The following is a 44,810-nucleotide window of genomic DNA, read 5'->3' as shown; positions in this document are numbered from 1 at the left end:
AATGCACTTGTGGTCACGAAATGGATAGGGATTTAAATGCGGCTATCAATTTGTCACGGTATGAATTAGCCAGTTAACATCTAAAAAAGTTACGGCTAATATGTAGGATTCGTTGTATCCGAATTTACGCCCTCGGAGTGTTACATCAAACGAAAGTAGCTTCTGTGAAATCGGACACGTAGAACAGGGAAATAAACAAAATTTATAGATTTTTATAAGTTTATGGCAACGGCGAATACATATGTTTGTAGCAGAACATGAAGTTGAAATCCGTTATGCGGAAACAGATCAAATGGGTGTTGTTTACCATTCAAACTATTTGGTGTGGCTTGAACTAGGTCGCACGAAACTTATACAAGATTTAGGATTTTCATATGTTGAAATGGAGAAAGAGGGAATTATTTCTCCTGTGTTAGATTTGCAAATTTCATATCGTAAAGCGATGCGTTACGGAGAAAAAGCAATTGTGAAAACGTGGATTGATACTGTTAGTCCGCTTCGCGTTGTATATGGTTATGAAATATATAACGGTGAAGGTGAACTTTGTATTACTGCAAGTACGACGAATATTTGCGCGAAAAAAGAAGGGTTCAGGCCCGTATCATTTAAAAAGTTATATCCAGAGTGGTATGCGAAATATGAGGAAATTAAGAAAAAATAAAAAAGCGTGGCAGAAGCCACGCTTTTTTATTTTTCATAATTAAATTGCGGGAAATCATCACCGTCGTTAAATGTAACAGCTAAATTATGTCCATCGAAGAACCACTCATCGTCGCCTTCAATAAAGAAGTTAATACCTTCTTCTTGAGTTTGAACAGCAGGATGTGCAGGATCATCTTTACGAATACCTAAAGAAAGTCCTTTTTGCACAGTACTGCAACCGCCGTATTGTACGAAAAGGCGTAGTGTTTCACCCGATTGTAAGTTTAATTCGTTTTTATACCATTGTGCTGCTTCTTTTGTTACGGAAAGATTCATGTATAGTTCCTCCAAATTATGTTGCTTTTTCTTTAGTATAAAAAATAACGCAAAAAGACGCTATTAATATGCTTCACGTTTTCTTTTTGCGTTATGTGGGTTACGATCTTATTTTTGCTTTTTTGAAAAGTTTGCTTTCGGTTCAGTTTTATTTATAATTCGTCCGATATTTGCACGGTGTTTATAAATAACCATACCTGCTAATAAACACATCGCAATAATGAAGATTTTATCCCCGCTAACAATGGATGTAATAACAGCAACGACGGCTGTTACCATAGAAGAAAGTGATACGTATCTTGTTGTAAATAAAAGGCTGAAAAAGACAACAGCTAATATTGCAAAAACAACTGGAGAGTAGCATAATAGCACGCCAGCAGAAGTTGCAACAGCTTTACCACCACGGAATTTCGCGAAAATCGGATACACATGTCCAAGAACAGCTGCTAATCCGAACCATAGTGGGTGAACATCTAATCCGAAAATAATCGGTAGACTTGTTGCTAATGTACCTTTTAAAATGTCAGCAATTGTAACGATAAAACCTGCTTTTTTCCCTAGTGTGCGGAATGTATTTGTTCCGCCTAGATTACCGCTTCCGTGCTCACGAATATCGATTCCGTAGCCGATTTTTCCAACGACTAGTGCGAATGGAATCGAGCCAAGTAAGTAGGCAACGATAAATAAAAGATATGTAGTAACCATAAGTTCAGTCTCCTTTATTCAAATGTGTTGATAAAGGGTAAAAAGAGTTTTTCCCGTATATTGTACCATACATTTGTAAAGAGCACATTTCTTTTTTGTAAATGAAAAATTCGTTATTTCGTGAAAAAAATTTCACAGGAATGTTACATTTCTCACAGAAACACCAAGACTATATGTAGTAACATTTTAATCAAAAGACAACAACATATTGGTGGAGGGTTATAAATGTTACAACGAAATGTACGTGGAGAAGAATTAATGAGAGTGTTTGAAACGATTGTCCACGGTAGTGAGCAAGATTTAATGCAAGAAAATGCAAATGTAGATGGTCGCTCTCCAATGGGAGTAATGGGAACGTTCGCATCAGAGAGTGCGAAATATTATGCAGTTGAAAATTTATTGTCAGATCAAGTGAAAAAAGCGATAAATCAAAATATATTATATCCACATGACTTAGATTTTTATGCGACAGGAACGACGACTTGTTCGCAAATTCCGTTAGCGCAAATGCTTGCGAACGGTTTTCATACCGGACATGGGCATATGAGACAACCGCAGGATATTAAAAGTGCATTGGCTCTTTCGTCTATTATTTTTCAAGCGAATCAAAATATGCAGCACGGTGGTCAATCATTTGCACTCTTTGATATTGATTTAGCTCCATATGTGAGAAAAACAGTAGCGAGACATAAGAAACGATTACAGTCATATCCGCTTACGAAAGAACAAATAGAAGAATTTGCATGGAAAGAAACAGAAAATGATACGTATCAGGCGTGTGAAGCTTTCGTTCATAATTCAAATAGTATGCACAGTAGGGGCGGGGGACAAGTACCGTTTATTTCTATTAATTATGGAACAGACACATCAAAAGAGGGACGGTTATTAGTTAGACAACTTTTAAAAGCGACACAAGCTGGTCTTGGTAAAGGAGAAACACCAATTTTTCCAATTCAAATTTTTAAAATGAAAAAAGGTGTGAACTTTGAAGAATGTGATCCGAACTATGATTTATTTGAATTAGCGTTAGAGACAACGGCTGAACGATTATTCCCTAACTTTTCATTTTTAGATGCGCCATTTAATGCAGTGCATTATGACGGACGACCGGAAAGTGAAGTATGTTACATGGGATGTCGTACCCGTGTTATGTCTAACATACATGGAGAAGAAACGGCGATTGGAAGAGGGAATTTATCATTTACGTCTATTAACTTAGTGAAATTAGCGTTAATTAGTGGTTCAAAAGAAGCGTTTTTTGAAGCGTTAAACTATTACTTAGATTTAGGAATTAAGCAATTATTAGAACGATTTGAGTATCAATGTACGAAGCGAGCAAGAGATTTTCGATTTTTATATTCACAAGGTGTATGGCGCGGTGGAGAAAAGTTACAGCCTGAAGATTCTGTAGCATCTATTTTAAAGCAAGGGACGTTAAGTCTTGGTTTTATCGGTCTTGCGGAGTGCTTAGTAGCTTTAACAGGAAAGCATCATGGAGAAGATGAAGAATCATGGAAACTCGGGTATGAAATCATTTCCTTTATGAGAGATAAAATGGATAAAGCGACGGAAGAACATGAACTGAATTTCTCAGTAATTGCAACTCCTGCAGAAGGGTTATCAGGGAAGTTTGTGAAAAAAGATAGAGAAGAATTTGGTGTGATTAGCGGTATAACGAACCATAATTATTATACGAATTCATTTCACATCCCAGTTTACTATAGCATTCAAGCGATAAATAAAATTCGTTTAGAAGGACCTTTCCATGCCCTATGTAACGGGGGACATATTACGTATATTGAGCTAGACGGAGCAGCTATGCATAACAAACAGGCGTTAAAACAAATTGTACGAGCGATGGCAGATCATGGCGTTGGATACGGTTCAATTAATCATCCTGTTGACCGTTGTAAGTGCTGTAGCTATCACGGAGTTATCGGAAATGAATGTCCAAGCTGTGGAAATGAAGATGAGGCCAATATAGAAAGAATTCGACGTATAACAGGTTATCTTGTAGGAGATATGTCGAAGTGGAATAGTGCGAAACGTAGTGAAGAGATGGATCGGGTGAAGCATAAATGAAAGTGATGAACATCATTCATGATAGTGTAGTAGATGGAGAAGGGTTGCGGACAGTCGTGTTTTTTGCGGGCTGTCCGCATCGTTGTTTCGGTTGCCATAATCCGAAATCGTGGAATATTTGTAATGGAACTGAAATGACAGTAGAAGAAATTGTGAAAGAGATTGCAAGTAATACATTAACTGATGTAACATTTTCAGGTGGAGATCCATTTTTTCAAGCTGCTGAAGTGAAAAAAGTAGCAAAAGCTGTGAAAGACTTGAAAAAAAATCTTTGGATGTATACAGGTTATACGTTAGAAGAGATACAGAGTTCTCAAAATAATGATATGATAGAGTTGTTACATTATGGGGATGTTTTAGTCGATGGAAGATTTGAAATCGAGAAAAAAGATTTAACACTTCCATTTCGCGGAAGCTCCAATCAACGTATTATTCGATTGAAAGAGTAAAAAGGCGGGATAGATGATATGAATAAAACAGTATTACTTGTTGAAGATGAAAGAAGATTACGTGAAATCGTTAGTGATTATTTTCGTAATGAAGGCTTTGAAGTAATCGAAGCAGAAGACGGAAAAATAGCGTTAGAATTATTTGCAGAGCATGAAATTGATTTGATTATGTTAGATATAATGTTACCAGAAATAGATGGATGGTCTGTTTGCAGACGAATTAGAAAAGAATCAGCAGTACCAATCATTATGTTGACAGCCCGTTCGGATGAGGATGATACATTACTAGGGTTCGAATTAGGTGCAGATGAGTATGTAACGAAACCTTTCAGCCCGAAAGTGTTAGTAGCTCGCGCGAAGACATTATTGAAACGTGCGGATGGCGTGGTAGGAGTAGCGGAAGAAAATGCTATGTCCTTGGCTGGAATAGAAGTAAATCGTCTATCTAGAACTGTGTTAGTAGATGGAGAAGAAATTATATTGACACATAAGGAATTTGAACTTCTTGTTTATTTAATGGAGAACAAAGGAATTGTGTTGTCACGTCAACATTTATTAGATCAGTTATGGGGATATGATTACTACGGTGATGACCGAACGGTTGATACTCATATTAAAAAACTACGAAATAAGCTAGGAGATAAAGCGAAGCATATCGGTACTGTTATTCGAGTTGGTTATAAATTTGAAGAATAACCTTTAATTTACTATGCGCTTTGGCTTTGGGATATAGCAAATTTATACTCTCTTTTGTAGGTGGAATGTACAAAAAATACTTTTCTTGTCTACAATGTTAGATAAGAGTATTTTTTTAATTGGATTTCACGATGAGTTCACAAGAAGGACACAAAACGTGACTATACTGAAAATACGAATTCACCAGAGAGGGGAAGTAAACATGGGATATTACGACGGACCAAATTTAAATGAAGAGCATAGTGAAACGAGAGAAGTGAGAAAATCAGGTAGTAAAAAAGGTTATTTTTTCACAGGTTTAGTCGGAGCTGTAGTTGGGGCTGTCACAATTAGTTTTGCGGCACCATATATGCCATGGGCTCAAAATAATGGAGCGGCTGTATCATCATTCAGTTCGGATTCAAAAGTTGAAGGTACTGTAGTTCCTGTTGTCAATAAAGCAAAAAATGAAACTGATTTACCTGGTATGATTGAAGGCGCGAAAGATGTTGTTGTAGGTGTTATTAATATGCAACAAAGTGTTGATCCATTTGCAATGCAACCGACAGGCCAAGAGCAACAAGCTGGCTCAGGATCAGGTGTTATTTATAAAAAAGCAGGAAATAAAGCGTATATTGTAACGAACAACCATGTAGTAGATGGAGCAAATAAACTTGCTGTAAAACTAAGTGATGGTAAAAAGGTAGAAGCAAAGCTTGTAGGGAAAGACCCTTGGTTAGATTTAGCGGTTGTAGAAATTGATGGATCTAATGTAAATAAAGTTGCCACTTTAGGTGATTCAAGTAAACTTCGTGCGGGTGAAAAAGCGATTGCAATCGGTAACCCACTAGGTTTTGATGGAAGTGTAACGGAAGGTATTATTAGTAGCAAAGAACGTGAAATTCCAGTAGATATTGATGGCGATAAGCGTGCAGATTGGAATGCTCAAGTTATTCAAACAGATGCAGCGATTAACCCAGGTAATAGTGGTGGTGCGTTATTTAACCAAAACGGTGAAATAATTGGGATTAATTCAAGTAAAATTGCACAACAAGAAGTTGAAGGAATTGGATTTGCTATTCCAATTAATATTGCAAAGCCAGTTATTGAATCACTTGAAAAAGACGGAGTAGTGAAACGTCCAGCTCTTGGAGTAGGTGTCGTTTCATTAGAAGATGTGCAAGCTTATGCAGTAAATCAATTGAAAGTACCGAAAGAAGTAACAAACGGCGTTGTATTAGGTAAAATTTATCCAATATCACCTGCAGAAAAAGCTGGTTTAGAGCAATATGATATTGTAGTATCATTAGATGATCAAAAAGTAGAAAATTCACTTCAATTCCGTAAATATTTATATGAAAAGAAAAAAGTAGGCGAGAAAGTAGAAGTTACATTCTATCGTAACGGTCAAAAAATGACGAAAACAGCTACTTTAGCAGATAATTCAGCTACAAAGAATCAATAATTGAAATAAAAGAAAGTCTCTTTCATATTGAAAGAGACTTTCTTTATCGGCTATACTAAAGGAATAGGAGGGATAAATTATGACAATTGAAAACCCAACTCGTACGGAAATTGGTGAAGTATTAAAGAAAAGCAAAACGATCGCAGTTGTTGGATTATCGGATAAGCCAGAACGTACATCGTATATGGTTTCAAAAGCAATGCAAGATGCTGGGTATCGCATTATTCCAGTAAACCCAACAGTAAATGAGGTGCTTGGAGAAAAAGCAGTTTCTTCACTAAAGGATATTAAGGAACATGTTGACATTGTAAATGTATTCCGCCGTTCAGAATTTTTAATGGATGTTGCGAAAGAGTTTGTAGAGATTGATGCAGATGTTTTTTGGGCACAATTAGGAGTACAAGATGAAGATACATATAAACTTTTGCAAGAAACAGGCTATACTGTAATAATGGATCGTTGCATTAAAGTAGAACATGCGATGACAAAATAGTATAGGTTTTAAAGAGAGAAAGATTGATTCAGCCCTCGTTATAAATAAGTAGGGCCGATGAACGAGGTGTTCATCATGAGATTTTTTAAAGGCTGTTTTTGGGGATTGTTACTTGTTATCCCATTTTGGATATTGATCATTTGGATCATGATAAAGGTTTGGAATGTATAATCTTGGCATACATATCCATTTCTCGTTGACAAACGATTATTTTTCTGAAATAGTAGCCTAGAGGAATCCTTGTGAAAAAACAAGGATTTTTCTATTGAAAATGGTATATAAAAGAGATAAGATAACTTGCCAAAACTATAGTCGAGGCGTTATTCTATAATAGAAACATATGTTCTGATTTGATTAGGAAAGGGGCAAGGAGTTTGGCAAAGCATCAGTTCCAATATAATGAAGATGCAATTCAAGTGCTAGAAGGACTTGAAGCCGTTCGAAAACGCCCGGGTATGTATATCGGGAGTACGGATAGCCGTGGATTGCATCATTTAGTATATGAAATAGTAGATAACTCCGTTGATGAAGCGTTAGCGGGATTTGGCGACGAAATTTCTGTCGTAATACATAAAGATAATAGTATTAGCGTTATTGATAAAGGGCGAGGAATGCCTACGGGAATGCATAAACTTGGGAAACCTACACCTGAAGTCATTTTAACTGTACTTCATGCCGGTGGTAAGTTTGGTCAAGGTGGCTATAAAACAAGTGGTGGTTTACACGGTGTTGGGGCATCAGTTGTAAATGCCTTGTCAGAATGGTTAGTAGTGACAATTAAACGTGACGGAAATATTTATGAACAACGCTTTGAAAATGGTGGTATTCCTGCAACGACACTGGAGAAGATCGGGAAGACGAAAGAGTCTGGTACGACAATCCATTTTAAACCAGATACAACGATTTTCAGTACAACAAATTACAATTACGAAACATTATGTGAAAGATTACGTGAATCTGCATTCTTATTAAAAGGGATGAAAATCTCAATAAAAGATGAGCGAAATGATTTAGAAGATGTCTTTCATTATGAAACAGGAATCGAAGCTTTCGTTTCATACTTAAATGAAGAAAAAGATTCAATCCATCCGGTTGTATATTTTACTGGTGAACAAAATGGAATTGAGGCAGAGCTAGCTTTTCAATTTAACGATGGCTACTCAGAAAATATTCTTTCGTTTGTAAATAATGTACGTACAAAAGATGGTGGAACACACGAAGCTGGGTTTAAGACAGCAATGACACGTGTGTTCAATGAGTATGCTCGTAAAGTATCGTTATTAAAAGAAAAAGATAAAAACTTAGAAGGTACAGATATTCGTGAAGGTGTAGCGGCTATCGTTTCTGTACGTGTACCAGAAGAAGTACTTCAGTTTGAAGGGCAAACGAAAGGGAAACTTGGTACAAGTGAAGCTCGTTCTTCAATTGATGCAATTGTATCTGAGCATTTAGCTTACTTTTTAGAAGAAAATCCAGATGTTGCTACACTTCTTGTGAGAAAGGCAGTTAAAGCAGCGCAGGCACGTGAGGCTGCTCGTAAAGCGAGAGAAGAAGCGCGTACTGGTAAAAAGAAAAAGAAATCAGAAGGTACATTAAGTGGTAAGTTAACACCAGCACAATCACGTAACCCGCAAAAAAATGAACTGTACCTAGTAGAGGGTGACTCTGCGGGTGGTTCCGCAAAACAAGGTCGAGACCGACGTTTCCAAGCGGTATTACCGTTACGTGGTAAAGTAATCAATACAGAAAAAGCAAAACTTGCTGATATCTTTAAAAATGAAGAGATTAATACAATCATTTACGCTATTGGCGGTGGTGTAGGGAATGAATTCGCTGTTGAAGATATTAACTACGATAAAATTGTAATTATGACCGATGCTGATACAGATGGTGCGCACATTCAAGTATTGTTACTAACGTTCTTCTACAGATATATGAAACCACTTATCGAAGCTGGCAAAGTATTTATTGCACTTCCTCCTTTATACAAAGTAAGTAAAGGAAAAGGTAAGAGTGAAGTGATTGAGTATGCATGGTCTGATGAAGAATTAGATGGTGTAACGAAAAAAGTCGGTAAAGGCTATATGTTGCAACGTTATAAAGGACTTGGCGAAATGAATGCCGATCAATTATGGGAAACGACGATGAATCCTGAAACACGTACGTTGATTCGTGTGAAAATTGATGATGCATCAAGAGCGGAGCGCCGAGTTACGACATTGATGGGTGATAAAGTAGAACCTCGCCGTAAATGGATCGAACGAAATGTACAATTTGGTATGCAAGAAGAAGGAAACATTTTAGAAAATGAAATGATTATGGAGACGGAGGTGGAATAACATGCAGGCAGAGAAGTTTCATGACCTCCCGCTTGAAGACGTGTTAGGTGACCGCTTTGCACGTTATAGTAAATATATTATTCAAGATCGCGCGCTTCCAGATGCGCGTGACGGTTTAAAACCGGTACAAAGACGTATTTTATATTCCATGTATGTAGAAGGAAATGTACATGATAAAGCGTTTCGTAAATCAGCTAAAACAGTCGGTAACGTTATTGGTAATTACCATCCGCACGGTGATTCCTCTGTATATGAGGCGATGGTACGTTTAAGTCAAACTTGGAAAGTACGTAATGTTTTAGTTGAAATGCATGGTAATAATGGTAGTGTTGATGGCGATCCAGCAGCGGCAATGCGTTATACGGAAGCGCGATTATCACCAATTGCATCTGAGTTATTACGTGATCTTGATAAAGAAACAGTGGAATTTGTGTCAAACTTCGATGATACGAGTGAAGAACCTGTTGTATTACCAGCAATGTTCCCGAACTTATTAGTGAACGGATCTACAGGGATTTCAGCTGGTTATGCAACAGAAATTCCTCCGCATCACCTTGGGGAAGTAATTGATGCGACGATGATGCGTATTGATAAGCCGAATAGTACTGTTGATGATTTATTAACAGTTATGAAAGGGCCAGATTTCCCGACCGGTGGTATTATTCAAGGGATTGATGGTATTAAAAAAGCGTACGAAACAGGAAAAGGTAAAATTATTATTCGCGGAAAAGCGGAAGTTGAAACGATTCGTGGTGGTAAGCAACAAATCGTTATTACAGAAATTCCGTATGAAGTAAATAAAGCGAACCTTGTTAAAAAAATGGATGAATTACGTCTAGATAAAAAACTAGATGGAATTGCTGAAGTACGTGATGAGACAGATCGTACAGGTCTTCGTATCGTTGTAGAGTTAAAAAAAGAAGTAAATGCTGAAGGTATTTTAAATTATTTATATAAGAATACAGATTTACAAATTCCATATAACTTTAATATGGTTGCGATAAATAATCGTCGTCCTACACTTATGACGTTACCAAAAATTTTGGATGCATATATTGGACACCAAAAAGAAGTTGTAACAAAGCGTTCTCAGTATGAATTACGAAAAGCGGAAAATCGTCAACATATTGTTGAAGGTTTAATGAAAGCATTATCAATTTTAGATCAAGTAATCGAAACGATTAGATCTTCTAAAGATAAGCGTAATGCGAAAGATAACTTAAGTGCTAAATTCGGCTTTACAGAAGCACAATCAGAAGCAATCGTTTCGTTGCAATTATATCGTTTAACAAATACAGATATTACAGCACTAGAAAAAGAAGCGGATGAATTAAGTACAAAAATTGCAGAATTACAGGCAATTTTACAAAGTGAAAAAAGACTTCTTCAAGTTATTAAAACAGATTTGAAGAGAGTAAAGAAAACATATAGTGATGATCGCCGTGCTATTATTGAAGAACAAATTGAGGAAATTAAAATCGATGTGGAAGTGATGATTCCTCAGGAAGATGTCATCGTTACTGTAACGAAAGAAGGATATGTGAAACGAACAGGTTGGCGTTCACATAATGCATCGAACGGAAAAGACTTCGGTATGAAAGAGGGTGACATCTTACTGGAGCGATTCGATACGAATACGACAGAGACAGTCCTCTTATTTACGAATAAAGGAAACTATATATATCTGCCAGTATATGAAATGCCAGAAATTCGTTGGAAAGATTTAGGTCAACACGTTGCGAATCTCGTTTCACTCGAGCGGGATGAAATGATTATTTGGGCGACCGTCGTACCGAATTTTGAAGAAGAAAAACGATTTATCGTATTTGTTACACGAAATGGTATGATTAAGAAAACAGAATTAAACCAATATAAAGTTCAGCGTTATTCAAGAGCGTTCGTCGCTGTGAATTTGAAAAAAGATGATTATGTTGTAGATATATTTGCAACAGATGGAACGAGTGATATTGTTCTTGCAACCTATGGTGCATATGCACTTATTTTCCATGAGGATGAAGTAAGTCCAGTCGGTGTAAGGGCCGCTGGTGTGAAAGCAATTAACTTAAAAGAAGATGATTATGTCGCTTCTGGTAAACCGTTAAATGGTGACAAAGATCAACTTATTCTCGTTACGCAGCGCGGTGCTGTAAAACGTCTAAAAGCATCAGAAATTGAGAAATCAACGAGGGCGAAGCGAGGTCTTGTTATTTTCAAAGAGTTAAAACGTAATCCATACCGTATTGTCGGTATTGAAATTGTTAGAGACGATGAACTAGTTTACATGAAGACAGAGAAACACATCGTAGAAGAAATTGATCCGAAAGCGTATCGAAATAAAGACCGGTATAGTAACGGTAGTTTAGTGCTAGATGTTAACGATACAGGTGAAGTTATTGAAACGTGGACAAAAAAACGACCGGAATAAAAAAAGCATCTTGCTATGGATAATGGCAAGATGCTTTTTTCTAGGCAAATTATTATGTAAATAATAATAATCTTGTTATAATAACTGAATGAAATCGTTCTCATAAAGTGAAACTTTAATCAATCGGACTTTTACGAGCAGTTGATTCCTCAACTAATTTATTTACTTTCGCTGAATTTTGAGGTAGGGGGTCTTACTGTCCGTTAAAGCTTGATAAATGGAGGGGCAACATGAAAAAAATAGGTGTAGGGATTGTAGGATTTGGATTTTCTAGTACAACATTTCACATTCCATTATTACAAACGATAGAAGAATATGATATTCGTGCTATTTTATCATCAAAAGAAGAACTCGTGAAACAAGCATTACCAAATGCTGAAGTTGTTGGCACAATTGAAGAATTAGTAAAACGTGCTGATATTGACTTAGTGGTGATTACTTCACCAAATACAACTCATTTTCCATATGTAAAAGAAGCAATTTTACATGGTAAGCATGTAGTTGTGGAGAAGCCATTCGTTGTTTCAATTGAAGAAGGCGAAGAACTAATTTCATTAGCAAAACAGCACAATGTGGTGTTAAGCGTATATCATAATCGCCGTTTTGATAATGATTTCTTAACGATAAAGAGATTGTTAGAAGAAAACAGAATAGGGAATCTATACGCATATGAAGCACATTTCGATCGTTTTCGTCCACATGTACGTGATCGCTGGAGAGAAAAGAATTTACCAGGATCAGGTATATTATATGATTTAGGATCGCATTTAATTGACCAAGCATTGTCATTATTTGGGAAACCAGATGCGATAAGTGCAGATGTAATCAAACAACGACCAGGTGCAGAAATTGATGATTACTTCCATGTTATACTCCACTACGGTGTTAAACGTGTCACTTTACATAGTAGCAGTTACGTAAAGCAAGCAGGTCCACACTTTACACTGCATGGAGATAAAGGTTCTATCGTGAAATACGGTATGGATTCACAGGAAGAACAATTAAAAAATGGAATGAAGCCAGGCGATAACGGTTATGGAGTAGACGCTGAAGAGAATTTTGCTACTTTACATACGGAAGAAAAGCTAGAGCGTATTTCGACAGAAGTTGGCTGTTATGACATGTATTATAAAGGTGTAAGAGATAGTATTGTAAATGGTGAGAAACCACCTGTAACAGCACAAGAAGGCTTGGAAGTTATTCGACTTATTCAATTAGCGATTGAAAGTAGTGAAACGGGTAGAGTCATCAATGTAAAATAAAAAAAGACACGAATTTCGTGTCTTTTTTTATTAGGCATATGTGAATATGACTAATTATTTAGTTTAATCGCTTGTCATACATTAACTGAATTTGTATGCCGTAAGGATCTTCAATAATCCCATATGCTTCACTAAATATATTTTTTTCTAGCGGAGAGATTATTTTCACATGCTTATTAGAAATTAAATTATTATAAAATCTTTGTATTTCTTCTAAATTAGCGCTTTGAATGCAAAGCGACATGTTATTTCCAACGTTATAACGTTCATTAGGCTTCATTGTATCTTCTGCTATCATTAGCTTTGTATTCCCGATTTGTAAAACAGAGTGAGCAATATAATCTTTATTTTCACTTGTAATTTTAAAAGAACGATCTCTTTTGGCCAATTCTTCATACGTAACAACCATTAGCTTCTTTGCTTCTAAATTACGTGTATAAAAGTTAATTGCCTCCTTTGCTTGCCCATTCATTGAAAGAAAAATAGCTATTTCTAATGTCATAAATTTATAGCTCCTTTATTAGTTAATAATTATAATATAGACTAAAAAGGTTTCAATACATGACACCTTTCAGGAGGGGAATATGAAAAAAACGGAACGAATAAATGACATGCTTATTTTCTTAAATAATAAAAGATATTTTAATTTAAAAGATTTAATGGCTAGATATGATATTTCTAAAAGTACTGCTTTACGAGATATTCAATCATTGGAAGAAATAGGTGTGCCAATATATTCTGAATTAGGTAGAAATGGAAGTTATAAAATTATAGAAAATAGTGTGTTATCACCAATTTATTTTAGTGTGGATGAAATGTATGCGTTATACTTTTCGATTCTTACATTAAATGGATACAAGACAAAACCATTCAATATAGAAAGTATTGCTCTTGAAAATAAATTTAAACATGTATTACCTGATAATGTGCGTAAAAATATTTCAATTATGGAACGAACGCTTTCTTTTGAAGTAACAAATCATAGTAATTTTAGTCCGTTCTTAAAAGAAATTTTACAGGGGATTTTTGCTGAGCAAGTTTATCATTTAACATATTTAAAAAAAGATGAGGAGAAAGTATTAGTCGCCCAATTTATTCGAATAGAATCTAAATTTGGCCAGTGGTATGCTAAAATCTTTAATTTTGAGACAAATAATGTTCAAATACTTAGATGTGATAAAATTCTTTCTATTATGGAAACAAGCAATACGAATTCAAAAAATCTTGAAGAATTACTAAGTTACCTTACTACTTTTCACAGAAAGCCTGATGCAATTGATTTTCGTGTCATCGTTAATCAAAAAGGAAAAGATATTTTCGATAAAGAGAATTATCCTTCTATGAGGATACAAAAAGAAAATGAAAACTATACTATAACAGGCTATTTTAACAAGCAAGAATTTGATTTTATTTCAAGTTATTTTCTGAATTTCGGTGAAACGATTATTTCAATTCAGCCTGTTATGCTAAAAGAGTTAATCTACAATAAGGTGTTATCTATTAAGCAGCATTTAACTTTTTTAAGTTAAAATTTGTTTTAGTCTTTTTTTTGACATGAAAAAGCCCTTGAGATTTCAATATCCAAAGGGCTTTTTTTGTGAGGGTATTTGTTCTTTAGAAACATTATTTTTGTGGAACAGAAAGTCCATAAAAGAACATCGTAACGATATCTTGTATATGTTTTTCACGATCTCCTTCAAGAAGTTGTGCCCCAAAATCATCACCTAATTTAGTAAACATTTGAATGTAAAGTAACATCATTTCTTTAGTAAGATGGGGATTAATTTCATTATTGCGCTGTGCTTGTTCTAATATTTCTAAATACCATGGCAGTATTTTTTCATTTTGATAACTATAAATAAACTCTCGGAGAATTTCATCTCTTTGCATCATTTGTAGTAACATATCAGGCTGAAATAACCCGCCAGTATTCATTTTTCTTACAATCATTTTTTGCATCATATCATGAAAAGGTAATTTTTCTTCAGCAATCTCTTTATAATATTGAAATTCAGATATGATAAATTCTTGTATAAGCTCCCTAAATAACGCATCTTTACTTCCAAAATGATTATAAATGGTAACTTGAGAAACGTTAGCTTTTTTTGCAATAAGTTCTATTTTCACTTCATTAAATCCACGTTCTGAAAATAATTTAAAGGCCGCATCTTTAATGGCACGTTTTTTCTTTTCTTTCACTTTTTCAAAGCCGTTCAATACAATCACCTCAATAAAAATATACAAGAAAATATAGATGAAAACAATATTTTTGAAATATGGACATATAAATATTTCAAAAAGTTGTTGCGAATATGAAAGATGAGGAGTACAATAATTTTGAAATATCACATATTAAATATTTCAAAAAATGAGGTGGAATTATGATTTCAGTTCAAAATGTCACAAAACAGTTTTCAAATGGAAAAGGTTTGTTTCATATAACCTTTGATGTAAAAGAAGGGGAAGTTTTTGGCTACTTAGGACCAAATGGTGCCGGGAAATCCACAACAATTCGTAATTTAATGGGATTTATAAAACCGACAGCTGGGAAATCATCAATTTTCGGATTAGATTGTTGGAATGAAGCAGCGAAAATTCAAAGACAAGTCGGATATTTACCGGGAGAAATTTCTTTTATTGAAGGAATGAACGGATTAGAGTTTTTAAAGTTAATGCAAGGAATGCGTGGGCTAAAGGATACGAAAAGACGTGATGAACTAATAGAACGTCTGCAATTCGATGTGAAAACACCGATTCGAAAAATGTCTAAAGGAATGAAGCAAAAAGTAGGAATTGTTGCTGCTTTTATGCATGATCCGGAAGTATTAATTTTAGATGAACCGACATCGGGACTCGATCCACTTATGCAGCAAGTGTTTATAGATTTAATATTAGAGGAAAAGCAAAGAGGAAAAACGATTCTTATGTCTTCACATATATTCACGGAGATTGAGCGTACATGTGACCGAGTAGCGATTATTAAAGATGGGCGCCTTGTAACAGTTGAAAATATTCATGATTTACAAAGCATGAGACGACAAGTGATAGATGTAACAGTATCGTCGCAAGAAGAAATTGAGTCTCTTACAAAGTGTGATTTGCAATTTGAAGCGGTGAAAGGTAGAGAAGCATCGATTATTGTACAAGGAAACTATCAAACGGTTTTACAAACACTTTCAAACTATAATGTAACGGCACTTCAAACGAGAGCAATGGATTTAGAACATTTATTTATGCATTATTACGATAAGAAAGAAGGGGTAAAGCATGAATAAGCAATTGTTTTTAGCTAGTTTGAAAGAGACACAAAAAAGTATTTTGAGTTACGCAACTGGTGCAGCTCTTTATTTATGGTTATTAATTTGGATATTCCCTTCAATGGTATCAGCGAAAGGGTTAAATGAATTAATAAGTGCTATGCCTGATAGTGTGAAAAAAATTGTTGGCATGGAAAGTCCGATTCAAAACGTAATGGATTTTTTAGCTGGCGAATATTATAGTCTATTATTTATTATTATTTTAACAATTTTTTGTGTAACAGTTGCAACGCATTTAATTGCTCGTCATGTAGATAAAGGAGCAATGGCATACTTGTTAGCAACACCTGTATCTAGAGTGCAAATTGCAATCACGCAAGCGGCTATTCTTATATTGGGACTACTGATAATTGTAGCTGTTACGTATGTAGCGGGTATAGTAGGTGCAGAATGGTTTTTAGAAGATAATAACTTAAATAAAGAATTATTCCTGAAGATAAACGTAGTCGGAGGGCTAATATTTTTAGTCGTTAGTGCTTATTCATTTTTCTTTTCTTGTATATGTAATGACGAAAGAAAGGCACTTAGCTACTCAGCAAGTTTAACAATTTTATTTTTCGTAACGGATATGGTAGGTAAATTAAGTGATAAGTTAGAGTGGATGAGAAATATATCATTATTTACGCTATTTCGTCCGAAAGAAATTGCTGAAGGAACGTACAATATATGGCCAGTAAGTATAGGTTTAACTGCTGGAGCTCTTTGTATTTTCATCGTAGCAATTGTAGTGTTTAGAAAAAGGGATTTACCGTTGTAAAGTAGAAAGTCCACTGATAGAGTGGGCTTTTTTTGATGAGGAGAAAGAAACAGTAAACAAAAACATAGGCAAAAGTAGGCATATATAGTAAAAAGTAATTATGAAACAATATAAACCATAAGAATTTTCAGAAATGCTTAATGTCGCTGTTAAGACATTACAAAGGTGGGACAATCAAGGTGTTTTAACTGCTTACCGAAACCCAAAAGGAAGAAGATACTATACAGAAGAACAGTATAAGGAATATATGGGTATTCAAGAAGAAAATAAAGTAGGCAAAGTAGTTAGTTACACAAGAGTATCAAATCCAGGTCAGAAAGATGATTTAGAAAATCAGGTTGAGTTTTTAAAAACATTCGCAAATGCACGAGGGATGATTGTAGATGAGGTTATCAAAGATATTGGTAGCGGATTAAACTACAAAAGAAAACAGTGGAATAAACTGATTGACAGTTGTATGGAAAGAAATATTTCGACTATCATCATTGCACACAAAGATAGATTTGTACGTTTTGGATATGATTGGTTTGAAAAGTTTCTTCGTAAAATGGGGGTGAAAATTATGATTGTTAACAATGAAAAACTATCTCCTCAAGAAGAACTTGTTCAGGATTTAATATCTATCATTCATGTATTTAGCTGTAGAATATATGGGTTGAGAAAATACAAAAAGAAAATGTCGGAGGATGAAGACTTATGAAAAGAACATATTTAATAGAAATCAAACCGACAACTGAACAAGTTAGTAAAATCCGTCAAACTATTGGGGTGTGTCGATATGTATATAACCTGTATATCTTTAAAAATAAAGAGGCATATGAGTCGGGTGGGGAATTTCTTAGTGGCTATGACTTTTCCAAATGGCTAAACAACATTCATACAAAAGAGTGTGACCAGTGGATTAAAGAAGTGTCGAGCAAAGCGGTAAAACAAGCGATTATGAATGGAGATAAAGCTTTTAAGCGATTTTTTAAAGGTTTATCTAAGTTTCCACGATATAAAAAAAAGAAGAAGCAAGATGTGAAGTGCTACTTTCCGAAAAACAACAAAACAGATTGGACAGTAGAAAGACATAGAGTAAAAGTTCCTACAATTGGTTGGATAAGGTTAAAAGAGTATGGATATATTTCCAAAAATACAACTGTAAAAAGTGGTACAGTATATCAAAGAGCAGGAAGATACTATGTGTCTATACTCTGTGAAGTGAAAGGGGGAAAACCAAATGCAACTCTCAATGCAGTAGGTATAGGAATTGATTTGGGAATTAAAGACTTCGCTGTACGTAGCGATGGAAAAACTCACAAAAATATAAATAAAACAGTACAAGTAAAAAAGATAGAAAAACGCTTAAAACGTGAACAACGCTCTTTATCACGCAAATTTGAAAATATAAGAAAGAGAGGTGAACAACCTGTTACTAATAAAAGAGCGAATATAAACAAAAATATTCTTAGGGTGCAAAAACTACATGCTAGGCTAGCAAATATTCGATTAGCGTATGTAAAGTCTATTGTAAATGATGTGGTGAAAACCAAGCCAACGTTTATTACAGTAGAAGATTTGAATGTGAAAGGTATGATGAAGAACAAACATCTATCTAAAGCTGTAGCGCAACAATGTTTTTATGCTTTTAAAACATGGTTATCAACGAAATGTAGGGAATATGGAATTGAACTACGGCAAGCGGACAGATTCTATCCATCTTCTAAAATATGTTCATGTTGTGGTCAAAAAAAGTCAGATTTAAAGCTGTCTGACCGAGTATATACATGTGATTGTGGAAATGTAATAGATAGAGATTTAAATGCACCTATCAACCTTTTACAAGCAAAAAAATATACAATACTAACGTAAATAGATTGTATATATGCATGGTGGGCTACATCGGAATTTACGCCTGTGGAGTGTCACAGCAAACTGTAGTAGCAAGTGATTAGCGAGGCAGGGCACGTAGAAGCAGGAATACTCTAAGAATATACATTTGTCTATATTTTTAGTAGCAGGAAACGAATGAATCATTTGTTCCGGGTGCAGCTATATGTAAATGATATTGAAAAGTCATTATTGTTTTATGAAGAAGTAATTGGTTTAACGCTGTATAAAAGAAGTATGCATGGAGCTCGTTTTAATCATGACCAGTTTTCTTTATTACTAGTTAGTGATTCAAGATTGAATGAAAATCACTATTTTTACAATCGAAAAGAGATGAAGGGGAATGGCTTTGAACTAATTATTGTTGTCAATCGGATTGAAGAAGTATATGAACGCTGTAAAGAGAATCGGTGCACAATACAAGAAGAAATTCAAACTTATCCATGGGAGATGAGAGGATTTAAAATTGTGGATCCAGATGGGTATTTCCTTAGAATTACATCTGAGTAAAGGTAAACATGAAGAATGTTTACCTTTTTTTATATAAATATTCAAAAAAATGAACCTTTTTCTAGGCTCATCCGTCTAATACATGTAAAGTTAAATTTGAAGTGAGGATGAAACAGGAGGAGCAATTGTGAAAGTAATCCCTTTATATAAAATGATTATAAAAGAAGAAACCGATGTTTCTTTAGCGAAAAAAGGTGATCATGAAGCGTTTATGGCGCTTATACATACAGAAAAAGTGAAGATGTATCGCATTGCAAAGGCTATGTTACGCGATGAGACAAATATTGAGGATGCGATACAGGCAACAATTTTAAAAGCTTATGAAAATATAAAAAACTTAAAGAAAGAAGAGTTTTTTCAAACTTGGTTAATTCGAATTTTGATAAATGAGTGTAACAACATTATTAGATCATACAAAAAGATAATGGTAATAGAAGAAAGTGATTACAATATGAGTGCTTATGATCAGTATGAAGATATAGATTTGTGTAATGCGATTCAATCATTACATGAAGAGTTAAGAGCTGTTACGGTGCTTTTTTATTATGAAGATATGAATCAAGAAAGTATAGCGAAGCTTTTAGAAATACCAAAAGGAACAGTGAAATCGAGATTGTCACGTGCGAGGGAACAACTGCAAAAACAATTAAAGATGGAATAGGGGGTGCAAAGGATGGATAATGAAAAATTATTTGATGAGAAATTAAAAAAGAGAATAAAAGAAGAGAATGTTATAGTACCGACAGAGTTAAATGAAAAGATTAATAGTACACTACATAATCTTCCGGTAAAAAAGAAAGGTTACAGAGTTTATATGATGGTTATAAGTGCTGCTGTTCTAGCACTTTCAATCGTATCTATGTCGGAGTTCTCTGATCAAATTTTTGCTCAAAACGGAGGAGTATTTGAATACGTAAAGAAAAAGGCGTTTTCTGATTATGAAAATGAAGAAGAAATAAAATCAAATGTAAATTATTCAGATAAAGAAAAGATTCATCAAAAGATGCTGGATTCTATTGATCATTTTAAAAATATTTCAGGACAATTTGAGGAATATTCTAGCTCGTCAAGAATTGCTACAACATACAAATATGCGATTGATACGGAGACCAAAAGAGGTATCTCTTCGAAAGAAGATAAACTAGCGAAAAAACGAACCATTATATATAACGAGGGCAAGAAAATAGAATTTGATGATGAGAAGTATACATATAAAGAGATAAAATGGAGCTCGAAAGAAAGAAACAATGAACTATTAAAATTAAATCCTACGGAAAGGTTATTGAGAAAATCGGGTGAGAAAAAAAGATATGATGATGAATATGTGGGATTCGCGAAGTATAGTATTCAATCAGAATTTGCAGATCTATTAATTCGATATAAAGATTGGAATTATAAAGAAACGAAGTATCTTGGACTGGATTGCTACAAAATAGAAGGGACAATAAATATAGAAATGCCTGTAAGTACATCTGAAGATTTAAGAGGGAAATTTGAAATGGTTGTAGAGAAAAATACAGGGATTATGCTCAAGTTCCTTAGTTTCCACGAAGGTATGATTCAATATTCAATCACGACCGAATGGATACAAATAAACAAAGGATTGAAAGAGAATGCATTTCAAAAGGAAAGCGCTAATTATGAGAAATTGAAAAATATATTAGATGAATAGAAAACGGAGGAAACGATATGGAGAATCACTCTTCTTCAAGAGAAAAGGAAAATAAACGAAAATATAAAAAGACAACGATAATAAGTGTATTGTTAGCAATATTACTATTTGGCGGAGTTGGATATGGTACTTACGTATATATGAAAACTTCTAATCTCGTACAAAAATCAAATGTTAATTTAGCACGTGGTGAAAAATCAAAATTACGTGAGGAAACTGTAAAACCGATCACCAATAATGTTTCACTTTTAATTATGGGAATTGATGAAAATCCAGAACGACAAAAGGAGTATAATGGTGCATTTCATACAGATGCACTACTGTTAGCTACTTTTAATAAAGATGATAAGACTGTGAAATTAACGAGCATACCACGTGATACATACACATATGTACCAGTAGAAAAGAAAAAAGATAAAATAACGCATGCATATGGAAGTGGTTCCGTTAAAAATGGTAAAGATGGAGGACCGCAAGCTTCAGTGGAAGCGGTAGAAAAATTGTTACAAGTGCCTGTTGATTATTTTGTGAAGTTTAATTTTAATGCATTTACTAAAATTGTGGATGGATTAGATGGGATTGAAGTAAATGTCCCAGTTGAATTTACAGAGCAAAATAGTAAAGATGAACCTGACGCAATCCATTTGAAAAAAGGACTACAAACATTAACAGGGGAAGAAGCACTTGCACTGGCAAGAACGCGTCATATTGATAGTGATGCAATGAGAGGTCAGCGCCAACAACTTGTTATGGAAGCGATGTTAAGTAAATTAAAAAGTGTAGGATCAATTACGAAGCTAGAAAAAATAGTTGAGGCAGTTGACGGCGATTTTAAAACAAACTTAGTAATGGATGATATTTTATCTTTTTATAAATACGGTTTAAACGGTTCAGTTGAAAAAATACAATTAGCTGGTGATGATTTATATTTACCTAATGGTCCAAATGGGAAACGTGTATATTATTATAATCCTAATAAAAAAGATTTACAGAGTTTAAGTAATACGCTTAGAACACATCTAGGATTAAGTGAAAAGCAGATTGAGGAGAATTAAAGCAGGCATAATGTCTGCTTTTTTATTACGTTTAATAGTATGACATTTAAAATTAAATGTTATATACTATTTTCAAATTATGGATAATAGCGTAACATAATAATGTGATTTAAGTTAAATAGCAGGGGGGCTATTACATAAAATACATCATTAGCAATTATTGAAATCGTATGGGAGAAATGAAAGAAACAGGGGAGTATTAAAAATGAGAATTGTAAAGAATTTAACATTCCAAGTTATTGTGGCGATTATTTGTGGTATTGCAGTAGGGGCCATTTGGCCTAGTGTTGGACAAGAGATGAAGCCAATTGGTGAAACGTTCATCAATATGATTAAAATGGTTATTGCACCAATCATCTTTTTAACAATTGTGCTTGGGATTGCAAGTATGGGAAGTATGAAAAAGGTAGGTCGTGTTGGCGGGAAGGCACTATTATATTTTGAAATTGTTACAACAGCGGCTTTACTTATTGGTATCATCGTAGCGAATGTTGTACGTCCAGGAGATGGATTAGATCCTTCAAAACTAAAGGGCGGAGATGTTTCACAATATGTACAAAGCGGGCAAGAAATGAAATGGATGGATTTCTTTTTACATATTGTGCCGTCTAACATGTTTTAAGCATTTGCAAAAGGTGACATTTTACAAGTTTTGTTCTTCTCCATTTTATTCGGTGCAGGGTTAACGATGTTAGGGAAAAATGGACAACCGGTAATCGACTTTTTTGAAAGATTATCGAAAGTATTTTTTAACATTTTATCAATTGTAATGAAATTAGCACCGGTTGGAGCATTCGGTGGAATGGCGTTTACAATTGGCAAATATGGTTTAAGTACACTTATTCCACTCGGTAAATTAATGATTTGTGTATATGCAACAATGGCATTATTTGTTTTTATTGTTTTAAATTTTATTTGTAAATTTTACAAATTTAGTTTGTGGAAATATTTAGCGCATATTAAAGAAGAATTACTTATTGTTCTTGGGACATCATCATCAGAATCAGTATTGCCTCGAATGATGACAAAGATGGAAGACTTCGGATGTTCGAAGCCGGTAGTAGGTTTAGTCATTCCGACAGGATACTCTTTTAATCTAGATGGAACGACAATTTATTTATCGATGGCTACTATATTTTTAGCTCAAGTCTTTCACGTCGATCTTTCACTAGGTCAACAATTAACTATAATAGCTATTTTGTTAGTTACATCTAAAGGAGCAGCAGCAGTAACAGGTGGAGGTTTTATTGTATTAGCATCTACGTTATCTGCAATGAATGTTATCCCATTAGAAGGGTTAGCACTATTACTCGGTGTAGATCGTTTCATGTCAGAAGCACGTGCTATCGTCAATTTAATTGGTCACGGTATTGCGACTGTAGTTGTTGCAAAAAGTGAAAATGAATTTGATGATGAGAAGTATACGAGAGTAGTAGAGGAAATGAAAAGAGAAAAAATGGCCGGGTAAAAAGTCAGCTTTGCTGACTTTTTTATTTTTGTAGAAAAGAGGTTTGTTACGATATACATTATTTATTAACAATAATTTACAAGTGTTTTATAGTGAGGGGATATAAAGACTATTAAATCAATACATAGAATTCAATGAGGTATAGTGTTTTAAAAGATTATGGAATTTTTATGAATATTACTGTAAAAAAATAATTTTTTAAAAATTTTCAATAATAACACTTTACAAAACTCGAAAAATTAGTAGAATAATAGTTAATAAGAATCTTCTGATAAATATATAAAGAAAAACAGAATTATCAGAAAATTCTTAAATGAGAGCGTTAAGAATTAGGGAGGGTACAGAAAGTGAAAAAGAAAAAAATCAAAAAATTAACAGCAGTTGTAGCACCAGTTTTAGCAATGAGTATGGCATTAACAGCATGTTCTACATCAGGTGGAGATAAGAAGACAAGCACAAACTCTAGCTCTGGCGGAGATAGCAAATCAGAAGAGAAATTAGCAGCGAAACAAGTATTAAATCGTACTGAAACAAATGAAATTCCAACGATGGATACTTCTAAAAATACAGATACATTAGGTTCTCAAATTTTAGGGAACACAATGGAAGGTTTATATCGATTAGATAAAGATAACAAACCAATCCCAGCTGCGGCAGAATCAAGCACGAAGAGTGAGGATGGTAAAAAATATACATTTAAATTACGTAAAGATGCAAAATGGTCAAACGGTGATCCTGTAACAGCGAAAGATTTCGTATATGCATGGCAACGTTTATTAGATCCAAAAACAGCTGCTGAGTATGCATTCATTGCATTCCCAATTAAAAATGCAGAAGCAGTTAATAAAGGTGAAAAACCTGTAACGGAACTAGGAGTAAAGGCAGTAGACGATCTTACTTTAGAAGTTGAATTAGATCAAGCAGTACCATACTTCTTAAACTTAGTAGCATTCCCATCTTACTATCCATTAAATGAAAAGTTCGTAAAAGAAAAAGGGGATAAATACGGTTTAGAGTCTGATACAACAGTATATAACGGACCGTTCGTTCTTACTGATTGGAAGCATGAGCAAGGCTGGAAACTGAAGAAAAACGATCAATATTGGGATAAAAAGACAGTAAAACTAGATGAAATTAACTATAGCGTAGTAAAAGAAGTAGCTACAAGAGTAAACTTATATGATACAAATGCAGTTGATTTCGCGCTATTAACAGGTGAATTCGTTGATAAGTATAGAAGTAATAAAGAAGAATTTGGCACATACTCACAAGTAAGTACTTACTTCTTACGTATGAACCAAAAACGTGGCGGACAAGATACACCGTTAAAGAGCCAAAAATTACGTGAAGCAATCGCACTTTCAATCGATAAAAAGAATTTAGCAAACGTTATTTTAAATGATGGATCTAAACCTGCGGACTTCTTAGTACCAAAAGGATTAGCAACTGGACCAGACGGTAAAGACTTCCAAGAAACATTTAAAAATGGTATTAAACCAGATGCGAAAAAAGCAGCAGCTGCATGGGATGAAGCGAAAAAAGAGCTTGGGAAAGACCAAGTTACAATTGAGCTATTAAACTATGACACTGGTAATGCGAAAAAAGTTGGGGAATATGTAAAAGATCAAATTGAGAAAAACTTAAAAGGTGTAACTGTTAATATTAAACTTCAGCCATTCAAACAAAAGTTGAAATTAGAAACAGAGCAAGACTATGATTTATCATATGCTGGTTGGGGACCTGACTACGCAGATCCAATGACATTCTTAGATATGTTCCAGTCTAATCATTCTCATAACCAAATGAGCTTCGCTGATCCGAAGTATGATGATATGATCAAAAAAGCTGGCACTGAATTAATGGGTGACGCGAAGAAACGTTGGGAAGAGCTAGGAAAAGCTGAGAAATTACTTCTTGAGCAAGATGTAGCACTTGTACCGTTATACCAACGTGGTGATGCTTATGTTAAAAAGCCAAATGTAGAAGGTATTGTTCACCATAATATTAGTCCAGAGTATAGCTTCAAATGGACATATATCACTGAAAAAGGTGGAAAATAATTTTAAATAATGATGCTTCTTTAAGTGGATATATGCAAGTTCTTAACTTGTTTTGGTAGTGAGAATTTTATTGTCCACAATAGAAAGATAAAATGATAGAGCATTTCAAAAGTAGACTATTTACTTTTGGAATGCTCTTTTATTATGAGATTAAATGTAAATAAACTAATGGATATAAGGAAGATGGTACTTATATAGTAATAATTGTAAAAAAACTTTTTACTATCACAAAAAAATAATTTTTAGAATATTTTAAAAATAACTTTACAAACTCAGAAAAATTAGTAGAATATTAATTAATAAGAATTTTCTGATAACTAGTTATTAGAAAATCTCAAAAATTAGTTTCGTACATATAATTGGGGAGGGTACAAAAATGAAGAAAAAGATGAAAAAGTTCACGGCGGTTGTAGCGCCAGTTTTAGCGATGAGTATGGCGTTGACAGCGTGTTCTGGATCTGGTGGGGAGAAGAAATCAACTACGACGTCTAGTGGTGGTGGGGAAGAGAAAAAATCAGAAATTAAATACGCAGCGAAACAAGTGTTAAATCGTACAGAGAATCAAGAAATTCCGACGATGGATGTTTCAAAATCTACTGATACACTAGGCTCTCAAATTTTAGGGAACACGATGGAAGGTTTATATCGATTAGATAAAGATAATAAGCCAATCCCAGCGGCTGCAGAATCTAGTACGAAAAGCGAGGATGGTAAAAAATATACATTTAAACTGCGTAAAGATGCAAAATGGTCAAACGGTGATCCTGTAACAGCGAAAGATTTCGTATACGGATGGCAACGTTTACTTGATAAAAATACAGCGGCAGAATATGCGTTTATTGCTTACTATATTAAAAACGCAGAAGCAATTAATAAAGGTGAAAAACCTCTAACAGATTTAGGAGCAAAAGCGGTAGATGATTATACGCTAGAAGTAGAATTAGAAAAGCCAGTACCATATTTCTTGAATTTAATGGCATTTCCATCATACTATCCTTTAAATGAAAAGTTCGTCAAAGAAAAAGGAGATAAATTCGGTTTAGAAGCAGATACAACGTTGTATAACGGACCGTTCGTTATGGCTTCATGGAAACATGAACAAGGATGGCAGCTAAAGAAAAATGATAAGTATTGGGATAATAAGACTGTAAAATTAGAAGAAATTAATTATAGTGTAGTAAAAGAAGTTGCGACGAAAGTAAACTTATATGATACAGGATCAATTGACTTTACATTACTATCTGGAGAATTCGTTGATAAATATAAATCGAACAAAGAGGAGTACGGTGAGTACTCAGAAGCAAGTACATTCTTCTTACGTTTAAATCAAAAGCGTAACGGACAAGATACACCGTTAAAGAGCAAAAAACTTCGTGAAGCAATCGCGTTATCAATTGATAAAAAAGGCTTAGCAAACGTTATTTTAAATAACGGTTCAAAAGCAACAGATCAATTAGTACCAAAAGGGCTTGCGACAGGACCAGACGGTAAAGATTACCAAGATACATTTAAAAATGGTTTGAAATATGATCCGAAAAAAGGTGCAGCAGCTTGGGAAGCAGCGAAAAAAGAACTTGGAAAAGACCAAGTGACAATTGAATTACTAAGCTATGATGATGGAACTGCGAAGAAAATCGCTGATTACTTTAAAGATCAAATTGAGAAAAATTTAAAAGGTGTAACGGTTAACACGAAAATTCAGCCGTTCAAACAAAAACTGAAATTAGAGTCGGCGCAAGATTATGAAGTTTCATTTGCAGGTTGGAGCCCAGATTATTCGGATCCAATGACATTTATTGATATGTTTGAATCGAAGAGCCCGTATAACCAAATGAGTTATTCGAATCCAAAGTACGATGAAATGGTAGCAAAAGCAGGTAATGAATTATTGTCTGATCCGAAGAAGCGTTGGGAAACGTTAGGAAAAGCAGAGAAATTGTTCCTTGAAGAAGATGCAGGATTAGTTCCTTTATATCAAACAGGAAGAGCATATGTAATGAAGCCGAATGTAAAAGGAATTGTGAAACATAACATTAGTCCAGAATATAGCTTTAAGTGGGCTTATGTAACGGAAGGTAAATAATATAAAAGAGCGTTTTAAAAGTAGATACATTACTTTTAAAACGCTCTTTTACTATTCAATTTAATTAAATAGAGAAGAATAAGAAAAGTGGTACTGACATATAGTAGATGGGGGAGAATTCGTATAGTAATAATAGTAAAATACATAGTTACTATAAAAATAAAATAATTGAAACTTCAAAAGTGAAGGTAATTAACAGAATGTTTATTGGTGAACAGGTACTAATCACTAAGTTAACTGAAAATCTCTCAAAGTTAGTTTCGTACATATAATAGGGGAGGGTACAAGAATGAAGAAAAAGATGAAAAAGTTCACGGCAGTTGTAGCGCCAGTTTTAGCAATGAGTATGGCTTTAACAGCATGCTCTTCTGGATCTGGTGGGGAGAAGAAACCGACTACAACGTCTAATAATGGTGGAGAAGAGAAGAAATCTGATATTAAATATGCGGCAAAGCAAGTGCTAAATCGTACAGAAACGAATGAAATTCCGACAATGGATACTTCAAAAAGTACAGATACGCTTGGTGCACAAATTTTAGGGAATACGATGGAAGGGTTATATCGCCTTGATAAAGATAATAGGCCAATCCCAGCTGTAGCAGAATCTAGCACGAAAAGCGAGGACGGTAAAAAATATACGTTTAAACTACGTAAAGATGCAAAGTGGTCAAATGGTGATCCAGTAACGGCAAAAGATTTCGTATTTGCATGGCAACGTCTAGTAGATCCAAAAACAGCTGCTGAGTATGCATTTATTGCTTACTATATTAAAAATGCAGAAACAATTAATCAAGGCAAAGCAGAAGTTTCTACGTTAGGTGTAAAAGCGGTAGATAATTATACGCTTGAAGTTGAACTAGAAAGACCAGTACCATATTTCTTGAATTTAATGGCATTTGCGTCATACTATCCATTAAATGAAAAATTCGTAAAAGAAAAAGGGAATAAATACGGTTTGGAGTCTGATACAACAGTATATAACGGACCTTTTGTTCTTACTGATTGGAAGCATGAGCAAGGCTGGAAATTAAAGAAAAATGATCAGTACTGGGACAAAAAGACTGTAAAACTAGATGAAATCAACTTTAGTGTAGTAAAAGAACCAGCTACTAGAGTAAATTTATATGATACAGGTGCAATTGATTTCGCACTTTTATCAGGTGAATTTGTTGATAAGTATAGAAATAATAAAGAGGAGTTTGGCGCATATTCGGAAACGAGTACATTTTACTTACGTCTAAACCAAAAACGTGGTGGGCAAGATACACCGTTAAAGAGCAAAAAACTACGTGAAGCAATTGCATTATCAATTGATAAAAAAGCTTTAACAAATGTCATTTTAAATGATGGTTCAAAACCAGTGGATTACTTAGTGCCAAAAGGTTTAGCTAGTGGATCAGATGGTAAAGATTTCGCAGAAACGTTCAAGAATGGTTTAAAACAAGACTCCAAAAAGGCAGCGGCAGCTTGGGAAGCAGCGAAAAAAGAACTTGGAAAAGATCAAGTAACAATTGAACTGTTAAATTATGATACTGGTAATGCGAAAAAAGTTGGGGAATATGTAAAAGATCAAGTTGAAAAGAATCTAAAAGGCGTCACAGTAAATATTAAACTGCAACCATTTAAGCAAAAACTAAAATTAGAATCAGATCAAGATTATGATTTTTCATATGGTGGTTGGAATCCGGATTATGCGGATCCGATGACATATCTTGATATGTTTGAGACGAAAAATTCGCAAAACCAGATGAGCTACTCAAATTCAAAATATGATGACATTATTAATAAAAGTAAGACAGAATGGATGGCTGATGCAAAAAAACGTTGGACAGAGTTAGGAAAGGCTGAAAAAATATTACTTGAAGATGATGTAGCGCTTGTACCTTTATATCAAAATGCTCGATCATATGTAATGAAACCAAATATAAAGGGAATTGTGAAACATAATATTAGTCCGGAATATAGCTTTAAATGGGCGTATGTAGAAGAGAAATAAACAAGAGAAGAGCATTTTCAAGTTGCGGTATTGCACTTGGAAGTGCTTTTTTATGTGCACAATTCATTGATGGATGAATATATGTATTATAGAAAATTTAAAGGAGAATTCCATGAAACGAAACACATACATCGATTTCTTAGCTTATTACGGAATAGGGAGTGCTCATCCTGGCGGTTTTACGTTAACAAAACAATTGTTAGCACAACTGCCTTTTAGATATGGAGCTAACGTCCTTGAGATAGGTTGCGGTACGGGGAAAACAGCAGCGTATATGACAAAAGAATATGGTTATAAAGTAACGGGGGTTGAACAGAATGAGATTATGATTCAAAAGGCGAAAGATAGATGGTCGTATGAAGGAATAGACATTCAATTAATTGAAGGGAAGGCAGAGCAATTACCTTGTTTGCATGAATCATTTGAATTCGTACTTGGAGAATCGATACTTGCTTTTACAGAGAAAGAAAGGGTTATATCGGAGTGCTATCGTGTATTACAGAAGAACGGAAAACTAGTTGTAATTGAAATGATTATTAATGCCCACATTGGCAGGGAAGAGGAAGAGAAAATTGCCCAATTATATGGCATGAAAGAACTATTAACTGAGAGTGAGTGGGTACAATTATTTCAGAAAGCAAACTTTAAGCGGGTTACAATTGCTGGCGGTGGCACAATTGCCGAAACGATTTCTGGATATATAGAAGAGCCGGAATGGAATGTATCACAATTTATTCCGAATGAGTTATATGAGGCATGGGTGCAGCATGAAAATATAAGGCTTACGTACCAGCACATTTTAGGTCATCGTATTTTTATATGTGAAAAATAAAGAAAAAGAGTTGGCTAAAGATAGTCAACTCTTTACTTATGTTAAATGAAAAATAATGCAGCTAATGTAATTCCGAAAATGAAACCAAATCCGAGTTCAACACCCCAACCGCCGCCGCCCCAGCCGCCGCAACTACCACAACCACGACCGCCACATCCACAGCTACTAAAACCACCGCCGCAACCACCACCGCAACCAAATCCGCAACTATCACATCTGCTAAGGCCGCCGCAAAGATCACAACCACCGTTTGCATATGCGTCGTAGTATCCGAATCCAGTGTCAAAAGATGAGCGCTGTTGCACTGGTTCAATCCATACAGAGCTATTTGTCACATCAATTATTTTCCCTAAATGAATGCGACCATCACGATCTTCAATGCGAACGACTTTACCGAAATAACGTCGGCAAGTATCATAACATTTTTGTCTATGCATGTTCTTTCCTCCTTCCGCATTACAGTAATACGATATGTAAAGGGGACAAGTGCGGCTTGTACGAATGCCCTATCTATCATAATTGTTATAGGAAAGGGGAAATATAGGAAGAGGATATATAAGGAGGAAAAGGCATGAAATCTACAGATCAGTTTCAGACATACGAAATACCATGGGAAGAATTTATTGAAGCTTTGCGAGAGGAAATGAAGAAGCAAGTAGGGGCAGATATCATTGATACAGTAGTTTGCAATTTAGAAGATGGTTTTGAAGTGTATACATATGTGCAGGGGGATTTGGATTTTGAATATAAGGAAGCGCTTGAAAGGAAATACGGGAGCGATGCAAAAACTCCTAATGTGTTAACGATTATGTTATTAGCTAACATTTATCGTACAAGTGAAGAGAATATACGCTTACATGCGGAGCATAAAGATAATCCAATTGTTGAAGTGTATGTGAAGCAATAAAACACGCTGTGAAGGCGTGTTTTTTCATTGTATGGTAAAATGTTAGAAAATTAAGAAAGTTGGTGATGGTTTGAAAATTAAACATCTTAATTTAACAGTTTCAGATGTAGCAGCTACTAGAGAGTTTTTAGAAAAATATTTCGGTTTAACTTGTAGCGGAGCAAGGGGAAATGGCTTTGCGGTTATGCGTGATAATGATGGGTTTATATTAACGTTAATGAAAGGGAAAGACGTACATTATCCAAAAACATTTCATGTAGGATTTCCACAAGAAAATAATGAACAAGTAGATAAGATAAATCAAAGGTTGAAGGAAGATGGATTTTTGGTTGAGGCTCCTAAAAGTGCACATGCGTATACGTTTTATGTGGAAGCACCTGGTGGATTTACAATTGAAGTAATGTGTTAATTTAAAATCAAACTTTTTGTTATGTGTTTTCAATATGAAAAGTAGGAAAATTCTGTTTTAAGTGTAGAGCTTAAACAGGCTTTTTTACTTATAGTATCGGATAGAAAACGCTAGAAGGAATCATATTCAGTATATATATCTGTTTACATAATAAAGTTATGCTGCGCTAGTTGTCCTAAAATACAAGTCATATATCTTGTATCCTCTCATAAATTTAAACATAGGAATTTGTCTACAAAGGTGGCGAAGCCTCATCATGAAAATTCGAATTTGTGCCACATTCATGTTGTTTCTATTTATATGGTTACATCCTTTTTGGACTTTTGCAAAAGGAGAGGAGGCAAAGGAAAGGGTCGTTTCACTTGTATATGATGATTCGGGCAGCATGAGAAATAACGATCGCTGGAAATATGCCAATTATGCTTTGCAAAGTTTAGTTGCGCTATTAGATGAAAAAGATAAATTCTCTTATGTTCCAATGAGCAAGCCGAATGATCCATTAAACATTTCGTTAACGAAGGATAAGAGACAAACAGAAATTGAGGGAATTGGAGCATGGAAAACGTATTTAAATACTCCGTTTAGCGCAGTAGAGACGGCGATGCAATCTATAAAAAAGGAAGCAGATATAGATGGAAAACGTGAATTTTGGCTTATTGTCTTAACTGACGGGGCATTTAATGATTTAGAGAAAGATAAGGTTGGCGGAAAAGAACAAATTACACAGAAGCTAGCACAGTTTAAGAAAGAAATGGATGCAAAAAAGATATCGTTACATCCAATTTTAATTACGATGGAAGAGGATTTAGGGCAGCAAGAAAAGGCACAACTAAATACGTTTAAAGAAATATGGAAGAAAGAGATAAATGGCGTTACGATGCCATCTAGTGGAGAGGATGGTATTGTAAAAAGCGTCAATCAAGTGGCAGCATTAGTTGCAAATCGTGATCCGTTCTCCTCGGTTGAAACGATTGTAAAAACGAAAGTAGTAGGGAAGAAAGTAGAGATTACAACGCCATTTCCGTTAAAGCGTATGACGCTTGTACGACAATCGCCTTCTTTGTCTAATTATCAGGTCACACAAATTTCTAAACCATTACAATTACAATCTTCTTATTCCATACATGCACCAGGAGAAGCGAAATTATTCGGAAATATAGTTCATATAAGTACGGAAAATGAGGGAGTTATTAAACCAGGAACTTATACGATAGAAGTGGATCGAGATATTGAGAAAGAAGGATTACAAGTACTAGTTGAACCGGCGCTTAACTATACTGTTTCTACTTATGACAAAGACGGTAGTAGTCAAAAAAATGTGGAGAAAATGTACGAAGGTGTTACTGCTGTTATTGAAGCGAAGCCTACGGAATTACCAATTCAGTCTTCATATTTTCAGTCAGAAGTAGAAATAGACGGAAAACAGTACCCGATGAAGTGGGACGATAAAAAACATGTATTTTACTACGAAACGAAGATCGATAAAGGGTTAGTGCGCGGGAAAGTTCATATGAACATAAAGGGGTTTTACAGACAGACGAAGGAATTTAAAATTGAAGTAACTGAAAAACCCAAATTATCATTGCAAACTATTACGAAAGATTATGAGGAAAAAGTAACGAATTTAGAGAATAGTAAACCGTTTATTATACAACCACAGTTAGATGGTAAGCCGATGACAGAAGAAGCTGTAAAGAAACTATTAAAATCTACTGGTGTCACATCTAAACAATCAATCAACTATGAAATAAAACAACAGGATAATCAAATTTACATTTATCCTCGCCCTCATTACTCCGACACATTCAATTTCACAGATACCGGCACCGTAGAAGCTACCATCGTAGTGCAAGATTCAAAATTACAAGAAGTAAAGAAAAATATATCACTTCATATTCAAAATGCACCGTTCTATGAAAAATATGCGCTTATTTTTAAGTTTGTTATTCCTATCACTTTATTATTGTTAGTAGTAGGAATAATCGTTTTAGGATGGGTTGCTCGTCCAAGATTTCACCGAAAAGCACTATTGTATTACGAATGGGATCAAGAGGTAGCGAAAGATTGGTTATATCAATCTGAGCCAGAATTACTTAAAAATAAATGGTGGAAGCACTATTTTGGTATTCCATTCCGAGCAGAAAGAAAGACTGTGCAATCCGTTACGTTTATAGCAAAGAAAGGATCGAAATCAATATTTGTAGCGAAAGAATCACAAGTAGTAGGAATGATTATTGATGGGATGTTTATAACAGAAGATGAGGTTGGAATGGAACATAAGACGCTATATCCAAATGAACTTTTAGTAATTGATAGAGGGTATGGTAAAGAAATTTACAAATATGAGTGTGAATAGTAGGGAGGGAAAAGGAGGGAGTCTTATCTTTCTCTCCTCTTTTCAAACAAGCAAGAATAGGAAGGTGGTTCACATGACGTTACAAGTTCCAACGATATTAATTGGTTTAGGTGGAATCGGTAGTACTGTGACACATCAAATATATGAAAGGCTACCTGAGGAGCGCCGAAAAAAGGTAGCAATGCACGTATTTGATACAGATGTGAATACATTGAGTAAATTTGATCATATTCGAAAGTTTAAGACGCAAACGAGTTCTAGTAAAACGCCAAGAGAGTATATTGCAGGAGATCCAACGATTCCAGAGTGGTTTCCGATGGACCCGACTATACTTGATAAACCACTGACAGAAGGGGCAGGGCAGTTACGTGTCATTTCCCGTTTAGCGTTACGTGCTGCGATGAAAGAAGATAAATTGACGTCCTTTTGGCAAGAAATTGAGAAGATTTTTCCGGTTACAAGTGATCAAACGGAATATGGTGTGCGTGTCATTATCGTAACATCACTAGCGGGCGGAACAGGCTCAGGGATGTTTCTGCAAATTGCATTATATTTACGTGAAATGCTTCGAAAAAAACTGCAGCATCATAACATTTTAATACGTGGTGCGTTTCTAATGCCGGATGTGTTGGTGAAGACGAGAACGGTTAGTGCGAAAGAGTTTGAAACGGTGCAAGCAAATGGTTATGCATCGTTAAAAGAATTACATGCCATTACACTCGGTTCTACTGGAGAATTATCAAAACGTGGCGGAGTGACGATTGAATTAGAATATCGACCTGATCAAGTAGATGAAGACGGAAGAACGAATCATACGATTAAACAACACCATTTACCGTACAATTATTGTTTCTTATACGATTACGAAAATTTACATGGACACCATCTGCATAATTTATCAGATTATATGGAGCAAATGGCAAATACGATTTATTTACAGTTATTTAGTCCGATGTCTGCAAATCATTTTGCGCAGGAAGATAATCAAATTCAGCAATTAGCAGAATCAAGCGGGAAAGGACGATATTGCGGGGCAGGAACGGCAAAGATTATTTATCCATATGAGCACGTGTTAAAATATTGCGCCTTAAAATGGGCCGTGCAAGGTTTAGATGAATCGTGGCTTCATTTAGATCAACTGTTTCAAGAGAAGAAGCAAAGATATGACCAAGACGTCAAACGCGGGATGCAGCGTGAAAAGCCAGAGCGTGGGAAAAGTTATTTAGAAGACTTAGAACATCTTGCTACTCGTCCAGAGCAGGCTCATATTTTTTATAGACAAATGTACAATGAAACGCGTGAAGGAGCAGAGGGCGGTAAAGTTGGTGTGGCGAAATCTAAACTGTTTTTAGAGGCTGTAGAAAGCTATGTACAGCGAACGGTGCAAAAAGATGAGGAATTAAACCGTCTGCAGCACGAGTGTAAAATTTCGGCTGCGAAACTGAAAATGATGGAGCAAATGAAAGGTGAAGTAGCAAGGGTGGATCATGCGGTTCGTTTATATGCGTATGCGATTCCGAGCCGCGTACATGAGCATGTAACGACACTATTGTATGACATGATTGAATCAGACCGTTTTTCACCAAGTGGTTCTGAAGGGCAGTCCTATCAATTAAATACATGGTTTTTAAAGAAAACAGATCCTGTTCATCCAGTATCAGCTCGTTTTATGTTGTATGAAATTCGAAAGCAGTTAGTCGAGAAAATGAATCGACTACATGAAAATAATGAACAAAAGCGTAATCTAATTCAAAACTACGATAAGAAATTTAATGTGAGTAATATTGATGGAACGGTAACAGCTGTTCGCCGAGTAGAAATCGCGCAGCAACAAGGCTGGTTTGGAAAAATGATGAATAATCAGCAACGTTTGTTTAAAAAAGAATTTGAAGATATTGTAACGCAGTACGTACACAAATTAAACGAGTATCGTAAAGAAATGCTATTAGAACTCGTTTATCAATCGCTATATCAAGCAGTTAATAAAATGATTCAATATTGGGAAAGATTTTTTGATAATTTACACGAAACGCGTGAAAATTTATTGTTCGAAATTCAAAAACGAAGCAAGGAATTTGAAGGGAAAACAAACCCAACGAATGTATACGTATTAGCTGAAGAGAAGTTGCAAGAAAAGATATGGCAAGATATGCAGCAACATTTAAATTTAGGTGTATTACCGAAAGATATATCTGCAGAAATTTATATGAGTTTATACGGGGAATATTGCCGGGATGCGAAAACAGAAGAGATTCAATCGAAAAAGGTAGAAGACTTTTATCGTGAGCACATACTAAGTTATTGCTACGATGAATTACAAGTGCGTTATCGTGATAAATTAGAATTGAATATCGTTGAAGCATTAAGAAAAGAAGCGGATTATAAGAAGCGTGATCGTGATGAATACGTTCGTGAAAAAATTGAAGACTTGTTCCATTTAGCGAGTCCATTCGTGCCTAAAGTTTCTCATCATAGGGAGTTACAATATTGGGGTATACATCCATCTTTAAAGAAAGAACTGCAAGAAGAATTAATTCAAGAAATGTTTAAAGAAAAAGATACAGTACATGAAGCTTTTTCACCATTTGAAGTCATTTGCTATCGTGCGCATTACGGTTTATCATTGCAAGACTTTCCTAAGCTTTCGTCTGGACATATTGCAAATGGATTTATGAATGATAAAGGTGATTATTTTCAGTCGTACTATCGCCGTGTAAACAAGTTAAATAGTAAAAAATCTAGTTTAACGCCGCATTTAGATAAGTATTGGCACTTACCAGCCTTCATGCCAGACTTAAATGCAACGCAAACGAAGTTAGATTACGATAAATGTAATCGAGCTCTTCTATACGCGTATATATATCGTTGGATTAGTTTAGTTGCTGTTGATGGTCAGTTCGTGTATCAATATAACGGCGTTGGACGTAGTTTCTTAATTCAGTCGATGGGGAAAAATATTTCAAGCGAAAGTTATAAATTGCATAGAGCGTTGCTTCATAACCCATTTATTTATGAAAACATCTTGTCCAGATTTGAAGAAGAACAAGAAAAAGCTATGATACAGGGCGGACATTTATATACACATCCGTTCGTATTAGGTGCTCAAGATATTAGATGGCTTCGTAAAGAGCATGTCCATAATATTTTAGATATGATTTTAATGTATGACCGTGAGGCGAAATATGATCCAACGTTAGAAGAAACTTCTGATGAATTATTAAGATTATTCCTTGATGAAATTGAGTTGTATTTCCAAAACTATTACGGTACAGGTGCCGATATGGTTGCAAAAAAAGAGAAAGAAATGTTTATTAAACAATTGTGGGATCGTTCGTATGCGAAAGGTTATGTAGATCCAAATAGTGCTCCTTATAAAAAGTGGCAAAATTTATTAAGCGTTCATGATGAAGAGGAAACGCCAAAAACGAATGTATAATGAATGAATAGGGAATCCTTAAAAGTGGTAATACAACTTTAGAAAAGAGGGATTCGGATGCCGTTTTTAGGAAGCGTATATCAAATATTTGGATTGTATCCAGAAATTTATTATGGAATGATTTCAGCTGAGCTACAAGAAGAGGATCAGAAGGAACATCTTGAAAATAATAGTGCAGAAGCTGAAGTGGAAGAATAAAAAAAGTGCAGATGAAAATCTGCACTTTTTATTTGCTTTAAAATGGTTCCACACCCTTAGTTGAATTGTTATCTGAAGATAACAATTCAACTAAGGGTGTGATGATGTTTCTTAAATTTCATATAATGAAAAATGTATAAAAATCAATATAAAAAAATGAATATAAATATAAAGATGAGAAGGAACAATGTTTTCAAGAAAATAATTATGTTTAAAAATAACATTTGATACATAATTAACCGTTATTATTTAATTAATTTTATTGTTGACAATATAATTAATTGTATGATAAATTCAATCAGCATTCTTAGTGGTGTGTTGCTGAATTAATTGTTTTTTACTACAGTTTAAAAAGATTGATTTTTCAGTCTTTTGTTGAATTATTAAGTTTATGGGGAGTGAATCATGTATATTTTTATTTTCTAAACAGAACAGTAATAAAGATTGTAATAAGTAAGAGATAAACTTGAAAAAGAGGTTTCAATGAATGAGTCTTTTAATAAAGAAAACAATGGATGAAGAAAAGAAAAAAGTATTGAATCAAACTTTAGGTGCAATTGACTTAACTCTTTTAGGGATTGGAGCAATTATTGGTACAGGGATCTTCGTATTAACAGGTATTGTAGCAGCGAAACATGCTGGCCCAGCGATTGTATTATCGTTTATATTAGCGGCGATTGTATGTGCGTGTGTAGCTTTCTGTTATGCTGAATTTGCTTCTACAGTTCCAGTTTCGGGAAGTGTATATTCATATACATATATGACACTAGGTGAGATTTTTGCATTTATAGTCGGTTGGTGCGTTATGTTGGAGTACTTATTAGCGACTTCTGCAGTAGCTGCAGGATGGTCAGCGTATTTTCAGTCATTGTTACTAGGGTTTAATATTCACATCCCTACGATCTTTGCTTCGGCACCTGGTATGGGAAAGGGTGGAATTATTGATTTACCAGCAGTTCTTATTATTTTAGTTGTTACATTTTTATTAAGTCGTGGTGCAAAAGAAAGTGCACGAATAAATAATATAATGGTTATTATTAAACTGGCTGTTATTGTAGGGTTTATTGTTGTAGGGACACAATATGTAAAACCAGAGAATTGGCAACCATTTCTACCTTTTGGTTTTCACGGTGTAGTAGGAGGCGCTGCTACTGTATTTTTTGCTTTTTTAGGATTTGATGCAGTTGCAACAGCTGCAGAGGAAGTGAAGCGTCCACAACGTAATGTGCCAATTGGGCTACTTGTTTCATTGTTCATTTGTACCATTCTATACGTAGGTGTTTCATTTGTATTAACTGGAATGGTTCCGTTTACGGAGTTGAATGTCGCTGATCCAGTTGCATATGCATTGCGCACTGTAGGAGAAGATAGAATTGCTGGATTGTTATCGGTGGGAGCGATAGCGGGGCTAACAACAGTTCTGTTAGTAGCTATGTTTGCATTTGTTCGCGTATCTTACTCGATGAGTCGAGATGGGTTGTTACCAAAAAGACTTTCAAGTGTACATAAACGTTTACAAACTCCATTTTTTAATACGTGGGTTACAGGTATTATTGCAGCTTTATTAGCAGGATTAGTGGATTTGAATTTATTAGCTAATTTAGTGAATATGGGAACGATAACAGCATTTGTTTTTGTATCTATAGCTGTTATTGTATTAAGAAAGACACATCCTAATATGAAAAGGCCATTCCGTGCGCCGCTAGTACCTTTTTTACCAATCGTTTCAATAGTAAGTTGTATATATTTAGCTTTGAACCTCTCTCAGCTTACTTTAATTAGTTTTGTAGCATGGGTAATAATAGGTGTAGTTATATATTTTGTATACGCTAAAAAACACAGTAATGTTAGAAATGGAAATAGGGTATAGTCCATTGAAATAATAATTGTAATGTAAATGAAAACACGCTACTTATAAGAACAGGTAGCGTGTTTTTATTATTTAATAATCCCGTTCTCTAAAATTTTAATAGTAGGTGCTACTTTCACATTAGCCTTTGAAAAGGCACTCGGCCAATCATCTTCAACTTGTTTCCATTCTTTATATTGAAACGCTCTCGCATAATCACCAAACCCGAATGGATCGAGTTGCTGTTTTTGAATTTTGTGGATTAAATCGTTTAAATCTTTGTTTAATTGTTTTGCAATGAGAGAAGTCAATTTCTTTCTATCTTTGTCTATATCCATATTGAATGTAAGTTCAGATACGGACACTTTAAAGTCCATTTTAATATTAAATTTGAAACGGTTATCGCTATAGCCTGTATGAATGTCACGATTCATGTTAAGAACATTTATTGTTACGAAATCTTTACCTTCTGTATCTTTTAAATCACTATTACTTTCAACTTGAGTAGAAGGGATCTTCATTGTAAGAGAAACTGGTGTATTAGCCTTCTTTTGTAATAGAAGAAGAAGGGCGCTTTCATAACGATTTAATGACATTTTATAAATTCCACGAGAAGTTAATAATGCAGAGCCGGTAACAATCACATCTTTTTTTCCTTTTTTTATTTCTGAAATAGCAGGTGTTATACCTTTATTAAACGTTTGCCTATGAAATTCATGGAATGTCGTAAAAACGGTCCGATTGTACAGTTTGTTCGTATTAATTAAATCTGTTAAATACTCGGGAAGGGCAGGCTTATCTTTAAAGTTATTATATATAACTGAAGAAATGGGACCGTCTACTGCAACCATACGCATGTTTCCAGTGTTTTTAGGGTCACGATACCAAACATCAAGGTAAGGCATAGCCCCTTCTTGTTTTAAAAATTTCGTGCTAAATAAAATGAGCTGTAACTTTTCTGTAGAAACTAGTCCGCCACTGGAACTATTAAACGTTGCTTTGGCTTCTCGAGGGGTATGTACTTTCGCTTCATGAGTTTCGTATTTTTTCTCTACATCTTCATTAAAAATAGGATTTACGTGGTACACCATTAATTTGCCTTTTGCTTTTGCGTCAAAACCGTAAATTAATGAAATAGATTGCTTTTCTAGGTCGAGCCGATCTCCACATCCTGTTAAAAAGATTACGAGAAAGCAAAGTATAGTGAGTCTCATTTAAATTTTTCTCCTTTTCCAATACTGATAAAGTGTCATGTATAAGAGAAATACGACTGGGAATAGAAAGACGATAAAATAACTTGCAGTTCCCCAAAATTCCCGCAAGGCACTTATTTGATAAGAGGAAGGGATATAAAAGAATAGAACGAAAATACACCCGAATAATAAAAACCAAATAGGTAATGAGCTCCCTTTTTTGTTAAGTAATTGATTGATTCCATCTGAAGCAGTAAAAATATAAGGAATGCAAGAGTCAAAAATAATGAAGAGATAAAATGACAAAAAGATAATTTCAAACCGTTCCAGAAATGAAAAGTGAAATGGTGTAACAAGAGAAAGAGTGGGCCATAAAAACTTAGTTATACCATCTGGGCTAAAATAAACGAAAGAAACGAACGTAACTTGCAGGTAAACGAATAAAGTAATCATATTTGCAATAACGATTCCTTTTTTTGCAGATGATTTATTACTGAGATAAGGATAAAGGACAAATGCAAACTCAAATCCGAGAAAGGCAATAATAGTTGATTTTACTGTGTTGAAAACTGGTAGCCATCCCTCTTTAAGGAGAGGAAGAAGATAAACCCAATGCCCGTCTTTAAGTGGGATAAATAATAGCAATGGCATCCAGAGTGTAAATAAGACAGTAAAAACAGCATAGCGGCTAATAATAAGAACACCTTTACATGCGAGCATAACCATTGGGATAGATAATAACATCATGATTAAAAACATTGGAGATCTAGGTAAAATCCAAATGTGAATAACGTATAAGAGGGAAAAAATTAAGGATACAGCTGCAAGAACAGCATATAAAATCCAAAAAATCATTCCTACTCTTCCTAGCCACTTCCCAAGATAACGAGTTAGCACATCAAGTAAAGTATACCCGGGATGTTTTTCCATAATTTTTACAATACATAGACTGACTAAAGTAGTGATAGCGCATCCTATTATAATAGACATCCAGCCATCTGTATTCGCCCCTTGCGCAACTTCACGTGGCAGTGTAAGTACACCGAACCCTACTTGAACACCACTAATCGTTAAAATGTATTGAAATAAACTAATCTCCCTCTTTGCACGCTTTGTCACTTATCTTCCTCCGTTTCTTCTATATCGCGTTGTCGATTCTCTTGTTTTAAGTTAAGGGATAGTGGTCGTTTCTTCATTAGTTTCCATGGTAAACGTACAAGAATGTCTTTTAAATCCGAAGCAAATGACGGAGAAAAAGGACTACCATAAGGAACACCAAGTGATTCCATAGAAAGAATATGGATGATGATAACTGCCATCCCGACCATAATTCCAATGACCCCAAACAAAGAAGCGGTTATCATCATTGGAAAGCGAAGAAGCCGAATTCCTGCTGACATTTCCATGTTAGGGATGATAAAAGAAGCGACTGCAGTAATAGATACGACGATAACCATAACATTACTTACTATTCCTGCTTGGACAGCAGCTTGTCCAATGACAATCCCTCCTACGACGCCAATCGTTTGTCCAACGGGACCAGGAAGCCGAACCGCAGCTTCGCGGAGCATTTCAAGTACTAGTTCCATCAAAAGTGCTTCTAATATAGGGGGGAAAGGAATTTTAGCTCGAGATTCTCCAATTGTTAACAATAATTTAAGTGGAATCACTTCATAATGAAAGGAAATCATAGCAATATAAAGAGCTGGAGCAAATATTGCAATAAATAGTCCGGTAAAACGAAGTAGTCGTATGAAAGATGGAATCATTGGCCGGAAGCTGTAATCATCTATCGTCTGAAAAAAAGATGAAAAGGTCATAGGTCCAATTAATACACCGGGTGAGCGGTCTACAATAACAGCAATTCGTCCATCCAAAATGTGATGGGCCGTTGTATCAGGGCGTTCGGTTATTGATAATTGCGGAAAGAGAGTATAGGAATTATCTTCAACAAACCCTTCTAATTCTCCGGTAGTAATAATGGCATCCACTTTGATTGATTCGATGCGGCATGCCATTTCTTGTACAACGTCTTCGTTTGCAACGTCTGCTAAGTACAGCAAAAAAACCTTTGAAGTAGCTCGTTCACCAACAGTGAATTCCTTCACTTTCAATTCGCGATTTGGAATATATCGACGAATAAGTGCAAGACTGTCGCTCGCTACTTCATTAAATCCTTCGTGTGAGCTTTTTATGGCAGTTTCTGTTGTAGGTTCTTCAATACTTCTTTTTGGCGCCGATTGCGTATCTAGTTCTAACGCTGTAAGTTGTCCATTTATAAATAAAATGCTTTTACCATGTAAAAGGGACTGTTCAATGTCTGACCACTGCTGAACTTTCTTTATATTCCCGACTGTAACTGAGGATTCCCAACAATTATCTTCATTCCACTCTTTAAATAGGAGAGGGCGAAGAATATCAATGTTAATAACAGTTTTGTCTACAAGTCCTTCCATATATATAATTGCAGCTTCTTTTCCGTTTTTTAACGGAAAAGTACGTGTAATTAATTCTGGAATACCGCTAAAGAGTTTGGACAAGTGCTTTAGATTAAGGGAAAGAGAGGAAGAGATAGATTTATTTAAAAGGTGATCAGCTTGTTCTTGTGCAGAGAAAGAGTTTTCACCACGTATCCATTTATTAAAAGACCCCATTTGTTCGCTTACTCCTTGTTATGTTTTATATGGGTTATTATGGATAGTTCCATGCGGACATATGCGTAGTTTAAATTTTATATTGTATATTTTTAGCTTTAACGCTATAATTACAGTGTTAAAGATGGAATCGTGATATGATCTGTTATGAATCTATCGTTTTATTTATGAATAAATGGATTGGTATTTTAGCAAGATGTGCTAATAAACTACTCCACCATGATAATAACGTGCCGAAATGTGGTGCGTATATTTTCGTGGTGGAGTTTTTTTATTCTCAAAAAGGGGGAAAGACCATGAATAACAACATGGTTCATATTACAATTGACGGAAAAAAGTATACAGCGGAGCCTGGTTCAACGATATTGGGTGTTATTAATGAGAACGGGATTGAACATCCGCAAATTTGTTACGTGCCAGAAGTAGATCCTATTCAAACATGTGACACTTGTATTGTAGAGGTTGACGGAAAGTTAGTGCGCTCTTGTTCGGCAGTAGTGACAGAAGGTATGAACATTGAACGTAATTCTGCTCATGCCAAAGAAGCACAAACAGAGGCAATGGATCGGTTATTAGAAAATCATTTATTATACTGTACAGTATGTGACAACAACAATGGGAACTGTAAACTGCATAATACAGCAGAATTAATGGAAATTGAACATCAAAAATATCCTTATGAACCAAAAGTAGATGCAAGTGAAGTTGATATGACGCATCCGTTTTATCGCTACGATCCTAATCAATGTATTGCATGCGGTCAATGTGTTGAGGTGTGTCAAAACTTACAAGTAAATGAAACGTTATCGATAGACTGGGAAGCGGAACGCCCACGAGTTATTTGGGATGAAGGAGTAAATATTAATGATTCTTCATGCGTGAGCTGTGGTCAATGTGTAACCATTTGTCCTTGTAACGCTTTAATGGAGAAAACGATGCTCGGTGAAGCTGGATTTATGACGGGATTAAAACCGGATATTCTTGAACCGATGGTAGATTTAATTAAAGAAGTTGAGCCTGGATATAGCGGCATTTTTGCGGTATCAGAAGTGGAAGCGGCCATGCGTGATACTCGTACGAAGAAAACGAAAACAGTATGTACATTTTGTGGTGTAGGTTGTTCATTTGAAGTGTGGACGAAAGGGCGTAAAATCCTTAAAGTACAGCCTTCTTCTGATGCGCCAGTTAACGCAATTTCTACTTGTGTAAAAGGAAAATTCGGTTGGGATTTCGTAAATTCTAAAGAAAGAATTACAAAACCTTTAATTCGTAAAAATGGAACGTTTGTTGAATCTACATGGGAAGAAGCACTA

Annotated in this window: 37 protein-coding genes and 1 pseudogene (1 of these 38 cut by a window edge); 30 read left to right on the top strand and 8 right to left on the bottom strand. The window is 34.9% G+C overall.

Annotated elements, in window-relative coordinates; all coding sequences use genetic code 11:
* Positions 1–241: 241 nt before the first annotated feature.
* The gene (locus JDS82_RS10845) at positions 242–661 is read left to right on the top strand and encodes an acyl-CoA thioesterase (RefSeq protein ID WP_000495804.1); all 420 of its coding nucleotides are present in this window, start codon (positions 242–244) and stop codon (positions 659–661) included.
* Positions 662–687: 26 nt separating this feature from the next.
* Here JDS82_RS10845 and JDS82_RS10840 read toward each other — a convergent pair whose 3' ends face one another.
* Entirely contained in the window at positions 688–978 is a 291-nt protein-coding gene (locus JDS82_RS10840) for a HesB/YadR/YfhF family protein (RefSeq protein WP_001054448.1), read from the bottom strand.
* Between the two features lie 108 nt (positions 979–1,086).
* Positions 1,087–1,683 carry a glycerol-3-phosphate 1-O-acyltransferase PlsY gene (plsY, locus tag JDS82_RS10835; protein ID WP_199713222.1) on the bottom strand — a complete coding sequence of 199 codons (597 nt, stop codon included), beginning with the start codon at positions 1,681–1,683 and terminating at the stop codon, positions 1,087–1,089.
* A 225-nt stretch (positions 1,684–1,908) separates the two neighbouring features.
* On the opposite strand from plsY, the gene JDS82_RS10830 reads away from it, so the two are divergent.
* The 8 genes from JDS82_RS10830 to JDS82_RS10795 all read left to right on the top strand — a co-directional run bounded on the left by JDS82_RS10830 (position 1,909) and on the right by JDS82_RS10795 (position 12,873).
* Positions 1,909–3,765, top strand: a complete 1,857-nt coding sequence (locus JDS82_RS10830; protein WP_064449865.1) for an anaerobic ribonucleoside triphosphate reductase — start codon at positions 1,909–1,911, stop codon at positions 3,763–3,765.
* The gene (gene nrdG, locus JDS82_RS10825; protein WP_000867065.1) at positions 3,762–4,214 is read left to right on the top strand and encodes an anaerobic ribonucleoside-triphosphate reductase activating protein; all 453 of its coding nucleotides are present in this window, start codon (positions 3,762–3,764) and stop codon (positions 4,212–4,214) included. The genes JDS82_RS10830 and nrdG overlap by 4 nt, the downstream gene beginning before the upstream one ends.
* Positions 4,215–4,232: 18 nt before the next feature.
* Positions 4,233–4,910, top strand: a complete 678-nt coding sequence (locus tag JDS82_RS10820) for a response regulator transcription factor (protein ID WP_001044675.1) — start codon at positions 4,233–4,235, stop codon at positions 4,908–4,910.
* A gap of 202 nt (positions 4,911–5,112) precedes the next feature.
* Positions 5,113–6,354 carry a S1C family serine protease gene (locus JDS82_RS10815; protein ID WP_000542652.1) on the top strand — a complete coding sequence of 414 codons (1,242 nt, stop codon included), beginning with the start codon at positions 5,113–5,115 and terminating at the stop codon, positions 6,352–6,354.
* A gap of 79 nt (positions 6,355–6,433) precedes the next feature.
* The gene (locus JDS82_RS10810; protein ID WP_000151395.1) at positions 6,434–6,847 is read left to right on the top strand and encodes a CoA-binding protein; all 414 of its coding nucleotides are present in this window, start codon (positions 6,434–6,436) and stop codon (positions 6,845–6,847) included.
* Positions 6,848–7,221: 374 nt separating this feature from the next.
* On the top strand, positions 7,222–9,186 hold the full coding sequence (gene parE / locus JDS82_RS10805; RefSeq protein ID WP_001062189.1) for a DNA topoisomerase IV subunit B: 1,965 nt from the start codon (positions 7,222–7,224) through the stop codon (positions 9,184–9,186).
* 1 nt (position 9,187) lies between these two features.
* A complete protein-coding gene (gene parC, locus JDS82_RS10800) occupies positions 9,188–11,611 on the top strand; it encodes a DNA topoisomerase IV subunit A (RefSeq protein ID WP_061672854.1) in 2,424 nt (807 codons plus the stop codon).
* A gap of 230 nt (positions 11,612–11,841) precedes the next feature.
* Positions 11,842–12,873, top strand: a complete 1,032-nt coding sequence (locus tag JDS82_RS10795; protein ID WP_048565898.1) for an oxidoreductase — start codon at positions 11,842–11,844, stop codon at positions 12,871–12,873.
* A 58-nt stretch (positions 12,874–12,931) separates the two neighbouring features.
* Here JDS82_RS10795 and JDS82_RS10790 read toward each other — a convergent pair whose 3' ends face one another.
* Positions 12,932–13,375, bottom strand: a complete 444-nt coding sequence (locus tag JDS82_RS10790; RefSeq protein WP_016086831.1) for a VOC family protein — start codon at positions 13,373–13,375, stop codon at positions 12,932–12,934.
* A gap of 82 nt (positions 13,376–13,457) precedes the next feature.
* Here JDS82_RS10790 and JDS82_RS10785 point away from each other — a divergent pair, with 82 nt between their 5' ends.
* Positions 13,458–14,402, top strand: a complete 945-nt coding sequence (locus JDS82_RS10785; protein WP_000750568.1) for a helix-turn-helix transcriptional regulator — start codon at positions 13,458–13,460, stop codon at positions 14,400–14,402.
* A gap of 94 nt (positions 14,403–14,496) precedes the next feature.
* Here JDS82_RS10785 and JDS82_RS10780 read toward each other — a convergent pair whose 3' ends face one another.
* Positions 14,497–15,090, bottom strand: a complete 594-nt coding sequence (locus tag JDS82_RS10780; RefSeq protein ID WP_199713221.1) for a TetR/AcrR family transcriptional regulator — start codon at positions 15,088–15,090, stop codon at positions 14,497–14,499.
* Between the two features lie 164 nt (positions 15,091–15,254).
* Between JDS82_RS10780 and JDS82_RS10775 the strand changes: the two genes are divergently transcribed.
* The 13 genes and pseudogenes from JDS82_RS10775 (at position 15,255) to JDS82_RS10715 (ending at position 30,495) form a co-directional block, all read left to right on the top strand.
* Positions 15,255–16,148, top strand: coding sequence for an ABC transporter ATP-binding protein (locus JDS82_RS10775; RefSeq protein WP_000626596.1), 894 nt, complete (start codon positions 15,255–15,257; stop codon positions 16,146–16,148).
* On the top strand, positions 16,141–16,947 hold the full coding sequence (locus JDS82_RS10770; RefSeq protein ID WP_046957750.1) for an ABC transporter permease subunit: 807 nt from the start codon (positions 16,141–16,143) through the stop codon (positions 16,945–16,947). Before JDS82_RS10775 ends, JDS82_RS10770 begins: the two co-directional genes overlap by 8 nt.
* A 133-nt stretch (positions 16,948–17,080) precedes the next feature.
* Complete coding sequence (locus tag JDS82_RS10765; protein ID WP_242474893.1) at positions 17,081–17,647, top strand: IS607 family transposase; 567 nt, start codon at positions 17,081–17,083, stop codon at positions 17,645–17,647.
* The gene (locus tag JDS82_RS10760) at positions 17,644–18,801 is read left to right on the top strand and encodes an RNA-guided endonuclease InsQ/TnpB family protein (protein ID WP_199713220.1); all 1,158 of its coding nucleotides are present in this window, start codon (positions 17,644–17,646) and stop codon (positions 18,799–18,801) included. Before JDS82_RS10765 ends, JDS82_RS10760 begins: the two co-directional genes overlap by 4 nt.
* Before the next feature lie 156 nt (positions 18,802–18,957).
* Positions 18,958–19,329 carry a VOC family protein gene (locus tag JDS82_RS10755; protein WP_098057440.1) on the top strand — a complete coding sequence of 124 codons (372 nt, stop codon included), beginning with the start codon at positions 18,958–18,960 and terminating at the stop codon, positions 19,327–19,329.
* 127 nt (positions 19,330–19,456) lie between these two features.
* Positions 19,457–19,990, top strand: coding sequence for a sigma-70 family RNA polymerase sigma factor (locus tag JDS82_RS10750; RefSeq protein WP_199713219.1), 534 nt, complete (start codon positions 19,457–19,459; stop codon positions 19,988–19,990).
* A gap of 12 nt (positions 19,991–20,002) precedes the next feature.
* Positions 20,003–21,001, top strand: coding sequence for a hypothetical protein (locus tag JDS82_RS10745; protein WP_048562594.1), 999 nt, complete (start codon positions 20,003–20,005; stop codon positions 20,999–21,001).
* Between the two features lie 17 nt (positions 21,002–21,018).
* A complete protein-coding gene (locus tag JDS82_RS10740) occupies positions 21,019–22,056 on the top strand; it encodes an LCP family protein (RefSeq protein WP_048562595.1) in 1,038 nt (345 codons plus the stop codon).
* Between the two features lie 205 nt (positions 22,057–22,261).
* A pseudogene (locus tag JDS82_RS10735) lies at positions 22,262–23,524 on the top strand (dicarboxylate/amino acid:cation symporter).
* A 347-nt stretch (positions 23,525–23,871) separates the two neighbouring features.
* A complete protein-coding gene (locus JDS82_RS10730) occupies positions 23,872–25,584 on the top strand; it encodes an ABC transporter substrate-binding protein (RefSeq protein ID WP_199713218.1) in 1,713 nt (570 codons plus the stop codon).
* 376 nt (positions 25,585–25,960) lie between these two features.
* On the top strand, positions 25,961–27,667 hold the full coding sequence (locus JDS82_RS10725) for a peptide ABC transporter substrate-binding protein (RefSeq protein WP_048562597.1): 1,707 nt from the start codon (positions 25,961–25,963) through the stop codon (positions 27,665–27,667).
* A gap of 289 nt (positions 27,668–27,956) precedes the next feature.
* Positions 27,957–29,663 carry a peptide ABC transporter substrate-binding protein gene (locus JDS82_RS10720; protein WP_199713217.1) on the top strand — a complete coding sequence of 569 codons (1,707 nt, stop codon included), beginning with the start codon at positions 27,957–27,959 and terminating at the stop codon, positions 29,661–29,663.
* A 112-nt stretch (positions 29,664–29,775) separates the two neighbouring features.
* Complete coding sequence (locus JDS82_RS10715; protein ID WP_064057564.1) at positions 29,776–30,495, top strand: class I SAM-dependent methyltransferase; 720 nt, start codon at positions 29,776–29,778, stop codon at positions 30,493–30,495.
* Positions 30,496–30,536: 41 nt separating this feature from the next.
* On the opposite strand, the gene JDS82_RS10710 is transcribed toward JDS82_RS10715, so the two are convergent.
* Entirely contained in the window at positions 30,537–30,932 is a 396-nt protein-coding gene (locus tag JDS82_RS10710) for a hypothetical protein (RefSeq protein ID WP_064057563.1), read from the bottom strand.
* Between the two features lie 134 nt (positions 30,933–31,066).
* On the opposite strand from JDS82_RS10710, the gene JDS82_RS10705 reads away from it, so the two are divergent.
* From JDS82_RS10705 to JDS82_RS10680, 6 genes are all read left to right on the top strand, one after another.
* Positions 31,067–31,402, top strand: coding sequence for a hypothetical protein (locus JDS82_RS10705; protein WP_199713216.1), 336 nt, complete (start codon positions 31,067–31,069; stop codon positions 31,400–31,402).
* Between the two features lie 70 nt (positions 31,403–31,472).
* Positions 31,473–31,811 (top strand): VOC family protein, encoded by a 339-nt coding sequence (locus JDS82_RS10700; RefSeq protein WP_000693977.1) that lies wholly within the window; start codon positions 31,473–31,475, stop codon positions 31,809–31,811.
* Positions 31,812–32,067: 256 nt separating this feature from the next.
* The gene (locus JDS82_RS10695) at positions 32,068–34,167 is read left to right on the top strand and encodes a vWA domain-containing protein (RefSeq protein ID WP_064057562.1); all 2,100 of its coding nucleotides are present in this window, start codon (positions 32,068–32,070) and stop codon (positions 34,165–34,167) included.
* Positions 34,168–34,240: 73 nt separating this feature from the next.
* Entirely contained in the window at positions 34,241–37,603 is a 3,363-nt protein-coding gene (locus JDS82_RS10690) for a tubulin-like doman-containing protein (RefSeq protein WP_199713215.1), read from the top strand.
* A gap of 57 nt (positions 37,604–37,660) precedes the next feature.
* Complete coding sequence (locus JDS82_RS10685) at positions 37,661–37,801, top strand: hypothetical protein (protein WP_048562603.1); 141 nt, start codon at positions 37,661–37,663, stop codon at positions 37,799–37,801.
* Positions 37,802–38,288: 487 nt separating this feature from the next.
* Positions 38,289–39,671: an amino acid permease gene (locus JDS82_RS10680; RefSeq protein ID WP_199713214.1), complete on the top strand. Its 1,383-nt coding sequence runs from the start codon at positions 38,289–38,291 to the stop codon at positions 39,669–39,671.
* 68 nt (positions 39,672–39,739) lie between these two features.
* Here the strand turns inward: JDS82_RS10680 and JDS82_RS10675 are convergent, their stop codons facing one another.
* From JDS82_RS10675 to JDS82_RS10665, 3 genes are read right to left on the bottom strand one after another with little or no spacing between them, the layout of a single operon-like run.
* On the bottom strand, positions 39,740–40,864 hold the full coding sequence (locus JDS82_RS10675; RefSeq protein WP_199713213.1) for a Ger(x)C family spore germination protein: 1,125 nt from the start codon (positions 40,862–40,864) through the stop codon (positions 39,740–39,742).
* Entirely contained in the window at positions 40,865–41,962 is a 1,098-nt protein-coding gene (locus JDS82_RS10670) for an endospore germination permease (protein ID WP_199713212.1), read from the bottom strand.
* A complete protein-coding gene (locus tag JDS82_RS10665; RefSeq protein ID WP_048565913.1) occupies positions 41,959–43,497 on the bottom strand; it encodes a spore germination protein in 1,539 nt (512 codons plus the stop codon). Before JDS82_RS10665 ends, JDS82_RS10670 begins: the two co-directional genes overlap by 4 nt.
* Before the next feature lie 296 nt (positions 43,498–43,793).
* Between JDS82_RS10665 and fdhF the strand changes: the two genes are divergently transcribed.
* Positions 43,794–44,810: the 5' portion of a formate dehydrogenase subunit alpha gene (gene fdhF, locus JDS82_RS10660; protein ID WP_088091716.1), read on the top strand. Its footprint extends 1,923 nt past the window's final position; only the first 1,017 of its 2,940 coding nucleotides appear in the window; the start codon lies at positions 43,794–43,796; its stop codon lies off the right edge, out of view.

Origin of the sequence: Bacillus cereus group sp. N14, assembly GCF_016483555.1 — a bacterium.
Classification (GTDB): Bacteria; Bacillota; Bacilli; order Bacillales; family Bacillaceae_G; genus Bacillus_A; species Bacillus_A wiedmannii.
The sequence above is the reverse complement of the archived record's forward strand: the minus strand, read 5'-3'. Positions and strand labels throughout refer to the sequence as shown.

Bases quoted from the DNA above. Each gene is read 5' to 3' on its own strand.
- JDS82_RS10845 (WP_000495804.1), top strand. From the start codon at position 242: ATGTTTGTAGCAGAACATGAAGTTGAAATCCGTTATGCGGAAACAGAT.
- JDS82_RS10840 (WP_001054448.1), bottom strand. From the start codon at position 978: ATGAATCTTTCCGTAACAAAAGAAGCAGCACAATGGTATAAAAACGAA.
- plsY (WP_199713222.1), bottom strand. From the start codon at position 1,683: ATGGTTACTACATATCTTTTATTTATCGTTGCCTACTTACTTGGCTCG.
- JDS82_RS10830 (WP_064449865.1), top strand. From the start codon at position 1,909: ATGTTACAACGAAATGTACGTGGAGAAGAATTAATGAGAGTGTTTGAA.
- nrdG (WP_000867065.1), top strand. From the start codon at position 3,762: ATGAAAGTGATGAACATCATTCATGATAGTGTAGTAGATGGAGAAGGG.
- JDS82_RS10820 (WP_001044675.1), top strand. From the start codon at position 4,233: ATGAATAAAACAGTATTACTTGTTGAAGATGAAAGAAGATTACGTGAA.
- JDS82_RS10815 (WP_000542652.1), top strand. From the start codon at position 5,113: ATGGGATATTACGACGGACCAAATTTAAATGAAGAGCATAGTGAAACG.
- JDS82_RS10810 (WP_000151395.1), top strand. From the start codon at position 6,434: ATGACAATTGAAAACCCAACTCGTACGGAAATTGGTGAAGTATTAAAG.
- parC (WP_061672854.1), top strand. From the start codon at position 9,188: ATGCAGGCAGAGAAGTTTCATGACCTCCCGCTTGAAGACGTGTTAGGT.
- JDS82_RS10795 (WP_048565898.1), top strand. From the start codon at position 11,842: ATGAAAAAAATAGGTGTAGGGATTGTAGGATTTGGATTTTCTAGTACA.
- JDS82_RS10790 (WP_016086831.1), bottom strand. From the start codon at position 13,375: ATGACATTAGAAATAGCTATTTTTCTTTCAATGAATGGGCAAGCAAAG.
- JDS82_RS10785 (WP_000750568.1), top strand. From the start codon at position 13,458: ATGAAAAAAACGGAACGAATAAATGACATGCTTATTTTCTTAAATAAT.
- JDS82_RS10775 (WP_000626596.1), top strand. From the start codon at position 15,255: ATGATTTCAGTTCAAAATGTCACAAAACAGTTTTCAAATGGAAAAGGT.
- JDS82_RS10770 (WP_046957750.1), top strand. From the start codon at position 16,141: ATGAATAAGCAATTGTTTTTAGCTAGTTTGAAAGAGACACAAAAAAGT.
- JDS82_RS10765 (WP_242474893.1), top strand. From the start codon at position 17,081: ATGCTTAATGTCGCTGTTAAGACATTACAAAGGTGGGACAATCAAGGT.
- JDS82_RS10760 (WP_199713220.1), top strand. From the start codon at position 17,644: ATGAAAAGAACATATTTAATAGAAATCAAACCGACAACTGAACAAGTT.
- JDS82_RS10755 (WP_098057440.1), top strand. From the start codon at position 18,958: ATGAATCATTTGTTCCGGGTGCAGCTATATGTAAATGATATTGAAAAG.
- JDS82_RS10745 (WP_048562594.1), top strand. From the start codon at position 20,003: ATGGATAATGAAAAATTATTTGATGAGAAATTAAAAAAGAGAATAAAA.
- JDS82_RS10740 (WP_048562595.1), top strand. From the start codon at position 21,019: ATGGAGAATCACTCTTCTTCAAGAGAAAAGGAAAATAAACGAAAATAT.
- JDS82_RS10725 (WP_048562597.1), top strand. From the start codon at position 25,961: ATGAAGAAAAAGATGAAAAAGTTCACGGCGGTTGTAGCGCCAGTTTTA.
- JDS82_RS10720 (WP_199713217.1), top strand. From the start codon at position 27,957: ATGAAGAAAAAGATGAAAAAGTTCACGGCAGTTGTAGCGCCAGTTTTA.
- JDS82_RS10715 (WP_064057564.1), top strand. From the start codon at position 29,776: ATGAAACGAAACACATACATCGATTTCTTAGCTTATTACGGAATAGGG.
- JDS82_RS10710 (WP_064057563.1), bottom strand. From the start codon at position 30,932: ATGCATAGACAAAAATGTTATGATACTTGCCGACGTTATTTCGGTAAA.
- JDS82_RS10705 (WP_199713216.1), top strand. From the start codon at position 31,067: ATGAAATCTACAGATCAGTTTCAGACATACGAAATACCATGGGAAGAA.
- JDS82_RS10695 (WP_064057562.1), top strand. From the start codon at position 32,068: ATGAAAATTCGAATTTGTGCCACATTCATGTTGTTTCTATTTATATGG.
- JDS82_RS10690 (WP_199713215.1), top strand. From the start codon at position 34,241: ATGACGTTACAAGTTCCAACGATATTAATTGGTTTAGGTGGAATCGGT.
- JDS82_RS10685 (WP_048562603.1), top strand. From the start codon at position 37,661: ATGCCGTTTTTAGGAAGCGTATATCAAATATTTGGATTGTATCCAGAA.
- JDS82_RS10680 (WP_199713214.1), top strand. From the start codon at position 38,289: ATGAGTCTTTTAATAAAGAAAACAATGGATGAAGAAAAGAAAAAAGTA.
- JDS82_RS10675 (WP_199713213.1), bottom strand. From the start codon at position 40,864: ATGAGACTCACTATACTTTGCTTTCTCGTAATCTTTTTAACAGGATGT.
- JDS82_RS10665 (WP_048565913.1), bottom strand. From the start codon at position 43,497: ATGGGGTCTTTTAATAAATGGATACGTGGTGAAAACTCTTTCTCTGCA.